The organism is Mesorhizobium sp. M0500 (assembly GCF_040321165.1).
GTDB lineage: Bacteria > Pseudomonadota > Alphaproteobacteria > Rhizobiales > Rhizobiaceae > Mesorhizobium.
Genome location: NZ_JAMYRB010000017.1, coordinates 1 through 57,671, shown reverse-complemented (window position 1 = coordinate 57,671; position 57,671 = coordinate 1). Strand labels below are relative to the sequence as shown.

The window sequence follows — 57,671 nt, the reverse complement described above, 5'->3', positions numbered from 1 at the left end:
CAGGCGGAGGCATGCACACGAAACTGATCGACCGCTCAAAAATGCGCGGAGAGTATGGCGTTCTGATTTGCGGGCTCGCGGAGCATCGACCGCAGCCCGTTACGACGCTTTGGCACGTGGATTGTGGAGGTGGTCGCAGGGCGGTCTTCTATGACGCCTACAGCCCGACTGGCGCCCCCCTCGTCGCCCGCCTGGCGGCCCAGAGCCGCATTATTCTGGCCGGGGCCGCCAACGGGTTGGGCTGCCGACTCTCTGCGCAACTTGCACAAGAGGCTGTTGCGTTGGCAGCCGAAGGTCCCACTGCTTGAACAGCTTAGGTTCATTGTCATGCGCAAATACACGTTTTCTCGAACGGAGCTGTCGCGGGCGTTCGGTATCGACACGGCCACGCTTGGAACGGGCAGCGCTCGCACGGGGTTTTCATTCGGAAAGGTTGGACCCGGCGTCACATCCGAGCCCCATCGGCACGACGAAATCGAGGCCTTCGTGGTCCTGTCTGGCGCGGGCAAGGTCACTACCGACCGTGGGGAAATCTCGGTCGAGGCGGGCGATGTCGTTCTGTTCCACCCTTTTGAAGCGCATGTGCTGCGCAACCATGGGGACGAAGACCTAAATTTCGTCGATGTTCTACTGGCGAGACGGCGAGGCCGCCCACGATGCCGCTGCAAAGACCACGGCTCCACGCGGGCCGATCTTCGTCTTCTCCACGCCGCCAACGCCAAATGGCGATCTGCATCTGGGGCATCTTTCTGGCCCCTATTTCGGCGCCGACGTCTATACTCGTTTCCTGCGCATGAAAGGAGTCGAAGCATATCACCTCACTGGAAGCGATGACAACCAGAGCTACGTCACGACACGCGCCGATGCCGATCAATCGACGCCTGCAAACGTGGCGCACTACTACGCCGACGAGATTCGCGCCACGCTTGCACTTTTCGATTGTGAGGTCCACAGCTTCCAACTCACGACGGGCGATGACGGTTATTGCGAGTTTCAAGCCGCCTGTTTCCGCAGTCTTCTGAGCAGCACGGCGGTAGATCTGCGCCAGAGCCCTGCGCTTTTCGATGCTGTGACAGGCCACTATCTTTACGAGCCGGATGTTAGCGGCCTCTGCCCCGATTGCGGCGGCTCCGCCGGTGGCAACATCTGCGAGGAATGCGGCGCCCCAAACCTTTGCCACGACTTGGGTGCAGCCCGGTCACGGCAGTCTGCCGAGGCGCCGCTGGTCGGCTCCGTCCGCCGCCCGGAACTTGCCTTGGACCGATGCTACGACAATATCGACCGGCATCTAAGGGCGTCGGGCGTCCCGCTACGGATCTTGGATGTCTTCGCGCGCCTACGCCGACGCGGCAACTTTTCAGTGCCCATTACCCACCCCTCGGACTGGGGCCTGCCGGCCGAAGGGTTCCCGGGGCAAGTGATCTGGGTCTGGCCGGAAATGGCCTTCGGTTTTCTTTACAACATCCAGGCGCTCGGCCGCTTGCTGGGTCGCGACTGGAAGGCGGAGATGCCCGGCAACGACTGGCAGATTGTCCATTTCTTCGGCTTCGACAATTCGTTCTACCACGCGCTACTCTACCCCGCTCTTTACGCCGAGGTCTTCTCCCACTGGACGCCACGCATCCACTATCACGTCAACGAGTTCTACCTGCTCGACGGCAAGAAGTTCTCAACCAGCTGCCGCCATGCGGTCTGGGGCAAGGAGGTTCTGAGCCCAAAGACAGTCGACGTCGTGCGCCTCCATTTGGGCCTGACACGCCCGGAAGGTGAGCGGACGGATTTCACGCTGGACGCGCTGCGCCGCACCGAGAACGAGGTGTTCCAAGGGATTTGGCTGAACTGGCTTGATGCGTTGAACCAGGAGATCAAGCAGGATTTTGCCGGCCGTGTACCCGATGCAGGCGACTGGAGCCCGGTCGACCGCGCCTTCTTTGCTCGGATAGAGATCTATCGCGCGGCGATGGAGCGCGCCTATTCGGACGAAGGCTTCTCGGTCCGGCGCGCGGCCGCTCAGGTCTGCGATTTCGTGCGCGATAGCGTGATCTACCGTCGGGCGCGACACTATGCGGCGGCGCGACGTTTCTATCCCGCCCTCAATCGGACTTCGCTAGCCCTTCAGACGACGGCCGCTGCGATCCTGGCACCGACACTCGCTCCGCTGATGCCCCGATTCGCCAGAACGCTGGCGCGAGGCATCGATGGGGTCTCAACCGAAACATGGCCCCGGTCCGTCCAGCGCCTTGCGCCCGGGACGCGCTTTGATCTCGGACCCGTGTTGGTGTTCTACGCCAAATCCGGCAATCCTCATCTCGATGAGGAGGAAGCACTATGAGCCCAAAGGTGCACCAGTGAGCTATCCCAATCTCGACCAGATCTGCGCGGCAATCAAAGCCAATGATGCCAAATATCTTTACTCGCTGTCACTGGCGACCGAAGCCGCTATCAGACGGTAGAGACGAGATTGGCGGAGCTGAACCAACGCATCGTGGACACCCTGGCCCGCCCCTTCGAGGACCGCTCGGCCGATCGCTTCCCAGCCCTTGCTGTTTCGTGCCGCAAATGCCGTGTGGGCTCGACTGCGCTGACCAACCTCTTCGGCATCGCGGGATTTCCGTCCTCCAGCCGGTCAAGACTGTCATGCGGTTCGAGGCGCTTGGTCAACCTGGCGCGCCCTGGATCGTGCGCCGATCACCGGAAATGTCGAATGCGAATGCCTGCCTGATGGTATCTTCGATTCTGTCCGAGCCTGTACTGGCGCGGCAGTCGGCCGAAGAACAACTGAGCTACTGACAATCGGAAGGTAGCAGGTTCAAAATTCTGCCCCAGAAACCGGATATTGCGCACCCAGCGTTCACGATCGCGATGGTGCACAAGCTTCCAACCATACCCGCGCAACGACAGCCCGTCGCCTGAAGATAGTCGGCGAGGGCCGCCAAATCCCTCGCAAGCGTATCCTCCGTCACATGCACGCCGTCTTCGCCGACAATTCAGGCGCTTGTCTCGTCGAGAGATAAGTCCAGCCAGGGTGCTCCTTCACGATTGCGTGTTTGCTCGGGTACGGAGCCGCCCCTCAGTTCCCAATCGAGGAGCGATCCTACAATTCACATATTTGGAGATCGCTCGCTAGGTTACCCGGTCTGTGAACCCTGCAAGCCGAAAATTCAGATGCCGCCCATGCAGAGATATTTCATTTCGAGGTAGTCCTCGAGGCCATGGCGGGATCCCTCCCGCCCGATGCCGGATTGTTTTATCCCACCGAACGGCGCCGCTTCTGAAGACATCCGGCCGGTATTTACCCCGACCATTCCATATTCCAAGGCCTCGGCCACACGCCAGACACGCTTCAGGTTGGAGGCATAAAAGTAGGCCGCGAGGCCGTAGATCGTGTCGTTGGCCTCACGCACGACCTGATCCGCATCTTTGAAGCGAATAATCGGTGCCAGCGGCCCGAATGTCTCTTCTTGCGTGACGGTCATCTCGCTGGAGACACCGGTCAGGACTGTCGGTTGGAAAAAGGTGCCATTCGTGCCGATGCGTTTGCCCCCGCATCGAATTGCGCCGCCTTTGGCGACGGCATCGGCAATATGGGATTCGATCTTGGCCAAAGCGTGCTTGTCGATGAGCGGTCCGATGTCCACTCCGGGAGCGAAACCGTCACCAACTTGAAGTTGGCGAGCCCGTTGCACGAATTTCTCGACGAACTCGTCGTGAACGCCCGACTGGACGTAAAGGCGGTTCGCCGAAACGCAGGTCTGGCCGGCATTGCGGAACTTCCCCTGGATCGCACCGTCAACCGCGGCATCGATATCGGCATCATCGAAGACGATGAAAGGTGCATTGCCGCCGAGCTCAAGGCTGACTTTTTTGATCTGGTCCGAGCACTGGCGCATGAGAAGGCGCCCGATCTCAGTCGACCCGGTGAAGCTGATCTTGCGGACCTTGGGATTGGTACAAAGTTCGCGGCCGACCGCGTCACCTTCGGACGCATAGATCAGGTTGACGACGCCTTCGGGAAAGCCAGCCTGATGGGCGAGGGCGAACATTGCTCCCGCCACGAGCGGCGTCTGTTCAGCGGGCTTGAGGACGATCGTGCAGCCCGCCGCCAAGGCTGGCGAGATTTTGCGCGCCACCATCGAGGCCGGGAAATTCCATGGCGTTATCGTGCCAACAACTCCGATGGGCTGCTTGATTACCAGCATTCGGCGGTCCATCGATGGTGCGGAGATCGTCTCGCCATAGACGCGATTGGCCTCCTCGGCGTACCATTGCAGATACGCCGCAGCATGCGATATCTCCGACTTGGCTTCTGCAAGCGGCTTGCCCATCTCCGCTGTGAGAATCTCGGCGAGATCGTCGGCGTGGTCGATGATCAACTGATGCCATCGCCATAGAACGTCGCTGCGCTCACGTGCGGTCAACCCTGCCCATCCAGGCTGAGCGACATAGGCCTTGTCGATCGCAGCGCATGTCTCCTCGACACCCATGTCGGGTAGTTCTGCCAGCACTTCGCCAGTCGACGGGTTGAGGACCTCGAATGTCCGCTCGCTAGTCCGCGTGCCAAGTGCCGGCAGGCGATCAATGGGTCCAAACAGGTCAGGGGATCTCAGGTGACGGATCATCGGCAGGCACAGGGGCAATACCGGATTCCTCCTCAACGCAGCAGGCAATACAGCAGGTGCGGTGTGTACTCCGCGACGTCCGGGTTCCTTATAGGGCCTCGGCCAGACAGCTGGAAGACCACGGTACCCAACTGGAAAGGGAGAATACCTGAATACGCTAGAAGATGCCTCGCGGTTCTACTAGTCGAACGATTGAACAAGGGACACCGGCTTCGCCAGCCGCGCGGAGTGGATGCTGGTGGCCTGCGCCTACAATCTGCGGACCACGAATCCGCGACTCTATCGACTCGAAGAGAGGCTGGCCTGAGGAGGAGCGCACCCCAATAAAAACGCCTGAACCGGGAAATGCCTGGCAAGGCCCGCGAAAACCGCTCCTCGCGGTTTTAAACAGATCCCGTTTACCCGGCGAGCGCCCGCAAGATGAGAAAGAGGATGGAGAGGAACAGGGTGGCGAAGGCGCGCCGAGGGAAGACCGGCCGGCGCATTTGCATGGCGATGGAGCTCATGATCAATTCCCCGCCTGTTGCTGCGGCAAAAGATAGCCTGTCGTCGAATGGTCGAGCACCAGATAACGCGCGGCGACCGCCTTGACCTCGTCGGTGGTGACTTTGCGGACGCGGTCCGGCCTCTCGAGCACGTCCTTCACATTGCCACCGGTGGTGAGCGTCTTGCCATAAATGTTGGCGATGTGGTCCAGCTCGTCGTGCGCAAAAATCACCGAGCGGATATAGCGGTCTTTGGCCTTGTCCAGCTCGTCGCTGGTGACGCCATCCTTGGCGATCCGGGCGACTTCGGCAACCGCCGCCGCTTCGAGATCGACGAGCTTTGCATCGCCGCGCGGCGAGCCGGAGATGGTGAAATTGGTGTCGTCTAGCATGGTGCCCTGGAAGAAGGCGCCGGCCGCCGAGGCTATGCCTTGCTTGACGACAAGCTCCTGATAGAGCCGGCTGCGGTTGCCGCCGCCGAGGATCTCTGCCAGCAGGTCGAGCGCCTCGGCCTCGCCGGGCTCTGCCGTATGATAGGACGGCACCACCCATTGAGTGGAAAAGCTCGGCACGGAAACGCGCGCATCGGTCAGCGTCACTGTGCGCCTGGTGTTCTGCTCCGGCTCGACCGGGCGGTTGCGCGGGGGCAGGTCCGGCCCGCGCACAACCTTGCCATAGGTCTTCTCGGCCAGCGCCTTCACTGTCTCAGGCTCTACGTCGCCGGCCACCACCAGTACGGCGTTGTTCGGTCGGTAGTATTTGTTGTAGATGGTGAATGCGTCGGTGCCGTTCAGCTTTTCCATCTCCTGCATCCAGCCGATGACCGGAATGCGGTAGGGCTGGTTCTGCCGCAACGTCGCGTTGACCTCCTCGTCCAGCAGAGCCTGCGGGTTCGTCTCTCTGCGCCAACGGCGCTCCTCCAGGATCACGTCGCGCTCGGTCTTGATATCATCGTCGTTGAGGATGAGGTTGAACATGCGATCGGCCTCGAAGCCCATCATCTCACCGAGCGCCTGAGGCACCACCGTCTCGAGGAAGGTGGTGTAGTCGTAGGAGGTGAAGGCGTTGTCCGAGCCGCCGATGGTTGAGACGGCTCGGTCGAACTCGCCAGCGGCGTGGTTGGTCGTCGCCTTGAACATCAGACGCTCGAGGAAATGGGCAATGCCGGATTTGCCCGGTGGCTCGTCGGCGCTGCCGATCTTGTACCAGACCATATGAATGACGATCGGCGCGCGGTGATCGGGGATGACGACCACTTCCATGCCGTTGTCGAGCAGGAAATCCGTCACTTTGCCGTCGTCGGTGGCGGCCGGAGCCGGAGCGGTCGTCACCAGGGCCAGCGCGGTGGCAATGAATGCCTTGCGCAGCCAGGGGGACCGAAGTTTGATCGATGGCTCCCGTTGTGGTGGCTGGTCGAAAGGCAAGGTTCGAGGCAAAGTGATTTGTTCCTCATTTTGATGAAGGCGCTGCGTCCTCGTCTCCCCCAGTGGGAGGATCGGCGGGCAGCGCCGAGCCAGATGAGCAACCGTCTTCATGGTGCTAGGCCTTACTCGAGCCTCGTCTTTGGTTGGACCCAGGAGACCTGCGGCGGTATTTCTTGGTGATTTGATCATGGGGGGCGACTTCTCCTTGGTGCGTGACGCGTTTGCGGATGACTAGGCATGAACTGCGCCAGATCAGAAAACCGTTCGAGGCATGCGATAAATCGGGCGCTGCTAGTTGCGTATTCGACATTGTCGGACATCGGACAGGGCCGAACGCGACGCGCGCGCGGCTTGGGACGATATCTCCTTCGTTCGGAAGACGATTGGGCCCGCTGCCGGGGGAGCGGCATAGGATGCGCTTCGAATAGCCGCTGCACTTGTGAGTGAGAATTTAGCTGTTGGTCACCCCAGCGGAAGGCTGTCCTCGACAGGCACGCCAGGGTCGAGGCTGAACGGCAGAGGAGACAGGAGCGTGGCGGGTTCGAGCGCGTGGAGCCTTTTCGCGCGCGAAGACGGATCTCATCAAGGATCTGCGACAGTTAGGGAATATTCGCGAGGCGCTGGAAACGAAGATCGTAGGACATCAGGCGAGAAAGAAGGATGCGTTGAGCGCTTTTGGCGGATGAGCTTGCCCGAAGTCGTTGAGCGTGATGAGTTGCTGCGGGACAGGGATCGTTTGCGTGGGGCCTTGGTCGAACTTGAGGAGAAAACAGATTCCGCCCAAGCGCCGGACACAGTTTCCCAGATGATCCGAAAGTCAAATGTTGACGGATTCACCAGCGAACCGGGCGGTCCTAGCGACGGCGTGTCGCTGGAGGCCAGCCCTCGTTCGAGCGTCAGGACTCCAAGAGAACGGGACTTTGTCAGAGCCATCTGCGATCCCAAACTGAGACGTGCAAATATAGCAACGTCACGAAAAAGTTTTGCCGGCCGCCTACAAGCCACCGTCATTGATTTCAAACAGACCCGTTGTCGGAGGCTGATTACAGGTAAGGTCCGTCAACATCGCAGGTTCGTCAAATGGGCTTTTGAGATTGTGGCCATCTTGAAATCCGATGACATCAAAATAGTCTTGGGCCGTCATCGCTTTGCTGTGCGGATCGGCCTATGTAGCGCGCGGCATAGGGCCGATCAGACTGATCCGCATAGCGGGTTCGCGTGTTTAAACGGCGATGCCCTTGCGGCAGGTAGGCATCGCAGCTTACCGTCTATTTTCAGCAGTCCGCATCTTCCGCCGGCCTCATGCGGCAAGATGGCCTGGCGCCTGCTGCAAAGGCCTCTCTAATCGGGGCGGCCTCTGAGCTTAAGGCTATCCAGTCAACAATAGCCTGATCCTGCTCATTCTGATGCGCGCCAACCGCCGCGCCGGATTGTGGAACCGCTCGTGGCTAGCTTCTACCACAAACAGAAAGGTCATCAAATCAAGCAGGAAGTCGTCGATCGCTTGGGCGATTGTTTCTGACTTACCCTTGAACTGATCCAGCAAAACGCGCGCCTTATCGATCGCATCCGCGCTGGCCGCATCGATTAGACCCTCGATCGTCTTGAAACAATCCAATGCGAAACTCCTTATATGGGGATGGTCAACCACAAACGGCGTCACGTCGACATTGTCATGTACCTCCGGGCAATCCGCAGATCCATTCGATGGGTCCGTTTGCGTGACGCGGTTCGCGAACGAACCCAGTCCACCTTATATTCGGTCAGGGCGCATGCACCTGTTCCATGATCCCGCTTGCGGCGGATTCGGACCCAAGAGACGAAACCATTCTTCAACGGCGGCTGTTTGAGGCCATGAGTTTCGTCGGTTCGTCTACCGAGGATCTGCCAGGCCTGATCGGCCTGGAGATTGGGATCAGCAACTCGATGCGATCAAGCTCGCGGCTGATCTGCGCCATGAGCGCTGGCGGCAGTGGACGCCCATCTCCGGTAATGAGCGCGTCGAGGCATTTGCGTCGATCGCCTTTCAACGGTTCGTATCCGGACACACCTTGGCTGAACAAAAGGCCCTTTATCCTGTTGACGTGCCTGATCCGCTCGTTCGTCAGCGCCTTCCGCTCCCGCACCAACCGGCGACGGTCTTCCTCCTCCGGCGTTGGCACTCGCAACATCGCGCAAACCCGAGGCTCGCCGCGGTTGTAGGCCAACAACGCTCGAACCAGTGCTTCCCCATCAATCCTGTCGGTCTTGGCCCGCCGGCGGCGACGCGATGTGGCAATGGATGCCGGGTCCACGACATAACTTTGGGCCGTGCCAGAGCCTGCTGGCTGTAGGCGGTCGCGATGGAGTGCGCCAGTTGCCGCCGACCAATCAAGCCGGGCCTTGAAATTTTTCGTTTTGCTGCCCCTAAGTCTCGGCTATGAATCGGACTGGCCAAGTGGCCTGCCCACGTTGCAATTGTTACAAAGGAATACACATATGGCGACCGGAACAGTGAAGTGGTTCAACAGCACCAAGGGGTTTGGATTTATCCAGCCCGACGATGGCGGTCAGGATGTTTTCGTCCACATTTCCGCTGTCGAACGCGCGGGCCTCTCGACCCTCGCTGACGGCCAGAAGATCAAGTATGAGATTGAACAGGACCGCCGCACTGGCAAATCCTCCGCTGGCAGTCTCAGCAAAGTTGGCTGAATTTACTCTTGCGTCCTGGCAAGAGTGGGCGCGGTACGTCACGAGGGGACTCACGGCCGCTCGACAAGAGCGAGCAAGAACGTGGCTCAACTGCAAGGCCGGGGCAGCAGATCGCTGCAAGGCGTGGCGAATTGAATTCCTCATGAAACAAGGCTGTTTGAAAGGAAGGCGGGGTTGGCCCCGCCTTTTTATATGACGCGCAGATTAAGCCGATGGCTGCAACGCTCCAGAACGAATCTCGATTGCCGAAATCAAGCCGCGACCTTCTTGCGGGTCCGCTTCGTCGGCGCCGGCTCCGGCGCTTCCGGCGCTTTCGGTTTGCGGCCGAGCCCCATCGTCTTGGCCAATGACGAGCGCGCCGCAGCGTAATTCGGCGCGACCATGGGATAATCTGCCGGCAGGCCCCATTTGGCCCGATATTCATCCGGCGTCAGCCCATAGTGGGTCGACAGATGGCGCTTTAGCGATTTGAATTTCTTCCCGTCTTCAAGGGAGATGATGTAGTCCGGTGTCACCGACTTCCTGATCGGGACTGCAGGCGTAAGGGCAACCGGCTCTTTTGCAGAGACACCTTCCGCCGTCCCTTTCAGAGCCGCGTGCACTTGGCCGATGAGGGCAGGGAGATCCCCCACCGGGATCGGATTGTTGGAGACATAGGCTGAGACGACATCGGCCGTGAGCTCGATGAGGGTGTCGATGTTTTTTTCGGCTTCTTCTGTCATGAAACTCTCCAGGCGGCGTGAAACACAGTCGGCGAAGCGTCGCTTCATAGTGGCGGTCGCCGCTGAAAGCAACCAAGGTCTCGACAGGATTATTGCGATGCTCGTCCAGCAGCGAGATCTATAGCGCGGTATCGCGCCGTCATGACCGTTGATGCGTTCCGTTGTTGGCGACCTGCCGCGGTGCTTGCGCATTTTCAGGCGCGTCTCGGCCGTAAGCTTTGCGCCAGACGACCAGTAATCTCGAAACGAAGCGGGCTGTTTCTGTTCGCCATCCTCTCTTTGGCTGTGAAGTCGGTGGCAGAGCAGTGGCCGCTTCCTGGTGGCGCGTGGAGGAACTATCAAGCGTTGATTCGCAATGGTCGAAACGATGTAGATTCATCCGGTGAGCCGCTCTCGCAGCAGGATGTTAGGGATTGGACCGCTGGTAAACCGAGGACATCACGCCGCTGCTTTGCTATTGAACCGCTATCGCTGTGACAACACATTCCGCAATGGTGGGCGGGTCTAGAGGAGGCGCCTGTTCACGCAAACTAGCGGTTCAGCAGGTCGGGAGGAACGAATGAGCTCAGGAACTTTCAGCAGCCCACTTTCGTAAGGCGTGCAGCGCACATCGTGCAAGAGATTGCCCGTCCTGCGGATGCTATCGATTTTCTCAACGAATGGCCAGAAGATCGCAGAGACCGGATCCACGAAGCCGCCCTCAGGGCGTGCTTTGATGCATACAACGGACGAAAACCTGCGAGCGCAGCGCGCAAGAGTTTTTTCCGCTTTGCGAAACAGGTCGTCATATTGGAAGATGCAACCTCCGCGATGCAATGGCTCGCTGCCTGCATGTCGGACAGTGGAAAAGCGCAAGTATAGGCGTCGCAGTCGTGTGTGAGGCTGGAGCGGGTACGCCGACGAGGTTATTGTATCCAGATTTCGCCGGCATCTAGAGCGTGGTATAAACAAACAATATTTTGCGCGCTATGGCGATGTTAATCATCTTGTTGTATTTGTAAATCAGCTTCTCGCGACAGGACTGCAACGCTTCCGGTGTGAAAATCACTGGGTGGGACTTGGTCCTCTCAAATTCATGACGGTAAATTGCCCTGTTATTATCGCAAAGCAGTTGTCCCATTGAAGCTGATAAACGAGGCCAAAATTGTGCTCCGTCGTCTGCCAATATTCGCTCGATGGAGGCTATAGGCGTCACAAGCCAATCAAAACAGCTACTCGGGCGCCCTTTGAAATTTCGTTTAATTTCGCTCACCCGAAACGGTCCTCTACAGTCGAAATAAGATTGTCCCGCAAAGGTGCTACAAGACACTATCGCGGATCGATTTGGGCCCACGTCGATCTGGCGAAGGCAGGCGGAAGTCGAGCAGGACCTGCAGCGGAACAGATCACCGGCCCCGAACCGAAATCTGACACGGCGGCGGACCCGATTTCTTCTTGGTAGAAGGCGCAGAGAACCGGAGCACGGCTCCGGCGCCGAAGGTTGCCGAGCAGGGATCCTCCTCCTCCTCCCTGAAGTCCAATCGAGAAGAGCGATCACTTCCAAGAGGGTCCCAGCTCTGCCGCGAAAACAGGTGTCAGACCACCCGGTCCTCTCCCGCAACTGATCTAGCGCAGGGCGTTCATGAGCCGCATATCCCAGAGTGGCTGCGTGCACGACGCAGCGAGATCATTTATGAAAATCCTATTCAGTACGATGGCTGTCCCCTTGCTGACAGCCACCGCCTTTGCTGCGGATTCGATCCCCGCAGACCTCAGAGAAACGGCAATGGCCACTTTCAAGGCTTTGCCACCCACCACGCCGGCAGTCGCCAACAACCCGATCACCCCGGAAAAGATCGCTCTCGGCAAGGCACTGTTCTTCGATCCACGCGTTTCTGCGTCAGGCGTCTTGTCGTGCAACTCGTGCCACAACCTGGCCACCGGCGGCGACGACAATCACGAAACCTCGATCGGCCATGGTTGGCAGAAGGGACAGCGCAACGCGCCGACTGTACTGAACGCCGTCTTCAACATCGCCCAGTTCTGGGATGGTCGTGCCGCAGACCTGAAGGCTCAGGCGAAGGGACCGGTCCAAGCCGGCATCGAAATGGCCAATACACCGGGCCAAGTCGTCGCCACGCTCAAGTCCATGCCGCAATATGTCGAGTGGTTCGATGCAGCTTTTCCGGCTGAAGCCGATCGGGTCACCTTCGACAACTTCGCCAAGGCAATCGAAGCCTTCGAGGCGACACTGGTCACGCCGGCCCCCTTCGACAGCTTCCTGAATGGTGATGAGCTTGCCATGACTTCCGAACAGAAACAGGGCCTGGCGCTTTTCATGGACAAAGGCTGCTCGTCCTGCCATGCCGGCATCAACGTTGGTGGGGAAGCCTATTACCCATTCGGCCTCGTGGAACAGCCCAGCGCCGAGGTCCTGCCGGAAAAAGACAAAGGCCGATTTGCGGTCACCAATGCAGCCGACGATTCCTATGTTTTCCGCGTGGCGCCGCTGCGCAACGTTGCACTCACCGCGCCATACTTTCATTCGGGCAAGGTTTGGGATCTGAAACAGGCCGTTGCCATCATGGGAACCACCCAGCTTGGCGTGGTACTGGCGGACGAAGAAGTCGACCTGCTTGTTGCCTTCCTCAACTCGCTGACCGGAAAGGCACCCGAGGTCGCCTATCCCATCTTACCCGCCGAAACGGCGACAACACCCCGGCCTATAATGCAGATCTTAGGAAAATAAACGGCCAGCTGACTGCGGAACATCGCAATTGACAATGATTGCGACTTTTACTGGGACGAGACGATCGCGACGTCCATGAGAACGCAAATGGCTCGTTTCCAAAGTGCAGACACTGCTTCCGTCACCAGCTCGTTGCGATGGAATCATGTTTGGGATCTGGCGTGCGACATGCCAAGGAAGGTGTCTGACGCATGAGGCTCGCGCGCTGTCGATACCGCGCGGCGGCCGGCCATGGCGGCCGAATAGCCGCGCGCCGGAGTGACCGGCCCCCCTTAGGGCGATGGGGTAGCCACTCCGTCCTCCATGTCCAGCGATTCTTCGACTGCTTCCGGATTCCGGGCGATGGTCCAAAGGAGAGTATTCGCCGCTACATCCGGTTTCGAGCGACCTTGCTCCCAGTTTCGAAGCGTTGCCAGATCGAGGCCATACCTCACCGAGAATGCCTCCTGAGAGAGCTTCGTGCGATCCCGGACTTCGCGAACACTTATCGGCCGCGGCGCATGAACCTTCGCGATCACGCCTGCGGACGACAGTTCATTCCTCAGTGCCAATAGGTCGTCGACGCAAGGAACCGTCACGAACGCTTTGCCGTGATCGACCATCTCCGTGAGTATCGCGTGGGCCGTCCTGAGCGGCAGCTGTCTCTTAACGAGAATCCGGGCGGCCTCAGGAGTATTCGCGCCGTGAAGACAACTGAGGCTCAGTCGGACGGGAGAGCCTGACGACACCGGAACGACGTCCCGGGTTCGCACCCGTTGTCCGAACCGCTCCATGAATTTCGATGTAGTCGACATTAAGCTTCTCCGCGATCACTCGACCGAGCTTGCGCAATTTGGACCATCCTCACTGGACCTCGGCATCGCCCCCAATATGCAGGTCACGGACGACAAGATTGGTTACTGGCTATCTCCACGTTTCCCAAGAGCTGAAGCACGCCATCGGGCGTGATCACGTCAAAGAGGAGGCATGGGTCCTCCGAAATATCCGCGTACAGGATGAGTTCGATGTCATCGGGCTGCACACCAGATCGCTACGCAAGTTGCTTATAGAAGCTAAGTCGGGTGCTGGCGAGGGTCAAGGCCTAACCGATCTCCGAATTGGCGGGACGCTGGCACCACCCGAATCCTGCCACCTCGGCCGTAGTCTGCGCTAATCGACTGGGGAAGCGGACAGACGCGCAGCACAATATATTATCGCCACCAGAGCGAACGCGACAAGCAATGTACTTTAAGAAACGACGCGTGTACGAAGCGGCGGGGCCTGTATTTTCCGAAGGAGCCGATATCAAAGCGAATTAAATATAAATAAAATCAATGGCTTTTGAATGACTCCGGACCACCTGACTACCCACGCTCCGTACCACCTGAATCCAGTCCATGGCCTCGCATTCTGATAGGGATCGACGCGGTTGTCCGTTAGAGCGTTAACGTCGCAGCCCTTGTCGAATAGCGTTGCCTCGGCGCGACTAACAAGGTGAGGCCGTCCCGCATCCCTGTGTATTCACTGTCCCGCCACGACTTGCCCCGGGATGCCAAGCTCTTGCGCGGTTGGCCGCTTTTTTGCTGTTCGTTGGTGCGGTAGTTGCGTTGATGCCAGCGACGTTGAAGACTTCTTTGCACCGGGGGCATCCTGTCGCCAACCCTGCAATATCATGCAGTTCTTGATGAATTGCTGTTCAGCAATGGCATTATCTAGGGCATTGCCTAAAGCTGCGCCAGCAACATAGCTCGGCGACCCCATTGCGATAAATCCTTGATCGACGCTTGGTGCGAGCATATTGCACTTGGCTTGCGCATATTCCAACGGCGGTCCCGGCATGTATTGCGTGTAGGTGGCCGTTTGACAACCGGCGACGGCGCATACTGACCCAACGGCCAATAGATTAATAGTTCTCATATTCAACACCCCAAGTCTTACTGCCCATTGCAGAAGCCGGGATATGAAATTGGCCTTACCGAGAGTTTAAGATCAGAAAGGTCAGCCGAGATTGCTAAAAAGGTGCTTAAAAAAGCTATACTAAACGCTGGCAGTGCTCGTCTATCGGACCGGGCAATACGCAGCCGGAAAACAGAGTGTAACCACCTCTCAGAATGAGCGCAGAAAGATACAAGTAGTTACCCTCGCAGAATCCGCTGTATAGATCGGGCTTAGGTCTCAGCGTTTCTAACTTGAGCCGCGCGTATATTGACAATGCTAATTATTCGTGAGAGAAGGAGGCGCTTGTTGATGACCCTTCTTGGTGCCGTCATTTCGTGGGAGCTGGCGGTACCAATCTCTAAGGCTCGATTGGCGTTAATTTTTTCTTGAAGTCGAGCGTGCTGTGTAATTGTTGGAAGGCTTCCTCTATTCGCGCAATTTGCTCTGTACTGATACCCCGATCAGCCTTCCCGATTTGACGAGCCGCTCCTTTGAGCACGTCCACGGTTGTTTTGACCACTTCCTCAATCTCGGCATCGTCATGGAAAAACACTGCACTTCCTCCTATGGTTCCCGGTAGGCATATCGGAGTTCGCGCCGATGTCGAAACACATAATTGCGCCGGATTCAAACTGGTCATTTAGCCGCCTTGATGCACGGCGATGAGGTTTTGGCGGCCTGAAGCGGCGATGTGGCCGCTGTTGGGCGCTTTTCCGCGAACCTCGTCAGGCGCCGGCGGTGATCCGTCGTGATGGCAGGTGGGGTTTGCAGGTTGCGGTCGGCGGGTTCGTTTCGGGGCGTCTGCGCCCAATGATTATGTCGCGAGCCGCGGAATACGATCGAGGACGATGCGCAGGATGCGTTGGTCGGGGCAGGATGTCGGCAGGTGCAGGCGGATTTGCGTCTTCATCTCGACCACCCGCGCAGCGATCTTGATGAGGCGCAAACGCAGCGTGTCGAATTGCGCGACGGCAAAGCTGGAGCGTTTCGGCTCGCAGCGCGCAGGCCCCACATGAGCCAGTAGGCGCCGGCATGCAGGAACAGCCGGAACTGGTTGGCCGTCGCTCTTGTGCAGGACGTTCGGTCGGCGGCGAGATGGGTCTTCCAGGACTTGATGTGGTTCTCGGCCGCTCCGCGCCGGCAGTAGACATCCTCGTAGAGCGCCTTGGCCCTTCCACCGGCGAGGTTGGTGACGATGAAGCGGGTGTCAGCACCTTGGGCACCGACCTCGACCCGCGCTATGATGCGCTCGACGCGGCTCCAGCTGGCGGCCCCATCCAGGAACTCCTTGAACCTGCGGACCTTGTTCGTCTTCGGTGACGCTTCAAAGCGCGCCGTCGTGCGGGCTTCCAGGTCCGCGACATGCTTGCGCAGGGTCGTGGTGGGCGGAACGCCGAGGATGAAGTCGACATCGTTGGCGCGGCACCAGTCGATGATCTGCGGGCTGCAATAGTGACCGTCGGCCCGGATCAGGATCCGGATGTTCGGCCAGTTGCTCCGGATCGCCCGCACCAGGCGGCGCAGGTGAGCGCGGATCTCAGCCCCACTTGGCCGCTTGGCCGGTCGCAGGACAGCAGCCATGAACCGGCCGTCGCCATCGAACACAACGATCGGCTGGAAGCCGTACTCGTCGTGATGGGCATTGAAGAGGCGGAGCTGCTGGTTGCCGTGCACGGCGTCAAACGTGTCGTCGATGTCGAGCACGATCCGCTTCGGAATCTGCCGGAAGGAGGCGCAGTAGAGGTCGACCATCGTCTGGCCCATGGCGAGCAGCGAGCGCACATCGGGTAGGTTCTCCAGCCGACACATCGTCGATTGCGACGCCAGATCCCGACCCGAAGGGGGCGCATCCTGGGCCATCTTGAACACCGGGTCGGAACGCAGCCGGTTGGCGTCGTTGCCATCCTCGTAACCGGCGGCGATCATCTTCATGCGGAAGCCGATCATATCTGCAAAGTGGTGGATGACCTGGTCCGGGCTGCGTGGATCATCGATGCAGCGCGCCAGACGGTCGGCCACCCGCAGTCGTTTCTCCACCTCTGCTAGAGCCAGAACGCCAATGTCCGACGACAGCATGCCGCCGTCGAAACGGGCGAACGGACTTGCCGCCGACAGATGACAAGCCGCTCAGCGGCAGCGTAAGATCATTCATGGCGGGTGTGGTCTCCGGAAATGATTCGGATCGGCCTTAGCAACCAAATCCTACGTCATTTCAACGGCTTGAACCACATCCGCCAACCCACCGTGAATTTTTCAGGTTAGCTGACATGAACTCAGATCCTTGGATTGCCGAGAACTCTCCACTGTCGCCCGAGCGATTGCACGCCATTGGCGTCATAACGCTTCGATGGAATCAGTGTGAATTCTGGCTTTTTTTACTGTTTTGCAAGGTCTCCGGCATTGCAGACAAAGAAGCGTGGGCACTCGTTTACGATCTCGGCGATGTCGCCATCTGCACCCGCATCAAAGCGATTTTGGCAAGCCGCTCATTCCACACGGACGGTACTGCACTGATCCTCAATGCGTTAGATGCATATGACATCAACCGGCAAAATCGAAACACGGTTGCTCATGCTTGGATGGTTGGCAAATTTGACGGAGAATACATCCTAGCGCGCAGGAGCAAGAAAGCTGACGCAATCGATCCATTGGCCTTCAAGAGCGATTTGACCACTCTCAGACGAGTTGCGCATGAAATATGGCTGCTCGATACCAACCTTTGGCTTCTTTGTTGTGTCATTGAAGACAACACAATTTCTGGACCTCTGACAACCCCAAACAAACTGCTCTTGCCTGACGCTCTGTGGGTGCCTCCCCCTCAGGTTCATGCAAAACAGAAGCGCCTGCCTCAATCATAGCGAGGCGCTTTTCTAAAAAATATTCTACCATTTAGTCGACGTGGAATCTGATTGCGCAGATCGCGGCAGGGGCTGCGCGCTGCTTAAGCAATACCGCCAGTTGAGTTCCCTTGGAAGTCTGAACCCCTTGTGGCTCAAGGAGTCCAGCCTTTCCAAGGAGTCCAGAGCTAGACTGAGTAATCCATGTCGTATTGTCCACATTCATATTCCTGCGCGATTAGGACACGTGGCGAAGGAAATTGCACACTTTCGCTCGAGCGACTTATTTCAAGGGATGTGATCGCGTTTTGCACTTTTACGGCCGACATGCGGCAACCGGTAACTCACCACATGATGAGGAAGCAGGAAGCCTCAGGCCTGCACTTTCTCCCGGAGCGCACGTGCTGCAGCGACCATGTTCATGAGGGCAGGGCGGACCTCCTCCCATTTGCGTGTTTTGAGGCCACAGTCCGGGTTTACCCACAGTTGGGCATCCGACAGTCGCTCGCGGGCAAGCATGACGAGGTCCGAAATCTCGCCGACTTCCGGGACGCGTGGTGAGTGAATGTCATAGACCCCGGGACCGATTTCGTTCGGATATTTGGAGCTCGTGAAGGCGTCCAGCAGTTCCATCTTCGAGCGCGACGTCTCAATCGAAATGACATCCGCATCCATTTCAGCGATCGCGTCGATGATCTCGTTGAACTCCGAATAGCACATGTGGGTATGGATTTGAGTCGCGTCCTTTACACCCGTTGAAGCGATCCGGAAGCATTCGACAGCCCAGTCGAGATAGTCGTTCCAATCAGACTGGCGCAGTGGCAATCCTTCGCGAAACGCGGCCTCATCGATCTGGATCATCCTTGCGCCGGACCATTCGAGATCCGTCACTTCGTCGCGGATGGCAAGCGCGATCTGGCGGCATGCCTCGGAGCGGGGTACGTCGTCGCGAACAAAAGACCAGTTGAGAATGGTCACTGGGCCTGTGAGCATTCCCTTCACAGGGTATTCCGTAAGCGACTGGGCGAATTGCCACCAGCGCAGCGTCATCGGATTGGGCCTCGATACGTCGCCGAAGATGATGGGGGGGCGCACGTAACGCGACCCATAGCTCTGCACCCAGGCATGCTGGGTGAAGGCGAAGCCGGACAGCTGCTCGCCGAAATGCTGTACCATGTCGTTTCGTTCGAACTCACCGTGCACCAGCACGTCCAGCCCGATCTCTTCCTGCCAGCGAATTGCAGCCTCGATCTCCTTCTTCAGGAAGGTCTCGTAGTCGACATAGCTCAGCTGGCCCTTCGCATGAGCGGCCCGCGCCCTGCGTACCTGCGGCGTCTGCGGGAGGGATCCGATGGTCGTCGTCGGGAACGGCGGCAGCCCGAGCGTGCCGGCGTGGACTCTGGAGCGCTTGGCAAAAGCGCTCTCTCGTCGCTTCATGCTGTCGTCAATGCTGGCGATCCGCCCCTCAACAAGTGGGTCATGGATCTTCGTGGATGTCGCGCGAGTGGCGGCAGCCTCGGCAGACGCTTTCAACGCGCCTGCCACCGCATCCCTGCCTTGGGACAGGGCCCGGGCCAGCAAGACCAGCTCGTCGGTCTTCTGGGCCGCGAAGGCGAGCCACGACCTGATGTCCGCCTCGAGTTCCGTCTCCATGCGCAGGTCGATCGGCACATGCAGCATCGAGCAAGAAGGCGCGATCTCGACGCGGTCCAAGGGCCAGCCGGCGACGATCGGTTTGATGCGGTCGAGAATGGCGGGCAGGTTCGCACGCCAGACGTTGCGGCCATCGATCAGGCCAAGCGAGAGCACCAGATCCTTCGGAGCGAGCCGACCCACCATTTCCAGCTGCTCGGGAGCGCGCACGAGATCAATATGCAGCCCGGCCAGGGGCAAAGAAACTGCGGTTTCGAGATTGTCTCCCAGCGGCCCGAAATAGGTAGCCAGCATGATCTTCAACTCGGGCGCGGCTTTTGACAGCTGGCCATAGGCGAATTCGAACGCAGCTCGTTCGTTCGGGTTCAGATCGAGGACAAGCGCTGGCTCATCGATCTGCACCCAGTCGGCTCCCGACAGCTTCAGCCTCTGCAGGAGTTGCTCGTAGACGGGCAGCAGCCGCGGCAGGAGCGCGATGGGATCGAATCCTTCGGCAGGCGATTTCGCCAGCTTGAGGAAGGTGATCGGTCCAAGGATGACTGGGCGTGTGTGAATGCCGAGAGCTTTAGCCTCGAGGAAGTAGTCGACCGGTTTCGTCGACGAGAGGGCGAACGTCTGATCATCGTCGAGTTCCGGCACAATGTAGTGATAGTTGGTGTCAAACCACTTGGTCATTTCCATCGCGGTTACATCAGGCCGATGAGCCGCCTGCTGGTGGCCAACGTGTCCACAATCCTCCGTCTGACCCTGGTTGCCGCGCGCCATTGCGAAGTAGATGTCAAGTGGGACCTCGCCGCCATTCCAGCCGTAACGGGATGGAACGGCGCCGACCATGGCTGCGGTGTCGAGCACATGGTCGTAAAGCGAGAAGTCGTTCGACGGGATTTTCGACACGCCGCGATCGTGCTGCTCCTCCCAGCTAGCGGCACGGAGCGCCTTCGCCGTCGTGAGAAGGTCGGCGGCGGAAGATTTTCCGGACCAGTAGCTTTCAAGCGCGAATTTCAGTTCTCGCCGACGACCGAAGCGCGGCACGCCGAGCGTTGCTACAGGAATTTGCTGAGAGACAGTCATGCCATACCCCGATGGTTGGGGCGTCGGTGACAAGGAAGGCGCTAGCAGGCCGGCACGAACGCCAGGCTGCAGCGGCCACCGAGACACCCCGCCCGTGGACGTAATTCGCCGTGGCAGGTCTCCTGGCTCGCGGGGTCATAGCCTCTACCCGTCTTCCCAAGGCTATTCGCCTCAGTGACATGAGTGGGGTTGGCTTGCCGCTAACAGTTGCGGGGGCAGCGCCGGCATCGCACCGGCTTCCCTCTTAGCTCCGCTGCGGCAGCGCCGTACGGAGAACCACGACACGGGAGACAATCACAGCAGTTCGCTTCTTTGTCAACGCCGCATAAAGAAATGTTTATGTCGTTATATTAAATTTCCGTTGGCATGTCCCCAAAGGTCGCCTCGAAAGCGAAAACTGTGGAAGCCTTGAGCGGCCGGTAAATCAAAGCAATGATGCACAGCGGTCCAGGAGGATAGGAGTTCGTCGGCTGCCGGCGGCAAACATACCGGCAAGTGCCGTGGTGCTGCTTCCCTCATCATGCGAACGCCACCTCGGCGTCGAACTTCGGCTCCGAGGTTCCGACCGCTTCTTTGGTGATCTGCTCGCGACCACATTCGACTCAATGGCGAGGCTGTTGCCCATGTGGAAGGTGTTGGCCGTGATGCCCTCGGTGATACGACACAACGATTTCGAGGGGAGCACCCGAGGCCCGGCGCAGCGGCGTGTTGCGGAGGATCGAGGCCGACGTCTCGAATTGCTTGTTCGCAGCCCACCGGCTCAAGGTAACCCGGCTCAAACCACCGGGCCAGCTCAAGTCCTGTCCAAATGAGGCCTGAGCGGCAAATCGTCGTGCACGCGCACGGTTTGGCGTTCGATCTTGTGATGCGTCTTGGGCGGGCAATCGCCACGGTGCAGCGCTTCCAGGCGCGCAACGATTTCGGCGTCATCCTGGGTCTGCCTGTTGTTGTGGCGAACATACTCGACCCAGGTTGGCACATGATAGCACTCGGTCCATAGTTCGGGCTTTTCCAGGTCACGCAGCAACGCCCATTGTCTGGCGCCATCTCGCAGCCGCGCTTTTCGCCACGATGTCATCACACTGAGAAATTCTGGGACATCTCTCTGATCGATACGATAATCGACCATCACCATGATCGGACCGCTTCGTGGCCGAAGGTCAAGTTGCAGCGTCGGTTCGCTGAACTTGTTGGTCGGATCCAGATTGAGCGTTTCGAAATCCGGCTGACGCAGAACGATCCCCATCAGTCCACCAATCACAAGAACCACGCTGGCGACGAGGAAGGCTCCCGAAACACCTTGGACGTCCGCCAGTTCGCCCCAAAGCCAGCTTCCCGCCGCCATGCCGCCGTATGTGGCCGTCTGATAGAGAGACAGGGCGCGTCCAACCACCCACCGCGGTGCCGAAAGCTGCACTGTGACGTTAAATAGCGAGAATGATTGAATCCAGGCCGCACCGGCTGGCATGAGGAGCAGACAGCTCAGCCAAACGTGCTCGCTCCATGCCAGAAAGAAGCAGCTGATCGCCAATATAAAGAACGCTCCGCGAATGACCCATTCGTTGGAGAGAACTTCTCGGACCCGCCCGATGAGGAGCGCGCCGCAAATCGCTCCCAGGCCGAAGAAGCCAAGCATCACGCCGTAGGTGACCGCGGTCCCTTTGACCTGTTCGCGAGCAACCAACGGCAGGAGAGCCAAAATGACAACGGCGGTGAGGCCGAAAATGAAACTCCGGCACATCACCTTGAGAAGGTTCGGCGACAAGAGCACGTAACGGAAGCCCGCCGCCATCGCACTGCCGAAAGCCTCCCGCGGCAGCGCTTGTCGTGCCCGTACGGCTTTCCACCGCAACAGCGCAGCGATCAGAGCGAAGTAGCAAAAGACGTTGAAGAGGAACGCGAAGGCCGCACCGGCTGTGGCCACGATTATGCCGCCAATCGCCGGCCCGATGCTGCGCATGAGATTGTAGCTCATGCCGTTGAGCGCAACCGCGCTAGGCAGGTGTTCGCGAGGCAGGATATCCCCCATCGAGGCTTGCCAAGAGGGATCGTGCAATGCCCAACCACAGCCGATCAGGAAGGTGAGACCCAGAAGGGCCCAGGGTGTCATTTCCCCCGCATAGGTCAGGAACGCCAGGAAGGCGGATACGCAGACCATCAGCAGTTGCGCAGTCAACATGATCCGGCGACGGTCAAAGTTGTCCGCGAGCGCTCCCGCCGCGAGCGAGAAGATCATGTAGGGGAGGGTGGTCGATGACTGGACGAGCGCCACCATTCCATGGGAGGTGGCGATGCTCGTCATCAGCCAAGCCGCCGCCACACCTTCCACCAGGGTGCCAAGGTTCGAAACGAGTGCAGCCGACCATAGCGAACGGAAGGTCTTGTGCTGAAAAGGAACGAGTGAAGATGTTCTCTTCGCCATTGTGGGAAGCTTCGGGATCGAGCGCGGGGCTTTGGTTCGCCTCACTCAACCATGGCCTCGCCGTACAAGCCAAGCTGCCACAGTGGCGCGCCTGCTAACCCAGAAAACTTGGCGGCCTTACAGGCATGCGCAGGACGCGCGAAGCCGCTCAAATCTCCCCAGATGGGTCAGCCATCGAAGACCGGCATCACTTGCCCGTTGAGCGGCTATACGATAATGCTCCGCGCTAAGCAGGAAGCGCCAAAAATTCGAGCGGCGACTTCATTCTTCTATTCAGGAAGGAACTATGAGGCGGCAGACGCGACCATTCACCGTGGAAGTCAAACAAAAGCGCATTTATCAAAAATCCGCACGTTCCATCTGGGGCAATTTCGACATCGCCGCCGCGATGGCCGAGACAACAAAGGAAGTCGAGCCGTTAAATCGTCAGCTTGTTGACTCTACTGTAGTGGCCCTTGATGCTGAACCTTTGCACAAACCGCGAGTGGAGCATTTCATGGCCAATCCCCTGGAAACCGAGTCAGCAGTAGTTCCTAGCGCACCGGCAGACAAAGCGGAAACGCCAAAACCGAAGACGAGAGCGCGGCGGTCGAGGAAGCCAGAAGCTGAGGCGAGCGCGCCTGCCCGCAAGGAGGGCGCCAAGCCGATATCCGCGACCACTGAAGCACCGCCGTCAGCGCGAACAGGCCGAAAGAGCTACTCCGCGAAGGATCGTGCCCAGAAGCTGGCGCAGATCGAGACCTCGATCGGCGGCGGCGCTACTCTCAAGAGCGCGGTGAAGCAAGCCGGCATCTCGGAACAGACATATTATCTTTGGAAGAAGGCGGCGGCGCCGGCGGCGGACAGTGACGGGCTGAAGGATCTCGTCGCGCTCGAGGAAGAAAACAAGCGGCTAAAGAGCCTGCTTGCCGATCGTCTCCGCAAGGAGAATGCGGAACTGAAGAAAAGGCTCGGGCTGGATTAAGGAGGCTGGGCAGCTGGTTCTTGGCTCGCCACCTACAGCAATCCCACCTGCTCCGCCTCTCGGCGCAGATTCTGCCGTGGCCTTGGGCCGATCTGCTGGATGACCAGCCCGGCTGCCAGCGAGCCGAGGTCGCCGCACTGCTTCAGGCTGCGGCCTTGCGTGTAGCCGTAGAGGAAGCCTGCGGCATAGAGGTCGCCGGCGCCGGTGGTGTCGACCAGCTCGCGGATCCTGGTCGCCTCGATGGTCACGGTCTCGTCGCCGCGCACGATCACCGAGCCCTTTTCCGAGCGGGTGACGGCGGCGATCTTGCAGTCCTTGCGGATCCGCGCCAGCGCCTCGTCGAATGACGCGGTCTGGTAGAGCGACTTGATCTCGTGGCTGTTGGCAAAGACGATGTCGACGGTGCCGGAGCGCATCAGATCGAGGAATTCGTCGCGGTAGCGGTCGACGCAGAACGAATCCGACAATGTCATCGACACTTCGCGCCCGGCGGCGTGGGCGAGCTTAGCCGTCTGCCTGATCGCCTCCTTGGCGCGCGGCGGGTCCCACAGATAACCCTCGAAATAGGTGACCGCGGCGCCCGAGGCCTTGTCGGCCTCGACGTCCTCCGGCCCGAGCTCGACGCAGGCGCCGATATAGGTGTTCATCGAGCGCTCGCCGTCGGGCGTGACGAAGATCATCGAGCGCCCTGTCGGAGGTTCGCCGTTAAGCGGCCTGGTGTCGAAGGCGACGCCCTGGGCATGGATGTCATGCGCGTAGATTTCGCCGAGCGCGTCGTTGGAGACCTTGCCGAAGAAAGCGGCGCGACCGCCGAAGGAGGCCACGCCCGCCGCCGTGTTGCCGGCGCTGCCGCCCGAGGCTTCAATGGCCGGGCCCATGCGGCTGTAGAGCAGTTCGGCGCGCCTCGTGTCGATCAAATTCATCGCGCCCTTGATGATGCCGTTGGTCTCCAGGAACGCCTCATCGCACTGGGCGATGATGTCGACGATGGCATTTCCGATACAAAGCACGTCATAGTCCGGCATCAATTCATGTCTCCGCCAAAAAACCACCGGCTTTCTGTCACGCCGGGCGCGGGCGGGTCTGGCCAGTGGGAATGGGCTTTGCGCTTGCCAATCCGTTCGGCGCCAGCCCTCACGGGGCGGCAAGTCCTGCCTCGCGACGCAATTCGTCGGCCCTGTCTGTCTTCTCCCAGGTGAAATCAGGCTCTTCACGGCCGAAATGGCCATAGGTCGCGGTCTTGCGGTATATAGGGCGTAAGAGATCAAGCATCTTGATAATGCCCTTCGGTCTGAGATCGAACAACTCAAGAATGAGGCGCTCGATCCTTCTTTCCTCAACCCTCGCTGTTCCGAACGTGTTGACCATGACAGAAACCGGACTGGCCACGCCGATTGCGTAAGCAAGCTGCACCTCGCAGACGTCCGCAAGTCCGCTAGCGACGATATTCTTTGCGACATACCGGGCCGCATAGGCAGCTGAGCGGTCAACCTTGGACGGGTCCTTGCCCGAAAAGGCGCCGCCGCCGTGACGACCCATCCCACCATAGGAATCGACGATGATCTTGCGTCCAGTGAGACCGCAGTCGCCGCGCGGCCCGCCGACTACGAACCTCCCCGTCGGGTTGACCAGAATTCTGATGCCTTCCGTCTCCAGGTGGGTCGGCAGGACAGGCTTTATGATTTCCTCAATGACGCCCTCGCGGACCGTCTCTTGCGAGACCTGCTCGTCATGTTGGGTCGATACGACGATGGTATCCAGGGCGACCGGGCGCAACCCCTCATAGCGCACTGAGACTTGGGATTTCATGTCAGGACGCAACCAGCCAAGCTGTCGTGCTTTCCGGACATCTGCCTGTTGTTTCGTCAAGCGATGAGCGAGCTGGATCGGCAAAGGCATCAGAGTATCGGTTTCGCGGCATGCGTAGCCGAACATGAGGCCCTGATCTCCCGCTCCCTGTTGGAGGTCCTGCCCTCGTCCCTCGTCAACGCCCTGGCTGATGTCGGGCGACTGCTCGGTGAGTGCATGAACGACGGAGCAACGCCGGCCGTCAAAGCCGACGGCCTCGTTGTCGTATCCAATATCGAGAATCGTATCGCGCGCAACTTGGCTATAATCCACCTGCGCATCGCTGGTAATCTCGCCAGCCAGAACGACCATCCCTGATTTTACCAACGCTTCACAGGCGACGCGCGCCTTGGGATCGGTGCGGAGGATGGCATCGAGGATGGCATCCGAGATGTTGTCGGCCAACTTATCCGGGTGTCCCGCGCCAACCGATTCGGAAGAGAACACGAACTGCCTAGCCATGAAATGCCTCGCTTCGGGTGTTGGAGTTGTATGGGGCATTTTGCAGCCCACCTTACCTGTCGGTGAGGCCCGGGACCTCGAACGCAGCGCACAAGTCGGCAACGTCTCTTCGCACGCAGGCATGGAGATCTTCGTCTTCTGGCTCGCCGGAGGACGGAGTCCATGAAGCCAGCAATTTGCACGGTTTCCACATCGCGCAAGCCCATTGACGTCACTGCTGGCGCCCCCAGGCGAATTCCGCTTGTGACCTCAGGATGGCGCGGGTCCCCCGGCACCATATTAAAGTTCGTAATGATGCCTGCCTTCGCTAACCGCTCGGCATAGGCATTGCCTGATAGTGGTCGATCGCGAAGATCAAGGATTAGCATGTGATTGTCAGTGCCCCCGGTGACCAGGTCATAACCTCGGTCCAGAAGCGCGTGGGCCAGAGCCTTGGCATTTTTGACAATCTGTTGGCCGTAACTGCGGAAGGACGGGTCTGCGGCTTCCCTCAAAGCGACAGCTAGCGCCGCGATAACATTCATATGGGGGCCGCCTTGCAGTTGAGGTAAGACAGCGCGATCTATTCGTCTGGCGAAATTGCATTTGCCCTTCGAATGATACTGCGCTTGATAACGATCTTCATTCCTTGACAAAATGAAGCCACCGCGGGGACCGCGGATCGACTTGTGAGACGTGCTGCTGACGACGTCGCAATGGGGTACGGGATTCGGATGCTCTCCAGCGACAATCAGGCCACTGATGTGCGCGATGTCGGCCACGAGATAGGAGTTCGCTTCCAGAGCGATTTCTGCCATTGCCGCGTAGTCAAAGACACGCGGATAAGCAGTCGCGCCGACCCAAATGAGCCGCGGCCATTCCCGCTTGGCTGTCTCGTGCAAGCGGTCATAGTCAATTTGCTGCGTCTTGTCGTGCAGCCCATAAGGGACGCGTTGATAGTCAGTCCCGGAAAAGTTGATGGCCCAACCATGAGTCAGATGGCCCACTTCCGGAAGGGGCAAGCCCATGATCTTGTCACCGGGGCTCAAAAGCGCGCGGTAGACAGCCTGATTGGCCGGCGAGCCGGAATAAGGCTGGACGTTGGCGTGTTCGCTGCCAAATAATGTTTTCAAGCGCTCAATGGCGAGGGTTTCAAGCTCATCAACGATCTCGTTTCCCGCGTAGTAGCGCGCAGCGGGGTACCCCTCGGCGTACTTGTTCGTGAAAATCGAACCGGTCGCTTCCAGCACGGCCGAGGAGGCAAAGTTCTCAGATGCGATCAGTTTGAGCGTCGTCCGCTCCTGCCGCTCCTGTCTTAGAAGCAGTTCGTGAACGCGGCAATCAACCGCCGCCAAGCGAGACCGTCCGTAAGTGTCGCGCGGCGCGATGGCGCCGTCGGCGGAGTTGTCCATGGTGGTTTCGCGCTCCAATTGGACTGATCTATTTCACGGTCAAGCATGCGATCCCCTTCAACGGCGCGTCTTGTGTCGCTTCGAGCCATTGAAGGTCTCGTTTGTGATAGCCATCGCCGTGCGGCAGGAGATCAACCAACAACTGAACCAGCCCGCCGTCCTTACCTGCTGCTTTGAGATGGTACGAGCACCACGGGCGTTGTTCGTTGCAGTAAAAAAAGTCGGCTCTGGCCAGCAGCCGGACGTGTCGTACAACGTGCTCACGACGCAGACCCAGAATCTCCGCTAGCTGGCAGACAATTAGGTCCGCGTGCGCGCAAAGGCCTAAAATTCGAAGGCGATCTAAATGCGCCGTCCGTAGGCGACTGACCAGTGTCAGCATTGGTCAGGACCAAGCCACTTGGAAAGCCTGGGCACTCGTCCTACTGAATTTGTCATTTCGCGTTCTCCACAGATGTTGCAACTTTCGAACCAAATAATATGGTTGCTTGTCCACCGACCGGACAATCTCGGTGGCCGTGAAGATACTGTTTTGAGCCGATATGGCTGTGTCGAACAAACAAGATGGACGCTCTTCTTGCCATTGCCTTTAGCCGAAATTGCACGCAGTTCGGCGGGTCGGAGAAGAAGCCACGGTTCGAACCCCACTGACTCAAACGTTGCAATAAGCCTACCATTCACAGCGAACCGGAGTTGCTAAGAGTCTATGAATTTCCTTGAAGGATCTGTTGCAACGTTTGCGCAGCCCGGTCTTGCTCCCGGCTTGCAGCGGTCAATCTCGTGCAGACTGACCGTGATGCAAAGATGACAAGGAAGGTTCGCTTTCAATCCGATCTTCTTCCCGGCCAAGTAGTTCGTAGTCTCATAACTGTGGCCTCTAGACAAAAGCTGGGCTAATCAGCGAGGTATGATGTCGTTAGCGTGGTTGGGCCACCAGCAGGTCGACGCCAAGATCGACACGCGCAATTTCCCGCGCTACGAGAATGTCAGTGCCTGCGCGCTCTTCCTCGGGCGGTCTGGCTGCGCCGTCTAGAATCTGAATGCGTATCGCGCCGACCCGTTCAGCAATGAGCTGTTCGGCTTGCCGCATTGACGGCGAAGCAAGCTCAAGTACGTTTTCGCGCATCTCACGCGCCGCCTCGCCGACTTCCGCAAAACGCTTCTCGGCGAACTGCTCCTTAAAGAGCGCAGCGAGATCATCAAATGTTCGAACTTTGGTGGCTTGGGTTCGAGCAAAAATATCCAGTTGCCAGTCCAGGTTTGCGCAAGGCTGTGCGCTTTGTCGTCTGGCAAGGGCCCAATATCCCCTGGTGAGACGAAAATGGACTGCCGTGCTACGGTTGCTCCATTATAAGAGCGGTCGAAATCGCTGATGTTTGCAATACAAGGAGCCGCATAGAAGACGTTTGACGGATAGCGCGCCTCAAGCCGAAGAAGCAGTTCATGCTGACGCGACACATCCCTGCGCATAATCGCAATCCGAAAAAATGGTATCGACAAACCGGGACAATGTCCGCTCGCAATCTCAAAGGCAGTTCCTCGCTTCATCAGCTCCGGAAGCTTGTACTGGAAAAACAGCGGAACCCCGAAATTGATGCGGATGTCAAAGCCAGAATGCCCCTCCTGTATGAGGTTTGGAAAGACCGGCGCGCCTACAGGTGCGGCTGACGATGACCGGATAAGGTTTTCCGTGAAGGCATACCCAAATGAGAACTCGGTGTAGCCCACCTTCATTCAATTCTGCTTTCGTGCTGAAGTTTATCCGGGGCTCTTTTCCTGCAGCCGAGCTAACCCTATAACAGAAAAAGCTATGTATGCTTGCGATAGTCTGAGCTTATCGATTCCTCGGATAGATATTTCAAAAGCTCACCCACTCTTCTGGCTGCTAGAATGGGAATGGGAAGCTTCTGGTTGATCTGGGTCGAGTTCCGGTTGATTTTGGTAAGCGACAAAACCTCCTGCGCTATCTCAGCGATTCCCGGCGCAGATCGCCGATAAGTTTCGGGCTTCGCGACCAGCGCCAGAGTGCGTAGCGATATCTTCAACCGGGGCGGCGGCTTCTCCCTCGCCGGTGCCGAGCGCGATCATATGCGTTGCGCATTCGGCCAGCGCGCCGTCAAGGCGCCCCGCTTCCGTCGCGCTGCCGTAAAGGTCCAGGAACCACGCCAGCGAATAAGACCAGTCGGCAGGCAAGTCCTGCCGATTGTGATCCCTTGCGACGACGGCCACGACGGCGTTGCGGCCTTCGGGCGTGCGGGGCTCTATCCCAAGGATCGGGTATAATTCGGGTGTCGGCTGCTGAAGGATACGCGCCGGCACGAGCGACAGTGCTTTCTCCAGCGAGGGAGGAAAATCCTCCAGTTCTTCGGCCAGTTCGGCAGCTTCTCTCCTTCGTCCCTCGCGGCGCGCTTCTACATATTCTGCCGCAACCACGGCAACGGTGCGCTGCGCCCGTTCAGCGGTGCCGGTGGCAATCAGCTCGGCCGGAATGTCACCATCCTTGATTGCCCAGTGCGTACGGTGCTGTTCGAACTGTTGAATGCCCAGCCGGTCCGCAGTTCTCAACACCGCTGACCGGTCGAGAAAGGCATGTTCCGGATAGGGCTCGAAGGTGAAGGCCAGTTCGTGTCCGCGCCGAACGATATTGCGTACGCGGCCGTTCCGGACACGCGCGCGCGTGCGGGCCTCCCGCCCCGACTTCGTACATCAACAGCGCCGGGATTTCCTCCAGCCGGCGCAATGTTTCAGGGCGCGCGAGGTCGATAGCCTCGGCCTCGGCGCCGCTATATTCCTTGAACCGGTCAATAGTTGACGTGAACGGCGGTGTTTCCCACCACTCGCCGTGGCCCGAGACAAGCAAGTTAAACATGGCACAGCACCGACCTCACGCCGCCTTCTCCATAGACCACTTCACCCGTTCGGCGAGAAAGGCGGCGAACGTTTTCACATTCATATTGCCGCTCGCCTCCTCCAGCCCTGCGAGGTAGGCCTTCCGGTCATCGACTCTGACGACTGTCCAGGGGTAACCGCCTGAAGCCAGCATCGCGTTCATGAGGAACCGCGCCATTCGTCCGTTGCCGTCCGGATAGGGGTGCACATAGCCCACAAGCCAATGCCCCAGCACGGCACGCACGGAGGCCTCCTTCTCCGACTCCAGCAGGTCGAACAGCTCATTCATACCATCGGCCACCGCTTCGGTACGCGGCGGCACGTGCTGCGAGCCGCGCAGGTACACAGGGTGATTGCGATATCCCGCAAGCGCGCTGGCTTTGAGGATGCCGGCGGTCACTGACGGCGCGAACAGCTCCCGGTACCACTCCCGGTGAGTGTCCCGCGTCAACGCGCCGGCTGGCTTGCCGTTGATGATCGCGGCAACAGAGTCTTTGACCTTCTGGAATGCGAGGTAGTAGCCACGCGCGGCAAGCGCATCCCGGTTCTTGCGGTCCTCTTCATCAATCTCCGGATTCCAGCTCCCCTCGCGCACCCGGTCGATGAGTTCCGGGGTGACGCTGTACCCTTCTATCGACAGCGAATGGTAGGCGTCGCTTTCGTAGATATCCTCGACGAACTTCATATAGGCGTCTTTGTCGGACGGCAGTCCGGGTGCCTTCGGGAATATCTCGATGATGGCTTCGCGCTGCGATTGCCAGATCGCGCGCAGGCGGGCGACCAACGGCGGTACGCCCGCCGCAATGGTTGTCACTCCAATTTGTCCCGCGAACGGATCGGATTCGCGCACGTCATAGCCGGCGGCTTTGAAGGCGGGCACGATTTCATCGGCAAAGGAGTCGCGTCCTACGCGACGGAAGGCCCCCGCAAGCCGTCCCGCCACGGCGGAATGGCCGCCATCAAGCAGCAGGGCCAGAACGGTTGATACGTCGCGCACCGACGCCATGGCGATCTGCATCTCGATAGGGGCGCGCTGGAAGAACGCTTCCGGCACCCGGGTAAGGGCGGCCTCGACAGTGAACACGCGCAGGCCGTTTTTCTCTGTCAGTTCGGCCGGCGTCTCCTTGACCTTGAGGTCATAGAGCGAAGTGCCGAACAGCAGGTCGATTTTGTTATTCGTGCCTTTGGGGGTGTTCACCACCACCTGAGGCGGAATAGTGGGCGCTTCCGCGTGCAGAAGCAGCGACTGCTCCGGTGACAGGAACCAGTCCTTGCCGAACCGGTCATTGCAGTAAAGGGAGCAGAACTCCCAGAAGCTCGCGTACCAGGGGGTGGTGTCTTGCTGCTGTGCCTGCGGGCCGGTCGACATGAGCCAGCCTTTGATAACATCGCGCAGGAACCCGTTCTGCAGCAGCCGCTCACGGTGGACGCGGGTCAGCTCATCTGACTTGAATATGCGCCGCCCACCCTCCTGCAGCTCTTTGAGGACGGCCAGTGATTCAGCGACTTTTTCATGGGGCTTGGCCATGGCCGTGCCTTTGCAAGTTTTTAGAGCTGTGCGATTACAAGTATATAGTGCTGATAGGCGACAAGTCAATGATGCTGTGGAGTTGCAAGTTTTTTAAGTCGTGCGATAACAAGTTTTTTATACGATAATCGGCAAATGCGATCGTTTCCATAGCCGCGCGAAGGATCGTTACCCGGATGGGCCGAGACCCAGCTCCCCCGCAGGCTACGCAGGGGCTCGGGGCGAGCCTAGAGCCTGGCCCTCCGAAGCGCTTCGAAGGAGGACGCGCCTCTTTGAAAAACTCGCCCGTTGTGCATCGTGGGTACCCGTAAACGCGAATTCTCAAAGGAAAGACGCTCCTTACCTCTCCCTCCCGCCACGATCATCACGGCCGCGCCCGCGCTCACTACGCCGCGACGCCCGCGAGATCGCTGCACGCATCTGATCGGCCACCAGACCGGGTTGCAGATGAAGGATGTCCGTGACGCTGTCGTGTGTTTGCACCGTCACCGCAGTGACGGCAAGGCAGCTGCGCACGCCCATGGAGGAGAGCGTCTCGATATCGCGCGCGATTCCGGCACCCCCACTGGAGTCCGATCCGCCGACGACAAGTACATGCGATGCCTGCCTCAGCGCCCTTTCATCCGTTAGAATGAGCGTTCGAAACGCAGCATTCCGCCGACACTGCTCTTCTTGTTGGCGTTGGTCCAATTCATGTTGGAAGCGCCGTCCACCTTGCCGACGGCGAAGTTACCGTATCGGCCATAGTCGAGTTCCGCCGTAACTGTGAAATCTGGAAGAAACGCATACGCGACGTTTGCAGCGACACCATGGTTCTTGAGCTGATTACCGGAGAGCTGAAGGTTGAACGAAGTTGTCTCGTTGAGTTTGTAAGTGGCGCCAGCCCAGAAAGCCCAGTTCCCGCCCCAACTCTTATAGAAGCCGCGACCATGAGCGTCGATGGCGTTCGTGGAGTCGTCGTTGAGCTTGCCGTTGGAACCGTAGCCGAGCATTCCGAACAGCAACAGTTCGTTGGTGACATTGATGTCGACACGGACCTTGGCGGCCACCGATTCGTAGTTGCTATCATAAGCGGCAACGCCGGTGATCGCGCCCCAGCCATGTGTGTATTTCAAGCCGCCGACTACGTGCGGTGCGTAGCTGTCGATTGTGCCGACCACGCCCGAGCCTTCTTCGAGCGAAACCACGGCCGAAAAGCCGTTCCCGGCGTCGAAGTAGTACTGAACCACATTGGTATCGAAAGAGCCGTACGGAACCGGCGTCTGGTTGAGTACGTCACCCGCGCCGCCAATAAACATGTCGAAGGCCGACCAGTCCTTACCAACTCGGAGGCCACCAAGCTGAATCCAGGCGAAAGTCAAGGTGCTGTCTCCGTTGAAGGCATAGGACCGAGAACTGTCCGAAACCGAAGTGTGGCGGTTGCCGAAGTTCATGCGGGTTTCGGTGTAGGTCTTCAACGTGCCGAGTTCGGTCTCCTGGCCGGTCCAAGTTTTCAATGTGAAGCGCGTGTTGTTTTGCCATGTGCCCTGATGCTCACCAGTCCTCACATCCGAGGTTCTTGCGTGATCAAACAATCCGACGTTGTAACGGACAGAGCCGCCGATTCGCAGGCAGGTCTCGGTGCCTGAAATGTAGACGTAGCCCGAGCCGTAGACGTTGCAGATCTTGACGTACTCAGTCGGGTCAGGCTCGGCGGCGGTGGTGACGGCGCGAGCGTTGGAAACGGCAATCAGTGCCGCAGTTGAGCCGAGGAGGAGGCTCCTAATGGTCATTGTCGATCTCCGCTTTAATAATAAAGTGATGGACACGAGTGATTCTGAGAACAACTTGGAAACGCGCGCAGTTGTGCTGGGCCGTCAGCTAAGCCCTGAAGGAAGGACTAGAATGTACTCTGGTCATTGTTGTAAAATATTTGGTTTTAGCTGCCGATAACGTAATTATCGCCGAAATGGAGGTGTGCAAAGTTTTGTACAATCATCACAGTCAACTCAGCTGGTAGAGGTAGGCGTCACAAACGGTCCTGCATTCGACCGCAAATGACGTGCCAGCCTGACGACCAGCTGCGGCTTGAAGCTCAATTGTGCGGGCGGACCTTGGTTCGCACTTCCTTGTTTTTGCCTTGCGGATCCACCCAAGCACGAACGGAAAACGTTTCGGCTACGGTTCGACTGTTCGCTTCGCGACAGTTTCGTTCATGGGGAGAGCATTGTTTGTGGTGAGCCCGACGTTGAGGCATCATGCGGCGGGACCGCTCGGCACGACGCCGTCATTTTGGCGAGCTGATGGTCGACAACTACGCGCTGCAGCCTTGCATCAAAGCCAGTAGGGCGCCTGCCTTGGCATTGCGGCGGACAGGACTGTCGCGCCGAGCAGGTTCTCGTCCTGAAAGCGGCGCGCCACAGCTAATGCATCTTGCCAGCAATTCAAACAACGAGCTCATCGACATGGCAGAGTTCACTAAGGGGGCCGGCACTATCTGGCGAGCAAAATCTGGTCCCAAGCCCGTATGTCTCGCCCATTGCGGCAGCTGCGCTCAGTAGAATCTCCGAGGCGCAGGTGAAGGGAAGGGATGGGATAGTCGAACAAAAGGGGCGCGTGAGGGTTCTGACGGATCACCATCATCAGTCGGTGACCAGGTGCTCAGACCATCGCTGTCCAGCCTAAGACTGAACGGCGCCCATTGCTAAAAAGATCTAGATTCGAGCCCAAACGGAACGGACTGACATAGCGCAAGGACCCAGGGGGGCGCGGTGGGTAGGGTTGGTTGTTATCAGTATGGGATTGTGCCTTTGCAGACCACGAAATTTCGAGAGGCCCGGCTGCCTTGGTACACTATCTATCCGGCTGTGTCGGAGTTCTCCGGGGCGGTCGGCGCCGAGGCTTATGAGGCATGGCTCAGGAACCTGCCGGCTGAGGATCCGGTGTCACTCTATCTGCACGTTCCGTTCTGCCGATCAGCCTGCTGGTATTGCGGCTTCCCAACCACCATCACCCGCCATGATGCGCCCATCCTCAACTATCTGGCGGCGCTGCGTGACGAGATCCGTCTGGTTTGCGAGCGAGTGCCGAAGACGCTGCCCGTGAGCGACATACATTTCGGCGGCGGAACGCCGTCTCTCATCGGACCAGCCGAGTTCCTCGCTCTGATGGAGTTCCTGCGATGCCGCTTCGCCATCTCGAAAACAGCTACGGTCGCCATCGAGATCGATCCACGCACGCTCACGCCCGAGATGGCGGAAGGCTTGGGAGCGGCCGGCGTGAACCGCGCGAGCCTGGGCGTACAGAGCTTCGATCCCATTGTTCAAAAAGCGATCAACCGAATCCAGAGCGAGGCCCAGACGTCGGCTGCCGTGGAAATGCTGCGCCGGCATGGAGTAAACCGGATCAACTTCGACCTCATCTACGGCCTGCCGCGTCAAACGGTGGAGTCGTGCGTCGAGACGGCGAGGGCAGCGGTCGCCATGCGCCCCGACCGGCTTGCCTTGTTCGGCTACTCGCATATCCCATCCCAAATAAAGAACCAGCGCCTCATCGAGGCGGAATTTCTTCCCCACAGCGCTGCCCGCGCTGAACAGCATGCGGCTGTCGCCGTGACGCTGGTTGCCGCCGGCTACCGAGAGATCGGGCTCGACCATTTCGCCTTGCCGCACGACGAGCTCGCGCTGGCACAGGAAACAGGTCGCTTGCGACGTAACTCGTTGGGCTACTCTGCCGATACCTGCAGAACCCTGATCGGTTTCGGCGCGTCGGCTATCGGCCGCATCGGCCAGGGGTACGTTCAAAACGAAGTTACACGGGATTTCTACATCCGGCACATCGCAGCTGGCCGACTGGCGACATCGAAGGGCCATCGCCTCACAGACGACGACCGCCTGCGAGCCGCAATCATCGAGCGATTAATGTGCGATTTCGAGGCTGACGTGCCGGCAATCTGTGTCGCCCACGGATCTGATCCGATCCGTCTTCGCGGTTCAGATGAGCGTTTGGCGATGCTGGCCAAGGACGGAATAGTGGACTTCGAAAACGGTTTTGTCCGCGTACGGCGGGAGCATCGCTTTGGGGTTCGCGCTGTCGCTGCCGCATTCGATGCTTTTAGGGATGGCCTTACGTATCCCGCAGGTGAGGGCAAGCACACAACACGGAAGCTAACACAGGGAGTATCTTTTGCCGGAGAGAACGAGTTGCCATCGTGCGGTGCCCGGTTAGTGAAGCGCCGTAAAATGTCGACATAGGCGAGGTGAACTGGACCGAACGACGAGAACAGCCTATCCAGTTTCTTGTCGGCAGTTAGTTCGAAAAACAAGGGCTTCTAAGCGGTAAACACATGCTAATCCATTTGATTTACGGGCCGACCTGCAGCGGCAAGACAGACGTTTCAATTTAAATTGCACGAGAGACCGGACGGCCGGTCATTGCGTTGGATCGTGTACAATGCTGTCCTCAAATCGCTACGGGCAGCGAGCGTGCCTCGGATTCCGAACTGCAATCTACCCAGCGGGTTTACTTGGATACGCCCCCTAACCGCGGGCACATCCACGCCGTGACTACCCGTCGTAAGCTGATCATGCACGTGGATGAGCTTAGATCTCAGCCTGGGCTCACTCGCAGCCGGCTCGATCTCCCTTCTCAATTCACATGGCGCGAGTCAGCATCGGGCTGGCGCTTTCAGTGGCATGTAAGGCGGTGGCGGCTCGGCAACTCCGATGCCTTTGTAGAGAGAGCAAAGCGGGTTGTGTGCGTCAAGTTCTGCAAAATGGGGCGGCCATGATGCTGGTCATGCGGCTTGGCGCAGAGCGAGCTTCTTGTGCTCGCGCAGGTCGTCCATGTTGATGTATCGGTTGGCCTCCATCCAGTTTTCATTGGTCTCGACGGCCAAGGCCCTGACCAGGCGCAGGCAGCTTTCGGTATTGGGGAAGATGCGCACGACATAGGTGCGCCGGCGGATTTCCTCGTTGAGCCGCTCCAGCGTGTTGGTGGATTTGAGATGCTTGTGGTGCTGTCTCGGCAGCCTGAAGAAGGTCAGGGTTTGTTCGATGGCATCCTCGGCCCAGCCTGTCAGACCGGATAGCGGGCCGACCATTTGGCAAGCCATGCGGCAAGATCAGCCCTGGCCTCTGCGAGATCGCGCCGGTCGTAGAGCCAGCGCAATTCCTGCAGGCAGTCGTCGCCGTGCTTCCTCGGCAGATGATCGAGCGCGTTCCTGAGGAAGTGCACGTAGCAGCGTTGCCAGGCGGCTTCGGGGATCACCTCGCCGATCGCTGCCACCAGGCCGGCATGATCGTCGGACACGTCCAACCCGATGCCCTTGCTTTGACGGCAGCGCTGGCGGTCTTAACTTCAGTCTTGGTCATGGTGGCGTTCCTTCGCGGGAATCAGGTGACGTGAACAATCACCAGCCTGCCATGACCGCCCCCTCTCAGCGAATTTGCAGAACTCTCAGCACACTACCCCGACGTACTCACCCGGATAGTCCCGGCGATCCAGACGACCTGCTGCTGCCGTGCCTGAGCGGATCAGCTCGACGAACTCGTCGCGGTAGGGGTCGACTCAAAACGAATACGACAGCGTCATCGACACTTCGCGCCCAGCGGCATGCGCCAGCCGCGCGGTCTGCCGGATCGCTTGCTTGGCGCGCGGCGGGTCCCCCAGATAGCCCTCGAAATAAGTGACCTTGGTGCCCGAAGCCTTGTCCCGTTCGACATCGTCGGGGCCGAGTTCGAAGCAGGCGCCGAGATAAGCGCTCGCCATCGGGCGTGACGAAGATCATCGAGCATGCCGTCGGTGGTTGTCCCACTAGCGGTTCGGTGTCGAAGGCGACGCCCTGGGCGTGGATGTCGTGGGCGTAGATCTCGCCGAGAGGTCGTTCCACACCTGCCGAAGAAGGCGGCGCGCCCGCCGAAGCTGCCTACGCCGGCGGCGGTGTTGCCGGCGCTGCATTGCCGATGCAAAGAACGTCATAGTCCGGCGTCAATGTCTCCGCTTGGGAATCCGCCGGCCTTCTTACCACGCCGGCCGGCGCGGGTCTGGCAAGTGGGCTTTCCTTTTGCCAATGCGTTCTCCCGGCCCTCACGGGGCGGCGAGTCCCTGCCACCTGAGGCTACATGGCAGCCGTGGAGATGACCTCAGCAGCGGCGCCCGATCGGAAACCTTAGCACCTCCGCGCTTTGGCGTGGCTGCTTGAACTCTTCGACGGCAACCGCCTCAATTAGCAGATCCAAGGCTTCGCGGCCCCTTTGACTCATCGGGTCATCCCCACAAAGGTAGTCATACGCTCGATCTAAATGCCCTCGGGCGGCGGAAAAATCGCTTGTCATATCATAGGACCCTCTCTATCCGCCCGCATTGCCGTTTACGAGGTGAAGGTAGTGCAATCGTCAATATATACAGACAAATTTGAATTAAATCGGTGATGATCATAGAGGTCGAGTCCCCGACCTGATAGCGCCATCGAGCCCGCCGACGACCACTCGCTGGCGCTCACGGGCGCGGCGCTGAGTGGCCTGCCGCACATGCACAAGTCCTTCAACCTGCCGCCGCTTCCCGTCATATTCGCGGCGCGGCCATTTCACTATCTGGATGGTCTGCCGGCCGCGCGGACAACGCGCCTGGCCCAGGAACTCGACGCCCTGATCCGCTCGCCGAGCCGATCATGGGCGCCGGCGGCATGCTGGTGCCACAGGAGGATTATTTTCCAAAGGTTCAGGCGGTGCTGCGCAAACACGACATCCTCATGCTGTCCGACGAGGTGGTCTGCGGCTTCGGGCGATCCGGCGACAATCTTTCCGGTTCCGAGGAGAAGTGGCTTAAGATCGTGAGCGCCCTATGCTTTTAGGTTTCCGGAAAAAGCTTCGGAAACAGCGCGTCCAGAGCGTCCGCCGGAAAGCGTAGGGACACTGGGCCCTTTGGCGTTTCCGACGCCAATAGTCCGAGCGCGATTACGTCATTGAACAGTCGACGCGCCGTACGTTCGGGTAGTCCGCTAATACGGGATGCCTCGCCGCGGTCAAACTCACCGCGCGTGAGCGCTTCCTCCACGAGGCGGCCGGCTTCGGGCTTCAGACCACTGCGCTCCACATGGCGATACAGCCGCTTGGCCAACGTGTCGAGATCGAACAGTCCGGTCATGAAGCTCACCTGATCGATACACGCCTGCAGGAACCATAAGGTAAAATCGCCGAGCGCGCGTTCGGAGAGGTTGCCACGTCCGTCGAGATCACCCTGGCGGGGCATATCGGCATGATCCATCATGCTCTTGTAATCCATTCGGCTTTTCACGCCACGTGCCAAGCCTCGTGAGATCGACCACAGCCCGTGCGCGGCGATCCCGGCCTGATGGGCCATGGCGTGGCTCATCAATCGGCTGACGCGTCCGTTGCCGTCCGGAAACGGGTGAATGTAGTTGAAGCGGTGATGCGCGGCAGGAATGGTCAGGATGCGTCCGGCCTTGCCCAGCTTATCGAAGCGATAACGCATGGCAAAGTATTGCATGAAATCGTTGACGCGATCGCTCGAAGGCGGTTCATGCCGGCCGATGGCGACGTCATGCTCTGGCTTCGATCGCCACTCACCTGGCGCCATGACGAACTCACGGCCGGCACCCTTGATGGTCAGCATGGGCGCTTCGGCATCGCGATAGAATTCCGCGTGCAGCCATCGAAGAAAACCTACCGATGCCGGTTCCGGCAACTGCCCATCGGCAGCCAGGCGGTCGATCTCGGCTTGCAGGCGAACGTGCGCGGCCGCCTCGAGCTGCAGATTGCGGCGGTTCTCGTCTCGATCGAAGTTTCCGACCAGCGCCCGTTCGATGTCGCGCGGGCGCGTATCGTGGCCTTCGATCAGGTTGCTGTAGTAGGTGTTCATGATGCGCACGAGATCGGCTAGGTTGGCTGCGGTACGCGAGTGCAGGCTTTTGCCCAAAACAGCCGACGTCGCCGACAGCTCTACCAGCGCATCCGAGATAGTTTCGGATACATCGGGTAGGCGTGCCGGTTCGATGCGCTGTACGCTCTCTTCCATATCGGCCGATCTTGGGTTCCGCCAAATGCGTGATTATAAACATAAATTTTCAGTTGACCAGATTGTTTGGCCGATCTTCTGGCCGATCGTCGGCATGCGGACTTGCGGGCCTCGGCACTGCCACCGCTGCCAAGCTTGGACACAAATCGATGCTGCCGATGATGATCATGGCTGATGTTCGGCAGGCCTATCGCACTGACAACTATGCACAAACCGTAATTGGGGGAGCCATCTGGCCGATGCTTTGGCCGATCTATGACGATCGGCCGGACTCAGACAGGTTCGAGGTGGAAAACAGGCAGCTTTAAACATGGTTCTGCCTCGGCCAGCGCAAGATTCGCCTGGAGCTTCGCTTATGCTGTGTGAGCTTGTTCTCTCGCGCCCGAATTCCCCATGGATGGCCCAAAAGCAGGCGATCCATTTGTCATTTTTAAGTGCGTCGGACTGCCAGTTGATCGCGTTCTGACCCGACTGGGAGTTCAAGTTTGACCTGAAACTGACCGGGTGCTGGATGGCAGGCTTCATCCCCACCGGTCTGATATGAAACAACGTCCGGCCCCGAGGCTAGGCTACAATCTCGTATGGCTTCTATGCGCCGTTCTCTTGGAGCGTGTTGCGGGCTTGGTCTGCTCAACCTCGGAGCTCAACGCTTCACGGCGTTAGGATGAGCGTTCGAGGCGCAGGATTACTGCCGACACTGCTCTTCTTGTTCGCATTGGGCAGTTCCCGTTGGAAGCTTCCATCTTGCCGACTGCTGAGTTTGGAGTCGCCGTAGCTGTGAAATCGAAAAGAAGCCCATAGGCAACGTTTGCCGCGACGCTACTGAGAGCTGGTCACCGGGAGAGCCGAAGGTAGAACGAAGTTGTCTCGTTGAGCTTGTATGTGGCGCCAGCATAGAAGGCCCAGTTCCCACCCCAAGGCTTATACAAACGCCCACCGTTAGCGCCGATCGCGTTCATGGCCTCGTCCTTTTGGCAGAGATCACCACGGTCGCTAGCTGGCGAGCAAAGTCCGTCCCAGCGCTGCATTATCTCGTCGGATCCGGCAAGCTGGCAGAATTTCCCAGGCGGAGCTGACGGGGAGGGATGGTGGGAATAAAACGGTGCGCGTGAGGTCTCGGCGGGAACAGCCAAGACATCTAAGCGGAACGGACTGGCATAACGCAAAGACACAGGCGAGCTCAGCGGCAAGGTGGTTGTTATCACCATGGGACGCCTGCCGCGTCAAACGGTGGAGTCGTGCGTCGAGACGGCGAGGGCGGCGGTCGCCATGCGCCCCGACCGGCTTGCCTTGTTCGGCTACTCGCATATCCCATCCCAAATAAAGAACCAGCGCCTCATCGAGGCGGAATTTCTTCCCCACAGCGCTGCCCGCGCTGAACAGCATGCGGCTGTCGCCGTGACGCTGGTTGCCGCCGGCTACCGAGAGATCGGGCTCGACCATTTCGCCTTGCCGCACGACGAGCTCGCGCTGGCACAGGAAACAGGTCGCTTGCGACGTAACTCGTTGGGCTACTCTGCCGATACCTGCAGAACCCTGATCGGTTTCGGCGCGTCGGCTATCGGCCGCATCGGCCAAGGGTACGTTCAAAACGAAGTTACACGGGATTCCTACATCCAGCACATCGCAGATGGCCGACTGGCGACATCGAAGGGCCATCGCCTCACCGACGACGACCGCGCGAGAGCCGCAATTATCGAGCGATTAATGTGCGATTTTGAGGCCGATTTGCCGGCAATCTGTGCCGCCTACGGATCTGATCCGATCCGTCTTCTCGATTCAGCTGAGCGCTTGGCGATCCTGGCCAAGGACGGGATAGTGGTTTTCGAAAACGGTTTTGTCCGCGTACGGCGGGAGCATCGCTTTTTGACTCGCGCTGTCGCTGCCGCCTTTGATGCTTTTAGGGATGGCCTTACGTATCCCGCAGGTGAGGGCAAGCAACACACGGAAGCTAACAAAGGGAGTATCTTTTGCCGGAGAGAACGAGCTGCCATCGTGCGGTGCCCGGTTAGTAGTGAAGCGCCGTAAAATGTCGACATAGGCGTTGGTGAACTGGACCGAACGACGAGAACAGCCTATCCAGTGTGTTGTCGGCAGTTAGTTCGAAAGTCCTGCTACACCCGATCCGATGCCTCTCAACGCCGAGGCCGCACCTCCGTGCCGAAGCCGGCCTTCCCAATGGTGGGTCGAGCCGTCGCTTACCCCGTGCTTGCCTCACAGATCCGCGACCGAGAACCCAGCCTCATGCTCCCGCCCTGCCGGGGCCTAGGTCCATCAAGCATGAAAGGAACACGTCGGAACCTGGGATATCGCTTGCCCGGCCGGGCGGCGATAGCCTTGTCGGGGCAGCGAGGAGCCGTAGCCGATGATGAACGCACAGGAGAAGTCTGGCGTGAATGGGGCGATGATTGTCAAGCTTTGCTCTCGAGTCATTTCGTCAACCATCTTGCGTGACCGATTGGCGACCATCTCCTCGTCCCGACCTTATATTACCCGTCGCCTGTCGCCGCCAGCGCGCAGTGACTTGTCAAGGATGGAGGCCCGCAGACCCCATCGCGCGGCGACTTGTCCTTGACGGTCACGAGCACGGCGGCAGGTTTGCCGTGGTCGGGGAGCCCTTCCTTGGGCGGAAGCCGACGACAGTTTTCGAGGGGAACTCGCCATGAGCCGGGTGCGCAGAGATCGTCCGACGCTCTTGTATTTGCTGGATCCCAGCCGGCTCCGCCTCCGACTGCCTCGGTAGCTCGGTATCCTGAGCGCGTCGGCGGCATCATGCCATTATCATCCTACGAATTGCATGCTCCATCGTCCTGGACGAGACCGGTTTGGCTAGCCAAAGGACGAAGGTCTGATTACCAGATGTGATCGGCATGGGGTCGCTTCCACCAACGACGATGATGGGCACCGTCATCAGGGTGGTACGTACGGCTTCGGGCTGTCCTGGCCCGAGGAAAGTCGCTTTATCGAAAATTAGGAGGTCGGCTGCCTTCCCGCTCTCGATCCAGTCGCAAAGACTCTCGAAGGTCGCGAAGCCGACCGGCTTATAACCCAGCGCGGCGATCTTATCCTTGTAGATCTCCAACGCTGCTGGATCGGGGTCAACGACTGCAATGATTTCTCCGTTGCCAAGTGATCCATCGCATGGGCCGAAAGCGCTATCAGCTCTGACCTGCTCCTCAGCGCAGGCCGGTAAGTAGAGATCGAAGCGTGTACCTCGGCCAACAGCCGAGGTGACGTCAAGGCATCCTGCGAGCGCGCTCACATGGCGGTCCACTGCAGCAAGACCCAGTCCGGTCCCGCCGACGCGAGAGCGCGTGGTAAAAAAGGGCTCAAAGATATGCGGAAGCACCGAACTTGCGATTCCTTGGCCATCGTCGCTGATGGAGAGGAGAACGTAATCTCCCGGTTTCAAGTTGCCCTTAGCCACGGGCTTCGTTTGACAGACGTGAGCGCGAGAAACGCTAATCTCGACACGGCCCTCATTCAAGAGAGCCTCCGACGCGTTCTTGCATAGATTCATAAGGATCTGCTGTATCTCGGTCGGGCTGCCCTCGATCACCGTTTGCCACTCGTTGATCTTGAGGTTCAACTGAACATCCGCACGAAGTGTAACCCGCAGCAATGGCGCGAGATCCATTACACTCTCCGAGACGTCGAAAGGCATCGTCACGCGCTTCCGATTTCGGCTTAGTGACAAAATTTGATCAATAATCAGTTTGGCTCGGTTGCTGGCCAAGATAATTTGGCCGATGTGGCCCCGAATTCTCGAGGGGCGACGCACAAGACCTTTAGCCATCTCTGCGTAGCCGACTATTGCTCCTAGAACATTATTGAATTCATGTGTAACGCCGCTTGCGATTGTGCCGACAGCCGTCAGCCTTTCCGCATGCTCCCATCGACTCTCAAAAAGGTTACGTTCCGTGTGTACACGTTGCATTTCAAGATGGTTGCCTAAACGCACAGTAGCGCTCGCCAGAACCAGGAGGTCGTCTGTGGAGGGTGGTGAGCGATCTCCTTCAAAAACAAGGATACAAACCGCAGCCTGCTGATCGGAGGCCCGGCAACCAACAATTTGACAAACACCGGTAGTGCCTACGGCAGTCCGAACCACTTCCGACGCCGGAACGACGCGAAACACTGGCTGTTCCGGGTGTACAAGTGAGACGACTTCATGGATTAGCGTGGCGTTCCAGACGCGCATGCGCTTGTTCGCGACAAAGTACTCGGTATTCCTGCTGATACTCGGATCCACCAGAGCAAGCGCGCATTGATCCGCATCGAAAACGCATTGAATGAGTCTAAGCGCTGCTTCGGTGGAGAAGCGCCGCGAAGCCTTCGTTGCTTGACTGTCAATGAAACAAGCTTCGATCTCACTCATCGCCGCTTCAAGCTCTAACCGCCTTTCCAACCGGTTCGTCCGCACATGCAGCGTGGAGGCTCGAATGGTCGCAAACAAGCAGAGGCATATGGACACCAAGCCAAAGAAAAGTCGTGTACGCTGCGCTTGCGCGCTGGCGAAGCTGTAGGCGTTCAGATGTTCTCGCTCCAATTCGGCAGCCTTGGCGAACGTGTCGAAGGATGGGATCCGATTGACAGCGCGGTCCAACCTCAACATTGAGGACAGGATAGCGCGGCCCTCGCGGGCAACATCCTCCGTGACTTGGTCCTGGCTAGGAGGAAGTCGGCGGAGAGACTGATCGATTTGTAATGCGAGGCTGAATCCCGGTCTGGCCGAAAATTGAAGGATCAGATTGGAAAATTCAGGCCTGTTCGACACTCCCCCCCGAAGGCGATTAGCCGAGCGAGCAAAGCGTACGAGAGAGCTTTGCAGAAGCTCATTTTGCGCGGCCGAGGCCGAGATGGCAGCTTCTGTGTTTTCGAGGGAATTTTTGAGCTGTGCAACCAACCTGGAGTGCACCCCGGAGCTCTCATTGCGCGAAATCTCAACAAGGCGTTGGTAGTTTTGAAGGTTCCTTTTTAATGCTTGCCCGGTAGAAGCAACGGAACGGAAGTCCAATACCATGTCGGCGCGGGCGACGTCTCGCTGGAGCAATGCGTAGTTGATCTGAATCGTCCGCAGTTCGCTTAGGACCGCCTCGTTGATCTGGGGGTCTTGCCACTGTATCGCGACCAAGAGCGCAACCGAGGCCACTAGGGCCATTACAGAAGCTTTGTCGGTACTGAGCCATTTTTCCCAAACGAACGACGTTTGATCCGCGGTGCGTGCCTTGCGAAGGTCCGATTTGAATTCTAGCTCCCCATCGCGTCGGTGTGCGGCCGGATGCTGCTGGAACAGGAAAGCCAAGTGTACCTCTCCCCTCAAATAGGCGGTGTAGACGCCGTTGCACTCTGCCCCCATGGCCCGCTGACCTTCCATTGATTCGCGGGCGTTTCGACCTCGACGGCGAGGCGGCAGCACAAGGCGGGCAACTGATCGCAGTTTTCGGAACTGGTCTTCCGAGAGATCATCGAAGGGGCATACAAGCGCACGCCTGCAGCAGCCGAGGATGATACCGGTCGGTCAAACGCAACTGGCGAGGGCCGGATCTGCTGTTGGCTGGCAGCTAACACTGGCGGGGCGGCGGCCTCAACTCCGGCGTGCCTAGAGCCGGCTGCTGCGAAAGCGTCCGACACGCTTCCCTTGGGGTCATCCCGTCCAGCGGGCATCCTTGGATCGCTGAAAAAAGACGAGGCGGCTTGATGATCCTGCCCTCGCTGAAGCACCTCGCGAAACCCCCTGTTCCAGTCGCAGAAGCTCCTCTGGACCGGTAGGCGGCTCGTCAGCTCGACCATCGAACAGCGGCCGGAGCGCCTCGGACACGTGCTACTCAAAGCCCACTCGCCGGGCCTGGACCGCTTGCCCGTCTTCCAAGCCGGCGTCCTGCACCTGCGACAAAGCTGTTACACGGGATGGATTACTATTTCGCGGGTCCACACTAGCCTCACATCAACTGTATCGTCAAAGTCCTGCGCCAATTCACACAGCGGGTCATCGAGTTGAGATTCTGCGGAGAGCGCCTCCTCTGCTCCCGTCAAGGGCGCCGGCTCCGGGAGGGCGCCTGTCTGGCTTTCAAAGATGCGTTTCAGAATGCGATCCGAAAAATATCGCACCTTCCTCAATTTTAATGGTGGCAGACCTTGATGAGAACGATTTCGTACTCGTCATTGAGCAGCCGCACCTGTTCGGGACGCAACAGCGGTGCACCTTGATGTGATTCTGAACGTTCCAATCGAACGTTCGCGCCTGGCTGTAGGAAATCGATTGGGCTTGAAATGTGAATCCACCGATAGCTTTGGAAATGTAGTTCGGAGTCTCGTCATCTACCTCGATGTTCCTAGAAGCGCGCCGGCAGCCCGGGCGGGGGGCTTGGGGTTAGACTGCCAGCGCACGCCACTCATAAAGAGCGGCCTCTTTTCGCGGTTCGGACACCCATAGTCAACCCGGCAACGTCTGGATGCCCGCTGTGCTTTTTGCAGAGCGGCGATGCCGGGCAATCGGCCGATCCTGTCTAGGATGGTGTGGCCACTCTCGTCGGCCGAGTTGATGCTCCAGCCAGTATCGCCTTGCCGACCAGCATGAGTTCGCCGTTAGCAATCCATCGTTGCGAGCCGAGACCGAGGTAAAAAGCGCGTGTTATCGACTATGTAGCTGACGCTCCCGCTGACGCCTTCGAGTGAGCACGCTATGCCCCGTTCGCACCCTCTTGTGAATAGTACTGCCCCATGCACCTGAAACCGCCTCCTGGGACCAGGCTTGCTCAAGCCCTTGATTCAACACGATTGATCCGACGCCAAGGGAAGCGGTTTCGAGGTGCCGCAGCGCGTACATGATGATGACCGCCGCGGGGGCCTCGCGGACTTCGAGAACCTTTTCACCGGTTGAGATGTGTTCGAGCCCGGTTGCTGACATACTGGCTCTTGCGGATGCTGATCGACTTCAGTGCTCGTCGCGATGCCGCAAGCGATTTTTTGCGGCAAATGACCTTTCCGAAAAGTTTGCGACAGAACCCGCCGACGCCGCTCTCATCGAAGCGGATGAGGCTCAGCGGCCTCCCCTGTCCGACAATTTGCGTCGGTTTGGCGATTTGACGACACAGGCTTGTTGGTCGGGCTTGTCACGTTGTCTGAAATTGGCCGGCCGAGGGCTGCTGCTGCTGAATCATGCGGGCGTTCGAGTCACGGCCTTCCATTCGGCGATGGCTTGCAAGCGATGAACATGTATGGCGAGAGCAGAACGTTTGGGGCGGGGGACGAAGAGGTTGCGGAGGGCAGACAAGGTCGAGACGAAGCGTTGCAGGCCTCCCGGCGATCGGACCCCTGCATCATCCGCTCCCGTTTTCGCGGCGGCACATGGGAATTCTCCGCTCTGTTGTTCAACCCCTTGTGCGACCGGTGCTCGACGTCCGGCATCATCTGTCGCTTTGCCGCTCCATACGAGCGAAGCTAGTCGGTGATCATGCGCTTCGGCGCGAGCCCCTGCTTCTTCCACAGCCGCGTCAGCAAGCGCAACCTCTCGCAGGGTGCGCTCTCATAGTTCGTTCCTGCGCAGCGGCCTTGTTATCTCGATACTGGATAAGCGTCTACGAACCTACGCGCCGCATAACGAGCTTTGTTGCGCTGGTCGGTTCCGAAGGGTGGCTCTATGCATCGCAGTGGCGGACGCGAAATCCTCACCATCCTTCTGCATCGCGCTATTTGGCTTGCCGAAAACCCAATTTCGCCGGCACGCTGCCGCTGAATACCATGATCATCTCGCATTCTTGCTATGGAGGCTGTCGTCCTTGCTGGGCACGCGGCTGACGGCGACGAAAGCGGGTTTATTCATGCAACACCCCTTTTTGGCAGGCAAGCTGGTGGACCTCGGGATGTCGGGGGCGAATATAGCGAAGACTCCCGCCGCTCGCTGATGCATTCTGGACGCAACCGCATCGAGCCGATGTGTTCGAGACGCTTCGCGGCTGCAGTCGCCGAACGATGGCGTGGTTATGCGACCTGTTCGGCATGGCTACCCCCGTCCAGTCAGGCGTTCACGAAGGTGTTTGTCGAGAATTCGTGGAGAAAGTCCGCCACTTATCGTTGGCGAGGGCTTTGCTCCGGAGTGGCGATCGGTGCGCTGATCGACAGGCAGGCTCTGGCCAAAATCGAAACCCATATCGCCGATGCCGTCGCGAAAGGCCGCAGAATTCGATGCGGGGGCAAACGCATCGCGCGAATGGCACGTCGAACTATCGGTCCTGTCTCCAGCGAGATGACCATCGCGCAAGAAAGAGACATTCGGGCGGCTGGCGCCTGTGATTGCTTCGACGATGCGGATAGGTCGTGCATGAGGCCAACGACACGATCTACGGCCTTCCCCCACATTTGTGCCTCAAACGGAAGCGTGTTTTGCGTGTGGCCGAGGCCTTGGAATATGGCATAGTGGTATGAACACGGGACGCATGTCGTCGGAAGCCGCGCCTTTCGGCCGAGTGAAGCAGTCCGGCATCGGGCGGGAGGGTTCCCGCCATTGCCTCGAGGACTACCTCGAAATGAAATACCTCTGCACGGGCGGCATCTGAAGCATGGGCTTGCAGGGCTCGCAGACCGGTAAACCAGCGAGCCATCTCCAAATATGTGAATTGTGGATTGCTCCTCGACGGGAGCTGAGGGGCGGCTCCGCAAGCCTTACGACGCTCTTTGCGAGCCGTAGCTGCCGAGCTGGCAAAAGGCCGGGCTACGTCGCGCCAGCGCAATCGGCACGCAGAAAATTAGGCCTACCCGCTCCGGGACCGCGGACCTCGTCAGCTTCTCGTAAGTATGCCCGAGTAGGTTGCTCAGCTGATCTGTGGACGTGAGGCTAGCGTGAACCGGCACAAATTTGACCTATCCAATGTAACAGGTTGGCGGCAGGTGCAGCCCCCGGCATCTCAAGAGCAAGCGGCACAGGCCGGGCAAGAGGGCTTTGAGCAGCGCTCGGGCGAGGCGCGCCAAGCCGCTGCCCAAATTCCCGCCCCCGGCGTTCCGGCTCTGCCAGACCCGTTCCATCCTCATCCGTCTCAGGGAGACCTGAGCCTCATCGAAGGCGCGGCCCCATGGGAAGCGCAGCCCATGATGCAAGGGAGCGGACAAGAACACGCCGCGGCGCCGTACGCCGGAGGCAGTGGGTCGATGCTAGGTGCCTCGGTGCTGCAGCCGGGTCACTCAACGGCGCGCCATCATCATGCGCCGGATTCGTCAGTGGTTGATCTGAATCCTTCCGCACCGTTCGAGTTGCGTGACCATGCTCGTTCCGCCGTGCCGGCGGCGGTGCAGCCAGATCCTCCAATAGTGGTCTCCGACGGTCGCGGCTGCAAGCGTCCTCTTTATTCCAACGATGCGACCGTTGTCGAAGGGCTGAGGTCACTCTACGCGGGTAAGGCCAAGGAGGACACGGTCAAGCGCCATGTAAATTCTCTTTACGGCTTTGGTCGTTGGCTCTTTAAAAATAACAAGCCGGGATTTGCTGCTCGGCTTCACGAGGAGTCGCTGGATGAAGATCTCAAGGAGTACGAGAGCAGTGGTGGCTCCTCGACTGTGGCTGTGGCACTGCGTCGTCTCAGAGAGTCGGCGGGCGGAGTGCCAATGGTGGGCCGCGCTGTCCTGAATCCCGACCCTGCCGACGCCGTGCTCATCAAAGAGTACAAAGCGGCTCTCATCAAAGAGTACAAGGGAGCGCCTGCGACCGGGCCGAATCGCCAAACCATTCACGACTATGGAGCTACTCTTAGACGTTTCAGTGAATACCTGGTTGAAAACAACAAGCCGGGGATTGCGGCTCGGCTTCACGAGGAGTCGCTGGATGAAGATGCCAAGCGCTATAAGGACTCCAGTGGTGACCGGAGGATCATTGCACTAGCTCATCTCCGGAAGTTCCTGCCGTCCGCCGCACTCGGGCGCGAAATTGCCCTTGCTGCTCGTCCGGAAGACGCAGTCGGCATGGAGGCTCGTGCCATTGGGGACGCCGCTGCGCAGCACAGCGGGCCGCAGAAGGCATTGGGTCGGCCAGAGAAGCTCCCTGGGGAAGCTAATGAAGACGCCGCTGTTCTGCCATCGTCTTTCGTACCAACTGGGCACCATCACCAAGCCTCGGATCCCGCAGAGTCCTTTCGTCCCCTGATCTGGCGCGACGGCGACCAGCGCGCGCCGGACGAGCGGATCGCTGCACAGGACAGGAGCAACCTGCTACCAAGCGAGGAGGTGCCACTGAGGCCACCGGAATTCGCTCCGCCCAGCTTGCGGGCGGGGAATTCCGCCTTGCCAGAGCTCTTTCCTGAGGGGATGTCCCCCGCGGTCGAAGGGTTTTTTGGTGTTTTCGGCGACCCCAGCGGGCGGGTGCTCGGCGCATTGCAATTGCTAGGCGACGAACATATCCAGAGGGATTACCAGCTCCTGGAGCAGGAGTTGCAGGGGAACAATCCAGAACTCGCCGCCCGGACGCGGTTCGTGGATCCCCTCGTAGCCAATTATCATCTGCGCTTGGGCTCCGAGAGCGACAAGCTAAGCGCATTCCAGCGCATCGTCCATAATCAGAACGGTAACGACACAGCCGACTTCCTGTTCGTGCCAGTGAGCGATGGCGGTAAGACTCTTGCGGAGCGCGGCAAACATTGGTCGCTGCTGTTCGTTGATCGCAGCGACCGGGAACGGCCGGTTGCCTATCATTATGACTCCGTCAGCGGATGGCATGACAAGCTTGCAAAACACCTCGCAGAAAGGCTGGGCGCCAGCCTGGAGACCCGCGTGGACTTACCCCGCATCGCCCAGCAGAGCAACGAGTGGGATTGCGGAGTCTACGTGGTGGACGGCACGCGGGCGCTGGTTGGGCGATTGCAAAGATGGCAGCCAGACCTGCCAGACCTGAACCTCAACAACCTCGTCGTCAATCGGCAGGCACTACAAACCCGACTCATGGGTGACGATACATCTGGAACGGCAAATTATCTCACGAACTTTGAACTCATGGACCGACAGGCGCGAGACGCGGTTAAGGAAAGCCCCGTTGGGACGTTTCACCAGCGGATCAAGCGGCTCGGCCAGTCAGCGCGAGCGTTGCACGACAGAGCCCTGGCTCCAGTCGCGCCGGACCAAGGCAACCCAGACTCGGTGTTCGTACGGGACGTTGTTCCCGGGGAAACACGCCATCATCATGCGCCGGATTCGTCAGTGGTTGATCTGAATCCCCCCGCACCGTTCGAGTTGCGTGACCATGCTCGTTCTATGCCGGCGGCGGTGCAGCCAGATCCTCCAGTAGTGGTCTCCGGTCGCGACAAGCGTCCTCTTTATTCCAACGATGCGACCGTTGTCGAAGGGCTGCGGTCAGCACTCTATGCCGGTAAGGTCGGGGAGCGCACGGTCACGGACCATGTAAATTCTCTTCTCGGCTTTGGTCGTTGGCTCTTTGATAATAACAAGCCGGGATTTGCTGCTCGGCTTGACGATCCGTTGCTGGATCAGGATCTCAAGGAGTACCAGCGCGAGAGTGGCTCCTCGAACGTGGCTAGAGCACTGGGTCGTCTCAAAGAGTCGGCGGGCGGAGCGCCAATGGTGGGCCGCGCTGCCCTGAATCCCGACCCTGTCGACGCCGAGCTCATCAGAGATTACAAAGCGGCTCTCATCAAAAAGTACGAGGCAGAGCCTGCGACCGGGCCGAATCCCAAAACCACTCAGGACTATGCGGCTACTCTTAGACGTTTCAGTCAATACCTGCATGAAAACAACAGGCCGGGGATTGCGGCTCGGCTTTACGAGGGGTCGCTGGATGAAGATGCCAGGCGTTATTTGGACTCCAGTGGTAACCGGTGGATCAGTGCACTAGCTCATCTCCGGAAGTTCCCGCCGTACGCCGCACTCGGGCGCGAAATTGCCCTTGCTGCTCGTCCGGAAGACGCAGTCGGCATGGAGGCTCGTGCCATTGGGGACGCCGCTGCGCAGCACAGCGGGCCGCAGAAGGCATTGGGTCGGCCAGAGAAGCTCCCTGGGAAAGCTAAGCAGCTGAGCGAGATCGGCAATTCAGGCGCTCGCGTGCTGATGCAGGCCCCCACCCATCAAGTGGGTGCATTGCCATGGGAGGCGCAGCCCATGATGCTGGGGGACGAGCACCTGGCACCGCATACCGGAGGCAGTGGGTCGATGCTGGGTGCCTCGGTGCTGCAGCCGGGTCACTCAAGGGCGCGCCATCATGATGCGCCGGATTCGTCAGTGGTTGATCTGAATCCCCTCGCACCGTCCGATTTGCGTGACCATGCTCGTTCTGTGCCGGCGGCGCCTGCCGGGCCAGCGTTCGCCAGGGCTGAGGAGACGCCCTCCGCGGTTGGCGAGGCCGCGGTGGCCGAAAGGTGGGCTCGGTTGCAAAAGCAAATGGACGAACCAGTGCATGATCCCGGCCCTCAAGTGGATACATCGCCATGGGAGGCGCAACTCATGGTGCAAGGGAGCGGACAAGAACACGCCGCGGCGCCCTACGCCGGAGGCAGTGGGTCGATGCTGGGTGCCTCGGTGCTGCAGCCGAGTCACTCAAGGGCGCGCCATCATGATGCGCCGGATTCGTCAGTGGTTGATCTGAATCCCCTCGCACCGTTCGAGTTGCGTGACCATGCTCGTTCTGTGCCGGCGGCGCCTGCCGGGCCAGCGTTCGCCAGGGCTGGGGAGACGCCCTCCGCGGTTGGCGAGGCCGCGGTGGCCGAAAGGTGGGCTCGGTTGCAAAAGCAGAAGGTCGACGCTGATTTGTCGGGATATTTCGACTCGATTCCGCACGCGGACCTTCTACGATCGCCATGGGAGGCGCAACTCATGACGCAAGGGAGCGGACAAGAACACGCCGCGGCGCCCTACGCCGGAGGCAGTGGGTCGATGCTGGGTGCCTCGGTGCTGCAGCCGGGTCACTCAACGGCGCGCGATTCGTCAGTGGTTGATCTGAATCCCCCCGCACCGTTCGAGTTGCGTGACCATGCTCGTTCTGTGCCGGCGGCGCCTGCCGGGCCAGCGTTCGCCAGGGCTGAGGAGACGCCCTCCGCGGTTGGCGAGGCCGCGGTGGCCGAAACGCTGGCTCGGTCGCAAAAGCAGATGGTCGACGCTGATTTGTCGGGATATTTCGACTCGATTCCGCACGCGGACCTTCTACGATCGCCATGGGAGGCGCAACTCATGCAAGGGAGCGGACAAGAACACGCCGCGGCGCCCTACGCCCGAGGCAGTGGGTCGATGCTGGGTGCCTCGGTGCTGCAGCCGGGTCACTCAACGGCGCGCCATCATGATGCGCCGGATTCGTCAGTGGTTGATCTGAATCCCCCCGCACCGTCCGAGTTGCGTGACCATGCTCGTTCTGTGCCGCCGGCGGTGCAGCCAGATCCTCCAATAGGGGTATCCGGTCGCGACAAGGGTCCTCTCTATTCCAACGATGCGACCATTGTCGAAGGGCTGAGGTCAGCATTGGAGAGCACGGTCAAGCGCCATGTAAATTCTCTTCTCGGCTTTGGTCGTTGGCTCTTTGATAATAACAGGCCGGGATTTGCTGCTCGGCTTCACGAGGAGTCGCTGGATCCGGATCTCAAGGAGTACGAGAGCAAGAGTGGCTCCTCGGACGTGGCTAGAGCAGTGGGTCATCTCAAGACGTGGGCGGGCGGAGCGCCAGTGCTGGACCGCGCCGCTGTCCTGAATAATCCCGACCCTGCCGACGCCGCGCTCATCAGAGATTACACAGCGGCTCCCATCAAAGAGTACAAGGCAGCGCCGACCGGGCCGAATCCCGCTACCATTCAGACCTATGGATCTGCTCCTAGACGTTTCAGTGAATACCTGGTTGAAAACAAAAAGCCGGGGATTGCGGCTCGGCTTCACGAGGGGTCGCTGGATGAAGATGCCAAGCGCTATAACAACTCCGGTGGGATCAGTGCACTAGCTCATCTCCGGAAGTCCGAACTCGGGCGCGAGCTCCCTGGGAAAGCTAATGAAGACGACGCTGTCCTGCCATTGTCTTTCGTGCCAACTGGGCCCCATCACCAAGCCTCGGATCCCGCAGGGTCCTTTCGTCCCCTGATCTGGCGCGACGGCGACCAGCGCGCGCCGGACGAGCGGATCGCTGCACAGGACAGGAGCAACCAGCTATCAAGCGAGGAGGTCCTCATCAACCGTGAGCATGATACAGCGGAGTTGAGACCAGCGAAGAGGCAAAGGCCCCCGAACAGTCGTCTGCAGGACGTTGCCACTGAGCCGCAGCTGAGCGAGATCGGCAATTCAGGCGCTCGCGTGCTGATGCAGGCCCCCACCCATCAAGTGGGTGCATTGCCATGGGAAGCGCAGCCCATGATGCAAGGGAGCGGACAAGAACACGCCGCGGCGCCGTACGCCGGAGGCAGTGGGTCGATGCTGGGTGCCTCGGTACTGCAGCCGGGTCACTCAACGGCGCGCCATCATCATGCGCCGGATTCGTCAGTGGTTGATCTGAATCCCCCCGCACCGTCCGAGTTGCGTGACCATGCTCGTTCTGTGCCGGCGGCGGTGCAGCCAGATCCTCCAATAGGGGTCTCCGGTCGCGACAAGGGTCCCCTCTATTCCAACGATGCGACCGTTGTCGAAGGGCTGAGGTCAGCTTACGCGGGTAAGGTCAAGGAGAGCACGGTCAAGCGCCATGTAAATTCTCTTCTCGGCTTTGGTCGTTGGCTCTTTGACAATAACAGGCCGGGATTTGCTGCTCGGCTTGACGAATCGTCGCTGGATCAGGATCGCAAGGAGTACGAGAGCAGGGGTGGCCCCTCGGAGTACGAGAGCAGGGGTGGCCCCTCGATCGTGGCTAGAGCACTGGGTCGTCTCAAGACGTTGGCGGGCGGAGCGCCAGTGGTCGACCGCCCTGTCCGGAATCCCTACCCTGCCGACGCCGCGCTCATCAGAGATTACACAGCGGCTCTCATCAAAGAGTACAAAGAAGCGCCTGCGACCGGGCCGAATCGCGGTACCATTCAGGTCTATGGATCTACTCTTATACGTTTCAGTGAATACCTGCATGAAAACAAAAAGCCGGGGATTGCGGATCGGCTTCACGAGGGGTCGCTAGATGAAGATGCCAAGCGCTATGTGAACTCCGGTGGTAACCGGAGGATCAGTGCACTAGCTCATCTCCGGAAGTTCGCACCCGGGCGCGAAATTGCCCTTGCTGCTCGTCCGGAAGACGCAGTCGGCATGGAGGCTCGTGCCATTGGGGACGCCGCTGCGCAGCGCAGCGGGCCGCAGGAGGCATTGGGTCGGCCAGAGAAGCCCCCTGGGAAAGCTAAAGACGGGCGGGTGCTCGGCGCATTGGAATTGCTAGGCGACGAACATATCCAGAGGGATTACCAACTCCTGGAGCAGGAGTTGCAGGGGAACAATCCAGATCTCGCCGCCCGGACGCGGTTCGTGGATCCCCTCGTAGCCAATTATCATCTGCGCTTGGGCTCCAAGAGCGTCATGCTAAGCGCATTCCAGCGCATCGTCCATAATCAGAACGGTAACGACACAGCCGACTTCCTGTTCGTGCCAGTGAGCGATGGCGGTAAGACTCTTGCGGAGCGCGGCACCCATTGGTCGCTGCTGTTCGTTGATCGCAGCGACCGGGAGCGGCCGGTTGCCTATCATTATGACTCCTACAACGGATGCAATGACACGCTTGCAAAAGAGCTCGCAGAAAATCTGGGCGCCAGCCTGGAGACCCGCGTGGGCGTATCCCGCATCGCCCAGCAGAGCAACGTGGTGGATTGCGGAGTCTACGTGGTGGACGGCACGCGGGCGCTGGTTGGGCGATTGCAATCGCAGCCAGATAACCTGAACCTCAACAACCTCGTCGTCAATCGGCAGGCACTACAAACCCGCCTCAGGGGTGACAATACATCTGGAACGGCAAATAATCTTACGAACTTTGAACTCATGGACCGACAGGCCCGAGACGCGGTTAAGGAAAGCCCCGTTGGGACGTTTCACCAGCAGATCAAGCGGCTCGGCCAGTCAGCGCCAGACGTTGCTCCCGGGGACCCATTGAAATTTCAGAGTCTTGAGAGCAAGGGGGACGCCGCTGCGCAGCACAGCGGGCCGCAGGAGGAATACAGTTGGCCAGAGTATCTCCCCCCTGGGAAAGCTAATGAAGACGACGCTGTTCTGGCATCGTCTTTCGTGCCAACTGGGCCCCATCACCAAGCCTCGGATCCCGCAGAGTCCTTTCGTCCCCTGATCTACGGCGACCAGGGCGCGCCGGACGAGCGGATCGCTGCACAGGACAGGAGCAACCAGCTACCAAGCGAGGAGGTCCTCATCAACCGTGAGCATGATACAGCGGAGTTGAGACCAGCGAAGAGGCAAAGGACCCCGAACAGTCGTCTGCAGGACGTTGCCACTGAGCCGCAGCTGAGCGAGATCGGCAATTCAGGCGCTCGCGTGCTGATGCAGGCCCCCACCCATCAAGTGGGTGCATTGCCATGGGAGGCGCAGCCCATGATGCAAGGGAGCGGACAAGAACACGCCGCGGCGCCGTACGCCGGAGGCAGTGGGTCGATGCTGGGTGCCTCGGTGCTGCAGCCGGGTCACTCAACGGCGCGCCATCATCATGCGCCGGATTCGTCAGTGGTTGATCTGAATCCCCCCGCACCGTCCGAGTTGCGTGACCATGCTCGTTCTGTGCCGGCGGCGGTGCAGCCAGATCGCCCAAAAGTGGTCTCCGGTCCCGACAAGGGTCCTCTTTATTCCAACGATGCGACCCTTGTCGAAGGGCTGAGGTCAGCACTCTATGCCGGTAAGGTCGGGGAGATCACGGTCAAGCGCCATGTAGATATTCTTTTCGGCTTTGGTCATTGGCTCGTTGAAAATAACAAGCCGGGGATTGCGGATCGGCTTCACGATTCGTCGCTGGATCGGGATCGCAAGGAGTACGAGATCTGGGGTGGCGGCCCCTCGGCCGTGGCTGGGTCACTGGGTCGTCTCAAGACGTGGGCGGGCGGAGCGCCAGTGGTGGGCCGCCCTGCCCTGAATCCCCACCCTGCCGACGCCGTGCTCATCAGAGAGTACACAGCGGCTCTCATCAAAGCGTACGAGGCAGCGCCGACCGGGCCGAAACCCCGTACCGTTGAGGTCTATGGGTCTGCTCTTAGACGTTTCAGTCAATGCCTGGTTGAAAACAAAAAGCCGGGGATTGCGGATCGGCTTCACGAGCGGTCGCTGGATGAAGATGCCAAGCGCTATATGAAAACCGCTGACATCAGTGCACTAACTCATGTCCGGAAGTTCGCACTCGGGCGCGAAATTGCCCTTGCTGCTCGTCCGGAAGACGCAGTCGGCATGGAGGCTCGTGCCATTGGGGACGCCGCTGCGCAGACCGCGGCACAAGCTCATGGCCACGCAGGAGAGCAGGGACCCATCTCTCGAGCTCAACAAGTCGCGCCAGCGCCGTTTGAACGGCACTTGGGCAAGAAGCGTGAGGCCCAGGACGGACTGACGAGTACACTTGACAGGAGCAACCTCGTGAACAGCGGGGGCGTCATCATAAACAATGAACATTACACAGCGCTGTTGAGACCGGCGAAGAGGCAGAGGACTGATAATCCGCAAAGCCGCGCCATGGGGCGGCAACTGAGCGAAGCAACCACGACGTCCATCAGCCAAGCCTCCGATCAAGCCCGAGCGGACCTAATGGCTTCCTTCAGAAGCAGGGAGCGCTCCGACGCGGGGCGTTGAGCTCCATGGCTGGGGTCAAGCAGAACAGCTCTCTTGACGACAGAGGCGCTGATGCGATCTCCGGACCGGTAGCTCTCGCCGTAATTGATCAGGCTGGTACTGTTGGAAGGCTTGATCAGCCTCGTCACCCCAATCTCCAGCATAGCTCACTGTCACGCGGCCAACGTGCCTCCGTAGCTAACATCTACGTCAGCGTTGAAGAAGTACCCCGCGCCACGGGATGTTTTGACCAGGCGAGGGTTGGCCGCATCAGCCTCCAGCTTTCGGCGCAAGCGCATGATTAGGACATCGATAC

General features: G+C 59.2%; 35 protein-coding genes, 11 pseudogenes and 1 riboswitch. Of the genes and pseudogenes, 18 read left to right on the top strand and 28 right to left on the bottom strand.

All coding sequences use genetic code 11. From position 1 onward, the window contains the following. Positions 1-150: 150 nt before the first annotated feature. The 3 genes and pseudogenes from NKI70_RS24510 to NKI70_RS24500 form a co-directional block, all read left to right on the top strand. Positions 151-567 (top strand): annotated as a pseudogene (locus tag NKI70_RS24510) (cupin domain-containing protein); the annotation flags it as partial. 55 nt (positions 568-622) lie between these two features. Then, positions 623-2,332 carry a class I tRNA ligase family protein gene (locus NKI70_RS24505; RefSeq protein ID WP_352724990.1) on the top strand — a complete coding sequence of 570 codons (1,710 nt, stop codon included), beginning with the start codon at positions 623-625 and terminating at the stop codon, positions 2,330-2,332. A gap of 305 nt (positions 2,333-2,637) precedes the next feature. After that, complete coding sequence (locus tag NKI70_RS24500) at positions 2,638-2,790, top strand: hypothetical protein (protein ID WP_023721441.1); 153 nt, start codon at positions 2,638-2,640, stop codon at positions 2,788-2,790. Between the two features lie 371 nt (positions 2,791-3,161). Here the strand turns inward: NKI70_RS24500 and NKI70_RS24495 are convergent, their stop codons facing one another. From NKI70_RS24495 to NKI70_RS24480, 4 genes and pseudogenes are all read right to left on the bottom strand, one after another. Further along, the gene (locus tag NKI70_RS24495; RefSeq protein WP_502898930.1) at positions 3,162-4,619 is read right to left on the bottom strand and encodes an NAD-dependent succinate-semialdehyde dehydrogenase; all 1,458 of its coding nucleotides are present in this window, start codon (positions 4,617-4,619) and stop codon (positions 3,162-3,164) included. Positions 4,620-5,127: 508 nt separating this feature from the next. Further along, positions 5,128-6,492 carry a M16 family metallopeptidase gene (locus NKI70_RS24490; RefSeq protein ID WP_352725033.1) on the bottom strand — a complete coding sequence of 455 codons (1,365 nt, stop codon included), beginning with the start codon at positions 6,490-6,492 and terminating at the stop codon, positions 5,128-5,130. Between the two features lie 1,405 nt (positions 6,493-7,897). Beyond that, positions 7,898-8,146 carry a hypothetical protein gene (locus NKI70_RS24485; protein ID WP_352724988.1) on the bottom strand — a complete coding sequence of 83 codons (249 nt, stop codon included), beginning with the start codon at positions 8,144-8,146 and terminating at the stop codon, positions 7,898-7,900. Positions 8,147-8,399: 253 nt separating this feature from the next. Beyond that, positions 8,400-8,876, bottom strand: a pseudogene (locus NKI70_RS24480) (IS110 family transposase); the annotation flags it as partial. A gap of 130 nt (positions 8,877-9,006) precedes the next feature. On the opposite strand from NKI70_RS24480, the gene NKI70_RS24475 reads away from it, so the two are divergent. Further along, a complete protein-coding gene (locus tag NKI70_RS24475) occupies positions 9,007-9,219 on the top strand; it encodes a cold-shock protein (protein ID WP_023721434.1) in 213 nt (70 codons plus the stop codon). Positions 9,220-9,470: 251 nt separating this feature from the next. Here the strand turns inward: NKI70_RS24475 and NKI70_RS24470 are convergent, their stop codons facing one another. Continuing rightward, positions 9,471-9,941: a Ros/MucR family transcriptional regulator gene (locus NKI70_RS24470; RefSeq protein WP_352724987.1), complete on the bottom strand. Its 471-nt coding sequence runs from the start codon at positions 9,939-9,941 to the stop codon at positions 9,471-9,473. 612 nt (positions 9,942-10,553) lie between these two features. Between NKI70_RS24470 and NKI70_RS24465 the strand changes: the two genes are divergently transcribed. After that, on the top strand, positions 10,554-10,802 hold the full coding sequence (locus NKI70_RS24465) for a DUF982 domain-containing protein (RefSeq protein ID WP_352542153.1): 249 nt from the start codon (positions 10,554-10,556) through the stop codon (positions 10,800-10,802). A 70-nt stretch (positions 10,803-10,872) separates the two neighbouring features. On the opposite strand, the gene NKI70_RS24460 is transcribed toward NKI70_RS24465, so the two are convergent. After that, positions 10,873-11,193 (bottom strand): hypothetical protein, encoded by a 321-nt coding sequence (locus tag NKI70_RS24460; protein WP_352643307.1) that lies wholly within the window; start codon positions 11,191-11,193, stop codon positions 10,873-10,875. Between the two features lie 420 nt (positions 11,194-11,613). Here NKI70_RS24460 and NKI70_RS24455 point away from each other — a divergent pair, with 420 nt between their 5' ends. Beyond that, entirely contained in the window at positions 11,614-12,669 is a 1,056-nt protein-coding gene (locus NKI70_RS24455) for a cytochrome-c peroxidase (RefSeq protein WP_352725032.1), read from the top strand. 272 nt (positions 12,670-12,941) lie between these two features. On the opposite strand, the gene NKI70_RS24450 is transcribed toward NKI70_RS24455, so the two are convergent. Next, on the bottom strand, positions 12,942-13,271 hold the full coding sequence (locus NKI70_RS24450) for a helix-turn-helix domain-containing protein (RefSeq protein ID WP_352724986.1): 330 nt from the start codon (positions 13,269-13,271) through the stop codon (positions 12,942-12,944). 169 nt (positions 13,272-13,440) lie between these two features. Here NKI70_RS24450 and NKI70_RS24445 point away from each other — a divergent pair, with 169 nt between their 5' ends. Further along, on the top strand, positions 13,441-13,617 hold the full coding sequence (locus NKI70_RS24445) for a hypothetical protein (protein WP_352724985.1): 177 nt from the start codon (positions 13,441-13,443) through the stop codon (positions 13,615-13,617). Positions 13,618-14,169: 552 nt separating this feature from the next. Here the strand turns inward: NKI70_RS24445 and NKI70_RS24440 are convergent. From NKI70_RS24440 to NKI70_RS24430, 3 genes and pseudogenes are all read right to left on the bottom strand, one after another. Further along, complete coding sequence (locus tag NKI70_RS24440) at positions 14,170-14,472, bottom strand: hypothetical protein (RefSeq protein WP_352724984.1); 303 nt, start codon at positions 14,470-14,472, stop codon at positions 14,170-14,172. Between the two features lie 472 nt (positions 14,473-14,944). Next, on the bottom strand, positions 14,945-15,139 hold the full coding sequence (locus NKI70_RS24435; protein WP_352724983.1) for a hypothetical protein: 195 nt from the start codon (positions 15,137-15,139) through the stop codon (positions 14,945-14,947). A 261-nt stretch (positions 15,140-15,400) separates the two neighbouring features. Next, positions 15,401-16,738: pseudogene (locus NKI70_RS24430) on the bottom strand (IS1380 family transposase). 115 nt (positions 16,739-16,853) lie between these two features. Here NKI70_RS24430 and NKI70_RS24425 point away from each other — a divergent pair. Then, positions 16,854-17,444, top strand: a complete 591-nt coding sequence (locus NKI70_RS24425) for a hypothetical protein (protein WP_352724982.1) — start codon at positions 16,854-16,856, stop codon at positions 17,442-17,444. Positions 17,445-17,795: 351 nt separating this feature from the next. Here NKI70_RS24425 and metE read toward each other — a convergent pair whose 3' ends face one another. Beyond that, on the bottom strand, positions 17,796-20,147 hold the full coding sequence (metE, locus tag NKI70_RS24420) for a 5-methyltetrahydropteroyltriglutamate--homocysteine S-methyltransferase (protein WP_352725031.1): 2,352 nt from the start codon (positions 20,145-20,147) through the stop codon (positions 17,796-17,798). A 95-nt stretch (positions 20,148-20,242) separates the two neighbouring features. Continuing rightward, a riboswitch (cobalamin riboswitch) is annotated at positions 20,243-20,443 on the bottom strand. 497 nt (positions 20,444-20,940) lie between these two features. Continuing rightward, on the bottom strand, positions 20,941-22,569 hold the full coding sequence (locus NKI70_RS24415; RefSeq protein ID WP_352724981.1) for an MFS transporter: 1,629 nt from the start codon (positions 22,567-22,569) through the stop codon (positions 20,941-20,943). A gap of 286 nt (positions 22,570-22,855) precedes the next feature. On the opposite strand from NKI70_RS24415, the gene NKI70_RS24410 reads away from it, so the two are divergent. Then, positions 22,856-23,533 (top strand): transposase, encoded by a 678-nt coding sequence (locus NKI70_RS24410; RefSeq protein WP_352724980.1) that lies wholly within the window; start codon positions 22,856-22,858, stop codon positions 23,531-23,533. A gap of 32 nt (positions 23,534-23,565) precedes the next feature. On the opposite strand, the gene NKI70_RS24405 is transcribed toward NKI70_RS24410, so the two are convergent. From NKI70_RS24405 to glyA, 3 genes and pseudogenes are all read right to left on the bottom strand, one after another. Next, on the bottom strand, positions 23,566-24,558 hold the full coding sequence (locus tag NKI70_RS24405) for an adenosine kinase (RefSeq protein ID WP_352724979.1): 993 nt from the start codon (positions 24,556-24,558) through the stop codon (positions 23,566-23,568). Between the two features lie 109 nt (positions 24,559-24,667). Next, entirely contained in the window at positions 24,668-25,843 is a 1,176-nt protein-coding gene (gene metK, locus NKI70_RS24400; protein WP_352542141.1) for a methionine adenosyltransferase, read from the bottom strand. A 52-nt stretch (positions 25,844-25,895) separates the two neighbouring features. Then, positions 25,896-27,234: pseudogene (gene glyA, locus NKI70_RS24395) on the bottom strand (serine hydroxymethyltransferase). On the opposite strand from glyA, the gene NKI70_RS24390 reads away from it, so the two are divergent. Together NKI70_RS24390 and NKI70_RS24385 are read left to right on the top strand one after the other, a co-directional pair. Then, positions 27,233-27,523 (top strand): hypothetical protein, encoded by a 291-nt coding sequence (locus NKI70_RS24390; protein WP_352724978.1) that lies wholly within the window; start codon positions 27,233-27,235, stop codon positions 27,521-27,523. The pseudogene glyA and the gene NKI70_RS24390 overlap by 2 nt on opposite strands. Positions 27,524-28,144: 621 nt before the next feature. After that, on the top strand, positions 28,145-28,267 hold the full coding sequence (locus NKI70_RS24385; protein WP_352724977.1) for a hypothetical protein: 123 nt from the start codon (positions 28,145-28,147) through the stop codon (positions 28,265-28,267). On the opposite strand, the gene NKI70_RS24380 is transcribed toward NKI70_RS24385, so the two are convergent. The 5 genes and pseudogenes from NKI70_RS24380 to NKI70_RS24360 all read right to left on the bottom strand — a co-directional run bounded on the left by NKI70_RS24380 (position 28,264) and on the right by NKI70_RS24360 (position 33,423). Further along, positions 28,264-28,968: a hypothetical protein gene (locus NKI70_RS24380; RefSeq protein WP_352724976.1), complete on the bottom strand. Its 705-nt coding sequence runs from the start codon at positions 28,966-28,968 to the stop codon at positions 28,264-28,266. The genes NKI70_RS24385 and NKI70_RS24380 overlap by 4 nt on opposite strands. Before the next feature lie 234 nt (positions 28,969-29,202). Then, on the bottom strand, positions 29,203-29,799 hold the full coding sequence (locus tag NKI70_RS24375) for a hypothetical protein (RefSeq protein WP_352724975.1): 597 nt from the start codon (positions 29,797-29,799) through the stop codon (positions 29,203-29,205). 319 nt (positions 29,800-30,118) lie between these two features. Then, entirely contained in the window at positions 30,119-31,651 is a 1,533-nt protein-coding gene (locus tag NKI70_RS24370; RefSeq protein WP_352724974.1) for a Fic family protein, read from the bottom strand. 402 nt (positions 31,652-32,053) lie between these two features. Next, positions 32,054-32,263: pseudogene (locus NKI70_RS24365) on the bottom strand (bifunctional hydroxymethylpyrimidine kinase/phosphomethylpyrimidine kinase); the annotation flags it as partial. A 14-nt stretch (positions 32,264-32,277) separates the two neighbouring features. Further along, a complete protein-coding gene (locus NKI70_RS24360) occupies positions 32,278-33,423 on the bottom strand; it encodes a porin (RefSeq protein ID WP_023679692.1) in 1,146 nt (381 codons plus the stop codon). 1,017 nt (positions 33,424-34,440) lie between these two features. On the opposite strand from NKI70_RS24360, the gene hemN reads away from it, so the two are divergent. Both hemN and NKI70_RS24350 read left to right on the top strand, forming a co-directional pair. Continuing rightward, positions 34,441-35,883 (top strand): oxygen-independent coproporphyrinogen III oxidase, encoded by a 1,443-nt coding sequence (hemN, locus tag NKI70_RS24355; RefSeq protein ID WP_352644016.1) that lies wholly within the window; start codon positions 34,441-34,443, stop codon positions 35,881-35,883. Between the two features lie 152 nt (positions 35,884-36,035). Next, positions 36,036-36,419 (top strand): isopentenyl transferase family protein, encoded by a 384-nt coding sequence (locus tag NKI70_RS24350; RefSeq protein ID WP_084641664.1) that lies wholly within the window; start codon positions 36,036-36,038, stop codon positions 36,417-36,419. Between the two features lie 6 nt (positions 36,420-36,425). Here NKI70_RS24350 and NKI70_RS24345 read toward each other — a convergent pair. From NKI70_RS24345 to NKI70_RS24335, 3 genes and pseudogenes are all read right to left on the bottom strand, one after another. Continuing rightward, positions 36,426-36,967 (bottom strand): annotated as a pseudogene (locus NKI70_RS24345) (transposase); the annotation flags it as partial. 234 nt (positions 36,968-37,201) lie between these two features. Then, positions 37,202-37,584: pseudogene (locus NKI70_RS24340) on the bottom strand (PfkB family carbohydrate kinase); the annotation flags it as partial. 189 nt (positions 37,585-37,773) lie between these two features. Beyond that, complete coding sequence (locus NKI70_RS24335) at positions 37,774-37,965, bottom strand: hypothetical protein (protein WP_023679698.1); 192 nt, start codon at positions 37,963-37,965, stop codon at positions 37,774-37,776. 335 nt (positions 37,966-38,300) lie between these two features. On the opposite strand from NKI70_RS24335, the gene NKI70_RS24330 reads away from it, so the two are divergent. Next, positions 38,301-38,483, top strand: coding sequence for an aminotransferase class III-fold pyridoxal phosphate-dependent enzyme (locus NKI70_RS24330; protein ID WP_352572141.1), 183 nt, complete (start codon positions 38,301-38,303; stop codon positions 38,481-38,483). On the opposite strand, the gene NKI70_RS24325 is transcribed toward NKI70_RS24330, so the two are convergent. Continuing rightward, positions 38,480-39,667: a Fic family protein gene (locus NKI70_RS24325; RefSeq protein WP_023679700.1), complete on the bottom strand. Its 1,188-nt coding sequence runs from the start codon at positions 39,665-39,667 to the stop codon at positions 38,480-38,482. The genes NKI70_RS24330 and NKI70_RS24325 overlap by 4 nt on opposite strands. Positions 39,668-39,816: 149 nt before the next feature. Here NKI70_RS24325 and NKI70_RS24320 point away from each other — a divergent pair, with 149 nt between their 5' ends. After that, complete coding sequence (locus NKI70_RS24320) at positions 39,817-39,975, top strand: hypothetical protein (RefSeq protein ID WP_023679701.1); 159 nt, start codon at positions 39,817-39,819, stop codon at positions 39,973-39,975. A 907-nt stretch (positions 39,976-40,882) separates the two neighbouring features. Continuing rightward, positions 40,883-41,575: pseudogene (locus NKI70_RS24315) on the top strand (oxygen-independent coproporphyrinogen III oxidase); the annotation flags it as partial. Positions 41,576-42,437: 862 nt separating this feature from the next. Here NKI70_RS24315 and NKI70_RS24310 read toward each other — a convergent pair. The 3 genes and pseudogenes from NKI70_RS24310 to NKI70_RS24300 all read right to left on the bottom strand — a co-directional run. Beyond that, positions 42,438-44,972 (bottom strand): two-component system VirA-like sensor kinase, encoded by a 2,535-nt coding sequence (locus NKI70_RS24310; RefSeq protein ID WP_352724973.1) that lies wholly within the window; start codon positions 44,970-44,972, stop codon positions 42,438-42,440. A gap of 596 nt (positions 44,973-45,568) precedes the next feature. Then, positions 45,569-45,989, bottom strand: a pseudogene (locus tag NKI70_RS24305) (type IV secretory system conjugative DNA transfer family protein); the annotation flags it as partial. An 837-nt stretch (positions 45,990-46,826) separates the two neighbouring features. Further along, positions 46,827-47,173: pseudogene (locus tag NKI70_RS24300) on the bottom strand (DDE-type integrase/transposase/recombinase); the annotation flags it as partial. A gap of 507 nt (positions 47,174-47,680) precedes the next feature. Here NKI70_RS24300 and NKI70_RS34005 point away from each other — a divergent pair. Further along, positions 47,681-48,225: pseudogene (locus NKI70_RS34005) on the top strand (aldehyde dehydrogenase family protein); the annotation flags it as partial. A 283-nt stretch (positions 48,226-48,508) separates the two neighbouring features. After that, positions 48,509-57,376, top strand: a complete 8,868-nt coding sequence (locus NKI70_RS24290) for a Ulp1 family isopeptidase (RefSeq protein ID WP_352724972.1) — start codon at positions 48,509-48,511, stop codon at positions 57,374-57,376. Positions 57,377-57,528: 152 nt separating this feature from the next. Here NKI70_RS24290 and NKI70_RS24285 read toward each other — a convergent pair. Beyond that, positions 57,529-57,671 (bottom strand): winged helix-turn-helix domain-containing protein (locus NKI70_RS24285; protein ID WP_352443246.1); only part of this gene is annotated, 143 nt, incomplete at its 5' end.

What these genes read in the sequence shown, in the direction of transcription:
- metK (WP_352542141.1), bottom strand. Translation starts at nt 25,843, where the DNA reads ATGGCTAGGCAGTTCGTGTTCTCTTCCGAATCGGTTGGCGCGGGACAC.
- NKI70_RS24415 (WP_352724981.1), bottom strand. Translation starts at nt 22,569, where the DNA reads ATGGCGAAGAGAACATCTTCACTCGTTCCTTTTCAGCACAAGACCTTC.
- NKI70_RS24505 (WP_352724990.1), top strand. Translation starts at nt 623, where the DNA reads ATGTTCTACTGGCGAGACGGCGAGGCCGCCCACGATGCCGCTGCAAAG.
- NKI70_RS24390 (WP_352724978.1), top strand. Translation starts at nt 27,233, where the DNA reads ATGGTGGTTTCGCGCTCCAATTGGACTGATCTATTTCACGGTCAAGCA.
- NKI70_RS24370 (WP_352724974.1), bottom strand. Translation starts at nt 31,651, where the DNA reads ATGGCCAAGCCCCATGAAAAAGTCGCTGAATCACTGGCCGTCCTCAAA.
- NKI70_RS24360 (WP_023679692.1), bottom strand. Translation starts at nt 33,423, where the DNA reads ATGACCATTAGGAGCCTCCTCCTCGGCTCAACTGCGGCACTGATTGCC.
- NKI70_RS24410 (WP_352724980.1), top strand. Translation starts at nt 22,856, where the DNA reads ATGAGGCGGCAGACGCGACCATTCACCGTGGAAGTCAAACAAAAGCGC.
- NKI70_RS24385 (WP_352724977.1), top strand. Translation starts at nt 28,145, where the DNA reads ATGTCGTTAGCGTGGTTGGGCCACCAGCAGGTCGACGCCAAGATCGAC.
- NKI70_RS24330 (WP_352572141.1), top strand. Translation starts at nt 38,301, where the DNA reads ATGGGCGCCGGCGGCATGCTGGTGCCACAGGAGGATTATTTTCCAAAG.
- NKI70_RS24445 (WP_352724985.1), top strand. Translation starts at nt 13,441, where the DNA reads ATGAATTTCGATGTAGTCGACATTAAGCTTCTCCGCGATCACTCGACC.
- NKI70_RS24455 (WP_352725032.1), top strand. Translation starts at nt 11,614, where the DNA reads ATGAAAATCCTATTCAGTACGATGGCTGTCCCCTTGCTGACAGCCACC.
- NKI70_RS24335 (WP_023679698.1), bottom strand. Translation starts at nt 37,965, where the DNA reads ATGACAAGCGATTTTTCCGCCGCCCGAGGGCATTTAGATCGAGCGTAT.
- NKI70_RS24500 (WP_023721441.1), top strand. Translation starts at nt 2,638, where the DNA reads ATGCGGTTCGAGGCGCTTGGTCAACCTGGCGCGCCCTGGATCGTGCGC.
- NKI70_RS24470 (WP_352724987.1), bottom strand. Translation starts at nt 9,941, where the DNA reads ATGACAGAAGAAGCCGAAAAAAACATCGACACCCTCATCGAGCTCACG.
- metE (WP_352725031.1), bottom strand. Translation starts at nt 20,147, where the DNA reads ATGACTGTCTCTCAGCAAATTCCTGTAGCAACGCTCGGCGTGCCGCGC.
- NKI70_RS24405 (WP_352724979.1), bottom strand. Translation starts at nt 24,558, where the DNA reads ATGCCGGACTATGACGTGCTTTGTATCGGAAATGCCATCGTCGACATC.
- NKI70_RS24475 (WP_023721434.1), top strand. Translation starts at nt 9,007, where the DNA reads ATGGCGACCGGAACAGTGAAGTGGTTCAACAGCACCAAGGGGTTTGGA.
- NKI70_RS24320 (WP_023679701.1), top strand. Translation starts at nt 39,817, where the DNA reads ATGCTGCCGATGATGATCATGGCTGATGTTCGGCAGGCCTATCGCACT.
- NKI70_RS24450 (WP_352724986.1), bottom strand. Translation starts at nt 13,271, where the DNA reads ATGGTCGATCACGGCAAAGCGTTCGTGACGGTTCCTTGCGTCGACGAC.
- NKI70_RS24425 (WP_352724982.1), top strand. Translation starts at nt 16,854, where the DNA reads ATGAACTCAGATCCTTGGATTGCCGAGAACTCTCCACTGTCGCCCGAG.
- NKI70_RS24380 (WP_352724976.1), bottom strand. Translation starts at nt 28,968, where the DNA reads ATGAAGGTGGGCTACACCGAGTTCTCATTTGGGTATGCCTTCACGGAA.
- NKI70_RS24325 (WP_023679700.1), bottom strand. Translation starts at nt 39,667, where the DNA reads ATGGAAGAGAGCGTACAGCGCATCGAACCGGCACGCCTACCCGATGTA.
- NKI70_RS24495 (WP_502898930.1), bottom strand. Translation starts at nt 4,619, where the DNA reads ATGATCCGTCACCTGAGATCCCCTGACCTGTTTGGACCCATTGATCGC.